The following is a 50,576-nucleotide window of genomic DNA, read 5'->3' as shown; positions in this document are numbered from 1 at the left end:
GCGACCTTGCCAAGGTCGAGGTCACGAGTTCGAGCCTCGTGTACCGCTCCAATTTCTAACCAAAAGAAATTGTAGTGTTGAATGAAAATATAATGCGGTACTAGCTCAGTTGGTAGAGCGCGACCTTGCCAAGGTCGAGGTCACGAGTTCGAGCCTCGTGTACCGCTCCAATTATTTTATATCCTTTCAAAATTTTCTGTATTAAAAATCATAATTTAAAATATCTCTCATCTACTTTATTCTATGTGTAATATTCAGCATTGAAGTTTTGATTATTAGAAATTATTACTTCGCGCGCCTAAGATTTACGTCTATAGAGTGGCGTATTTTGAATCTATGAGGGTATGACTGAAGAAAAACAGAGGTTAACATTTTAAACCGAGAAGCTTGTGTTAAAACAGCTCCCCTTGAATAGTCGCTATAATTCGCCTTGAGCCACCAGAGTCACGATGCTCCCCCAAGTAAACACCTTGCCATGTACCTAACGCTAAATAACCATTTGAAATAGGAATACTTAACTCACAGCCTAACGTACTGGTTTTAATATGTGCGGGCATGTCGTCATCACCTTCATAATCGTGACGATAATAAGGTTGACGTTCAGGAACAAATTTATTGAAATGGCTTTCCATGTCCATACGAACAGTGGGGTCTGCATTCTCGTTTATGGTAAGACTTGCTGAGGTATGCTGAATAAATAAATGTAACAAGCCTATTTTGTAATTTGCCAGTTCAGGAAGTTGAGACAATATTTCGTCATCAATTATATGAAAACCTCGCGGGCGAGGTTTTAATGTAATTTGCTTTTGCTGCCAACTCATAGTTTATCGAAGCTAACTTCAATGTTTGCATTACCAGCGTCACAGCTAAATGGCATGATAATCTTTTTACCTTGGCTTTTATGAGTAATTGTATGACCCTTACCCGATACCACAATAGGCGTTGCCATATCAAAGTCGAAGCCTTTCTCGCCTAGTAAGTTTTTAGCACCGCCGGTTACCATGTTGGTTATCTCGCCAACCATGTCAGTTACTTCTTCATCTATAGTATCTGGTCTTTCGCCAAGCATACGTTCCATAATGGTTAATGCTAGCCCTTCATCAAACGTAATTGAAAATGATCCGCGAGTTTGCGGGCCAACCATACCAATCAAACCTGATACATCACCACAGGCAATCTCATCAGTTTTAATGCGAGGTTTACCCGGTTTTAATTGAGTTTGAGCCATAGTGCTCAAAACATTAATTAAAGATGATAAAAACGGATTGATGAACTCTACATTCATAGTGGGTACTCTTAAATTGGGGCTAATAAATGGCTATATAGTATGAGTATAGCCACTAAGGATAATTTTGGGGGATTATGATGCTCTACAAGACTCACATTTGCCATGTGCTTCGATTGTTTGTCCAGAAACAACGAAGCCACCTTCAGCGGCTAAATTATTTAACTCATGAGAGATAACGGTTGAGTGCAACTCTTTAACAAATCCACAGGTATCGCAAATTAATAACTGTACAGGATGAATATGATCAAAATGATGGCACAGCATAAATGCATTTGTGCTTTCAATTTTATGAATAAAACCTAGTTCAGCTAAAAAGTCTAATGCACGATAAATAGTTGCAGGTTTAGCACCTGTTTCAGTTACTTTTAATTGCTCAAGCAAATCGTATGCACCAACACCACCTTGTGCACTGGCTAATAGACGAAATACTTTCTCGCGGATAGGCGTAAAACGCGCACCACGGTTGTCACAAACTTGTTTTGCTTTACTTACGAGTGATTCTATATTCATCATTACTCTTATCCTTATGCTACCGTGGTATACTAACATACTGTGTTGTAGTTGCAGCGTTTTTATTAAGCGCTTTTTACCTAGGAAACCCAGTAATGCACGAACTATTGGCTATATTTATTTTCTTTTTTGCGGTTATTGACCCCATTGGCACTGTCCCTGTATTTATTGCAGTCACACGTGGTGATGATGAGAAATTTAAACGTAAAGTTATATTTAAAGCGGTAGGCGTATCTGCATTAGTGCTCTTATTTTTTGTACTTGCAGGTGAGCAATTACTTAACGCAATTGAAATCCCACTTTCGGCTTTTCAAATAGCCGGCGGAATCATATTACTTATTTTTGCGCTTTCAATGATATTTGGTGAAAGTAAACCTGAAGCCGAAATTAAAAGTGTGCGCGATAGTACTGAAACCGCTATTTTTCCGTTAGCGATTCCATCTATTGCGAGCCCGGGCGCTATGTTAGGCGCCGTATTAATGACCCGAAACGAAGAATATACATGGGTTGAGCAGTTACTAACGTCTTCAATGATGCTTGCTGTATTAGCGGTTGTACTGGTTTTGTTATTGCTTGCAACGCATGTACATAAATTAATTGGTGACAGTGGTGCAAGTATAATAAGTAGAATTATGGGGCTTATTTTAAGTTCGGTTGCGGTTACCAATATTTTAAATGGCATAGCTCATTATTTTGGCTTGCAGGTGTTCTCTTAACATTGATGCCCGTTAGGCTTTTGTGTAAAATGCAGCGCCTTTTAAGCTGTGCTTAATAACTTTAATACCCTGAGGTTTGCTTTGAATAAATGTACTTTGGATAGACGCTTTTCTGTGGCACCAATGCTTGATTGGACTGATCGCCATTGTCGTACTTTTCATCGCAAAATGACTAAACATACTGTGCTTTATACTGAAATGATAACCACAGGGGCTATCTTATTTGGTCGAGGCGACTACTTACATTTTAATAAACACGAAGGCCCAGTGGCGTTGCAGCTTGGTGGCTCTGATCCTAAAGCGCTTGCGCAATGTGCAAAGTTAGCCGGTGAGCGTGGTTATGACGAAATAAATTTAAATGTAGGTTGCCCGTCAGACAGAGTTCAAAATGGTCGATTTGGCGCATGTTTAATGGCTGAACCTCAATTAGTAGCGGACTGTGTTGCAGCAATGAAAAGCGAAGTAAACATTCCTGTTACCGTTAAAACGCGCATTGGCATTGATGAGCAAGATTCGTATGAGTTTTTATGTGCGCTAATTGAAGCGTCCCATAAAGTAGGGTGTGATGACTTTATTATTCATGCTCGTAAAGCATGGCTCAATGGTTTAAGCCCAAAAGAAAATCGTGAAGTTCCACCGCTTGATTACCCACGTGTTTATCAACTTAAAAAAGATTATCCGCAACTCGATTTAAGCTTAAATGGCGGTGTTAAAACAATTGAGCAGAGCCTAGAACATTTACAACATATCGATGGTGTAATGATTGGGCGTGAAGCTTACAGTAACCCATTTATGCTCAATGACGTTGATGAGAAAATTTATGGTGATGCTGCAAACACACAATCACGCCACGACGTAGTGCGCTCAATGTACAGCTACATTGAAGAAGAAATGCGTTTGGGTGCTAATTTTTGGCATATTGCACGTCACATGCTCGGTATTTTTCAGGGGCAGCCTGGTGCACGAGGCTTTAGGCGCCACCTTTCTGAAAGTGGTCACGGGAAGCAAGCTGATTTATCGGTAATGGATAAAGCATTAAGCTTTGTACCAGAATAAAGCTAAGCTTTAAAAATTCTAAATTTAAGCCACTTTCGAGTGGCTTTTTTGAGCCTAAAAATTAGTCAAAATCATAATTTATTGGCCAATTACACTCTATGCTGTTCAGCTTGAAGTCACTAAAATTTAGATGGCTTGTTATTTATCACTTTGATTTTAAATGTCTTATTCTTATTTTTATGGACTTGGCACAACTCTTGGAATCTTCTTGTTGAAATTAATTAAAAATCAACAGGAGAATACCATGGGAATATTTAACCGCGTAAATGACGTTATTCAATCAAACATTGTGGCTATGCTTGATAAAGCAGAAGACCCTGAAAAACTTTTAAACCTAATGCTTAACGACATGCAAGATGCGTTGAATGAGTGTCGTAGTACAGCTGCTGCTTTATTGTGTGAAGAAAAAATAATTAATCGTCAAATTGATACTAAAAAAACAGAATTAGCAGCTTGGCAAGTTAAGGCTGAACATGCGGTTGAAAAAGGCAGTGATAACCTTGCTAAATCTGCTTTACTTGAAAAGCAACGTGTTAGTGAAAGCATTGTAAATAAGCAAACTCAGTTAGAAACTTTGCAAGAGTCTATCGCAAAAATTAAAGTTGATTGTGAGCGCCTGCAGCAAAAAATAGTAGAAGCTAAAACGAAGCAAGCACAATTAGTTAAACGCCATGATGTAGCAGCTACAAGAAAAAAGATAAGTACAACGTTACAAAGCGACAAAGTAGCTAATGCATTATCTCGGTTTGAGCAAGTTGAGCAACGTGTAGAAAGTATTGAAGCCCAAATAGAAGCGTATGAGTTAACCGACTCTGCAAATACGACTGCTGCACAAATTGAAGCCTTAGTTAAAAATGAAAAAATAGATGCTGAGCTAGCTCAGTTGAAAACAAGTTTAAAAACTGATTTAAAACAGACTGCTTAAGGAGAAGATTATGAATAGCTTTAATCGCCAACGTGGTTGGTATAAAGATACGTTAAATAAAAAAATATCAGGTGTATGTAGTGGTTTGGCGCATCGATTAGATTTTCCGGTGTGGGCAACGCGCTTAGTAACTATTTTATTATTTTTAAGCTTTCCGTTTGCAGTTGCTCTTGGTTATTTTATTGCGCATTGCTGCCTTGAAAATAAAGAGTATTAATACCAACAGGCATAAATATTTGAACAATTTAACGAATTAAGTCACTCTATAACGTTATTAAAATTTATATGTATAACAACTAGATATAAAAGTTTTTCCTAGTTGTAGCGCAATTTTCTTATCGTTAAATAGACCCCGTATATAAGCCGGTTGGTATAGGGAGAATTACTATGAAAGCTTTGGCAGTATGTGTAATTATCTATTTATTACTGTTTACTGATTTAATAGCGTTTGTGCATGTCGACTCTTGGCAGTTGCCGTTATGGATTGCTGATATTAGCTGGGCAGGGCTAGAGCTTGTAGGCGCTTTGGCCGCAATTGTTACTGTAGTTGCGGTAGTGGCTTTAATTACTATGGGATTAGTAGGTGCGGGTGTAGTGGCGTTAGCAGGGACTGTTTTAGCGCTTTTATTTGGATCTATAATGATTGCATGGCCGTTACTATTTGTTGCAGTGTTGTGTTGGCTTGTTGCCGATAACAAAAAAGTAGCCTCTTAATCCTTAATTTGACTGACTATTATAGGTTAACTATGTTAAATTTAGCCTGTAATTTAAAGTTTTCATAAGGATAAGAATGATGACGAAACTATGTTTTTCGATGGCTTCTGCATTACTATTTAGTTTTTTTTCGTCATCGTTGGCGGCGCACTCAGGACACGAACATGCTTCTGATGTGGCTGTACTCGAAGTAGCTAACGCGCAAGTTAGAGAGTTTTTACCTGGCAGTACTTCAACTGTAGGTTACTTAACGCTTACTAATCACGGCGGAACAGCAGCAACTTTAACTAAGGCAACGCTTGATGGCTTGGGCCGTGTTGAAATACACGAGCACTCACATGTAGACGGCATGATGAAAATGCAACAAGTTAAATCGGTTGAAATTAAAGCGCATGAAAGTGTCAGTTTTCAACCTGGCGGTTATCATTTAATGGTATTTGAACCACAAGAGCCATTAAAAGTAGGGCAAGAACGTAAACTCACGCTATATTTTAGTGACGGTAATCGCTTATTTACTAATGCTCAAGTCGTGTCGCTTGAAGCGCAAGCTAAACAGTCGAAACCTTCTACTCAACACGCTCACCATTAGGAGTACACATGTCGCAACATAAAGGAAAAATAGCAGGAATAGTTGTTTTACTGCTTATCATTTTTTACGCAATTGCTGTTTATTGGAGCACTGAACCTTCACGTTTTGACGTTGTTGCAAACGCTAAAGAGCAAGCGCAGCTTCGTAATGAAAAAATAGTAACGGGTTATGTAACTACCTCTACATTGATTACAGTAGCCAATACCTTACTCGATAAACCGGGTGGCTACTTATCAAATGATGTAATACCGCCAAGTATTATTATGGATGATATGCCAGCGTGGGAATATGGTGCGCTAGAAATGGTACGTGATTTATCGCTTTCTATGCGAAAAGATTTTAGTCGTTCACAATCACAGTCTACTGAACATGAAGCACTTAAAAAGGCGCAGCCACAGTTTAATATAAGCTCTGAAGCATGGGCATGGCCAAGTGCTGAAGGTGAGTACCAAAAAGGTATTGACTACTTAATGGTATATCGAGGACAAATTGCTAACGAGCATGAGCGCGATAGCCAATTTTACGCACGAGCAGATAACTTACGTAGTTGGCTTAAAGAAGCTGAAAAACGTTTAGGTAGTTTAAGCCAGCGTTTAAGTGCCAGTGTAGGTCAAGAAAAAGTGAACACCGATTTAGCGGGTAATTCATCTAATAAACAAGCAACTCTTGCTCCACTGCAGCAGCAAGTAAGAACACCGTGGTTAGAAATTGACGATGTATTTTACGAGTCGCGCGGTGCTACTTGGGCGTTACTACACTTTTTACAAGCGATAGAGTATGACTTTAATGATGTACTTGAAAAGAAAAATGCACGTGTAAGTTTACAACAAATCATACGTGAACTTGAGGCAACTCAAGAAACAGTATGGAGCCCACTTATTTTAAACGGGAATGGTTTTGGCTATGTTGCTAACCACTCTTTAGTTATGGCAAATTATATTTCTAGAGCCAATGCGGCTTTAATCGAACTTAGCGAACTACTAGCTCAAGGATAAAAAATGAAAAAGTATTGTTTAGCAGCAGCCCTTTCAATGGCATGTTTAGCACCAGCGGCGCAAGCTGACACCCTATTAGGTTTATATGTAGGTGTTGATGGATGGAAGTCAGATAACGATGGCCAATTTTCTTACAAAAATAATGCATCTCAAAATTTTAATTTTGAAGATGAGACTTTTGTAAGTTACTACGCGGCGCTTGAGCACCCAGTGCCGTTAGTACCAAATATCAAATTAAAGTATACAGAGCTTGAGCTAAATGGTTCAGCGCTGCTTACAGATACATTTAGCTTCAATGGTTCTGATTATGTTGTTGGTTCTACTGTAAATACGGTAAGTGATTTAACGCATATTGATTATATTTTTTATTATGAAATTTTTGATAATGACTTAATTTCAATAGATCTAGGTTTAAATGCTAAACAGTTTGACGGTGATATTGTTGTAAGTGGCACTACCCAAAATGGTGGTACTAACTTTACCGAAACCAAAGACTTCTCCGGTTTTGTTCCTCTTGCATACGGCCGTGCCGAAGCGGGCTTACCATTTACTGGTTTAAGTGTATTTTTTGAAGGTAGCTTTTTGGCTATTGACGATAGCAAAGTACAAGATTACCAAGTAGGCGTAGCGTGGGAACTTATTGATAACCTAGCAGTAGATGTTGCTGTTAAAGCCGGTTACCGTTCTATGGTGTTAGAACTTGATGATGTAGATGATATTACTACTGATATTGATGCATCTGGCCCATTTGCGGGTATTCAGGTTCATTTTTAATTAGTATTTTCTAATTAAACAAAGCGTGGCATATTATTTTATTGCGTGCCACGCTAAATCAAACTCTCCCTCTAGCGCATTATTAATCAACTGCTTATAGACCTTATTGACAGGGAAATTAATGAGTTTAGAAAGCTCATCACCTGTTTGCGTAAATTTGTAATAGCTTAATACCAAATCACTACTCTTTGCCTTTAACGTTACTTTTTGCGATAAAAATGAAAGGGTAAGCTCTTGCCCCGCTTTAAGCACTGCAGATTCAATTTCTTTTCTATACAGTAAATTAAGATCCATGAGCGTTAAAATATCAGGAAAGCTAATACCCGTTTTTCCTAAATTTAGAGATACTTTATTGCCTTTTCGTAGCAAATCAAACAAGGACGGTTTTTTGTAAAAGCCGAGTAATATAAAGTGGCTGTCGTCTTTTTCGTTATAGCCTGAGAGCGACACACATTTTTGCAAAGAGTCTGCTTCTCGCTGTGTCATATGTTTTAAAGTTTGTAGGCTTTTAATTGAAAACGTACCAGGATTAAGGGTTTCTCCCGTTAAAATTTTGGCCCATAAAATTTGCATTGACGCATTTGAGGTATCTTCACATAGGGCTATAAAGTGTTCTACCCAGTCAACATCGGGCTGTTTACTACTTGCTACATCAGGGCAAAATCCCATAGCCATTGCTAAAATTGATTCTATATTTTGTTGTTGTTTAATAAGTAATAAATCTTGGCGCTTTTGAGCACGAGCTAAAACAGAGTTTTCACTATTGATATGATAAAGCGGCTTAATTTGGCCCTTAATATCGTAACTCTGCTCGTTAGTAGGTAGTACACCGTTACTTCCTACTTTTGTTATAGGGTAACCAAGTAAGGATTCAATGATGTTGGCTAGATTAATTCTCGCCTGTGCTGTTTTGACTGTCATGACTGTGCATTATCCTTTGTGGATCACTAAGCTGTGCAACAGTTTGAAGGTTATTTAAACCCAGTGAAACTGTATTACTGAGTACGTACTCGCTTAAAATTGCAGTGTAACCAGATATTAAAGGAGCCGTTGTTTGACCTTTAATATTACATATTAACGTAACTATACCGTTTTGCTCGCTAAGGTTAAAAGTGCCTCTGATAATATGTTCAGCATTTAAAAGTATGTTGAAGCTGACTTTATTTTGGCTTATCGAAGTTATGATCATTTCACCATACCCCCATTTTCCTTTCCAAGACTGATGAGCTCCTAGGCCAGAACTGGGTTCGCCCAAAGTAAAACGTATGCTGGGGTCTACTTTTTCCCATGGAGACCATTTTTGCCATTGGCTAAAGTCGGTGATAAGCGGCTTTATTACTTTAAGATTGGCATTAATTTCGATTGTTTTATTTACACTATAACTTTGAGGCAGTATTAGCCCTACCAGTGCCAATACCAATAGTAATAACAGCACGCATTTGATTAATATTTTTAATGGTTTAATAAGCACACCTTTTATTAGTTTTTCAAGTTGAAATACAACAACTTTTTATTAATCGACTATAGTATGAATTAGATTATAAACCAAAAATAATTTATAGATTGCTACTTAGGAGAGCGAATGTCGTCAGATCAAAACGATTTTTTATTTTTTGAACAAGATTTTGAAGACGATGCTGTTGTTGAGCAGACTAAGTTTTGGGATATTTTAATTGTTGATGACGAACCTGAGATTCATTCTGTAACAAAATTAGCTTTGTCTGGAGTTGAGTTTTTAGGGGCCGGTTTGCGATTTCACGATGCTTATTCGGGTGCAGAAGCAATAGAAGTGTTAGCTAAAAATAAAAATATTTCGGTTATTTTTTTAGATGTTGTTATGGAAACTGACGATGCCGGTTTGCAGGTTGTAAAAAGAGTGCGTGACGAATTAAATAATCAACATGTAAGGATTATTTTAAGAACAGGACAAGCAGGCAATACACCAGAAGAAAAAGTAATACGAGAATACGACATAAATGATTATAAAACGAAAACAGAGCTTACTCGCTCTAAGTTATTAACTTCGCTTATAACGGCTATTCGCTCATACGAGCAGGTATGCCAGCTTGAATATCAAAGTGATGCGATGAACACGATTGTTTCAGCATCAAAGTCTATTTTAGGACTTACTGATATTAAGCAATTATGCAAAGAAGTCATCAAGCATATGAGTGTTATTTTAAAGTGCGCACCTAGAGGGCTTGTTTGTAGCAAGTTGGATGGCGATGACTTTATTCAAGTATTAGGTGGTTGTGGGCATTACGAAGGCTATTTTGGTGAAAAATTAATTAATGTTGATAGCAGAGTATTTGAACAAGTTGAGTCATGTTTTGCTTTGTCAAAGCACCAACATATAGATTCAAGTTCAACATTTATATTGAAAAGCAAACATCGAAAAGCGGCTTTATATATAGAGTGCGAACACACTCCCTTACAAGCACAGCTTCAATTTGCTGAAATTTTCTTAACTAATGTAAGTGTAGCACTTGATAACATAAGGCTATTTGTAAAGTTAAGAGATGCAGCTTATAAAGATGTGCTTACTGGTATTTCAAATCGTACTAACTTTATTGAACGGGTAGTGCATTATCAAAAGCCGCACGTTAATGATTATGTATTTGTATTACTTGATGTAGTTAACTTTGCAGATATTAATAATGGCTTAGGGCAAGAGGTCGGCAATAAAGTATTAATTGGCATTGTGCAAAGGTTAAAAGAAAATTACCCAACAGCTAAATTACTATCACGTATTGGCGCTGATGTTTTTGGGTTTATTATTCGGCAAGACGAATTTGACTTAAAAAAATTGAATGAGCAACTAGGTATTCCATTTTACGCAGAAGAACATTTACTGCCTATCGACTTTAGAGTCGGCTTATGCCAACAACAAGACTTTCAAAGTAGTGGTATTGATACACTGAAAGTTGCTTATATCGCACTTAATCAAGCTAAAAAAGCAAAGCATAAAGAAGGCGTTTATTACAGTATTGATATGCAAGATAAAATGGCTTGGCGTTTAGGTATTATTAGGCAGCTACGTCATGACTTTGCTCGGAATAAGTTAGAGGTATGGTATCAACCCCAACTTGCACTAGATGATTTATCGCTAATTGGGTGTGAAGCATTATTACGCTGGCCGACAGGTGATGGCGTGTATATATCACCAGCTGTATTTGTACCACTTGCAGAGGATGCTGGCTTAATTGTCGATATAGGGCAGTGGGTATTAGAGCAAGCTTGCCAACAGCAAAAGCGCCTAGAAAATATGGGTACAGAAATTTGTATTGCGGTTAATGTGTCTGTTCCGCAGTTTAAAGTAAAAGGTTATGCACACACTGTTAAAAATACATTGTTAAAATATGGTGTTAAGCCAAAGAACATAGAATTAGAAGTTACCGAGAGCGTAGTAATGGATGAGCTAGAAACTGTTATTAATACTCTAAGAGAGCTTAAAGAACTAGGATTGGAAGTTGCTATTGATGACTTTGGCACTGGTTTTTCGTCGCTGAGCTATATTCAAAGTTTACCACTGGATAGATTAAAGATAGACCGCGCATTTATAAAGGGTTTACCAAACGATGATACAGGTGCTATTGCTGCTTTAGTTATATCACTTGGCGCTAAGTTGGGTTTAAAAACGATTGCTGAAGGGGTCGAAACACAAGCGCAAGCCCAGTTTTTAAAGAATTTAGGGTGTGATGAGGTACAAGGGTTTATGTATGCTAAACCCATGCCTGAGAATGAATTAATAGAATTTATAAATAAACGCTAAAAAAGATTAATTTATTATTTAAGCTAATGAACGATTTAGAATTTAAGGTGCGATATGCTTTGACTACTTTGTATATATAAACAATTTAGTAGGGTATAATTCGCGCCTTTTGTTATTCTACGGCCACAATTATGAGCACACTCAAAGCTAAGCGCGCCTTATTTTCATACCCTAAATATTGGGCTGAATGTTATGGCACCGCGCCATTTTTACCAACTACACGTGAAGAAATGGATGCACTTGGCTGGGATAGCTGCGACATAATAATAATTAGTGGTGACGCGTACGTTGATCATCCTAGCTTTGGTATGGCGGTAATTGGCCGTGTACTTGAAGCGCAAGGCTTTAGAGTGGGTATTATTGCCCAGCCCGCGTGGGACTCTAAAGATGCATTTATGGAGCTAGGCAGACCGAATTTATTTTTTGGTGTAACAGCTGGCAACATGGATTCGATGATCAATCGTTATACAGCTGAAAAGCGTATGCGCCACGATGATGCTTACACGCCAGATAACGTAGGTGGTAAACGTCCCGATCGAGCCGTAATGATTTACTCGCAAAAATGTCGTGAAGCATACAAAGGAATACCAATTGTTATTGGTGGTATTGAAGCGAGTCTTCGTCGTATTGCTCATTACGACTATTGGCAAGAAAAAGTACGTCGTAGTATTTTGTTTGATGCTAAAGCTGATATTTTAATTTACGGTAACGCAGAGCGTCCGTTAGTTGAAGTTGCGCATCGTATTGCCGCAGGCGAAACAATGGATACTATTCAAGATATTCGCGGCACGGCTGTTATTAGAAAAGAACCTTTACCAGGTTGGCGTGGTAGTGACTCTACCGCTATAGATAAAATTGGTAAAATTGATCCAATTCCAAATCCATACGGCGCTGATGATGTTGGATGTAGCAAATCTGAATTTAAACAAGCGGGTATTGATTTAAAGGCGGAAGCTGCAAAACCAATCATGGTTCAGCCTGCGCGACCTAAACCGTGGGAAAAAACTTACGTTAAGTTACCTGCTTATGAGCAAGTAAGTGTTAACAAACCTCTATACGCCCACGCTTCGCGTATTTTACATCAAGAAACAAACCCTGGTTGTGCAAGAGCGCTGTTTCAGCGACACGGCGATCGCTCTATTTGGGTAAACCCGCCTGCATACCCATTAGAAACACATGAAATGGACGCTGTGTTTGGTTTACCGTATCAGCGAATTCCTCACCCAAGTTACGGCGACTCTAAAATTCCTGCTTACGACATGATAAAAACATCGGTAAATATTATGCGCGGTTGTTTTGGTGGTTGTTCGTTTTGCTCAATTACGGAGCATGAAGGGCGTATTATTCAAAGTCGTTCGCAAGAATCTATTATTGAAGAAATTGAACAGATTAGAGATAAAGTACCTGGCTTTACTGGTGTGATTTCTGATTTAGGTGGCCCAACGGCAAATATGTATAAACTGCGTTGTACTAGTAAAAAAGCAGAAAGTACCTGTAGACGTTTATCATGTGTGTACCCTGAGATTTGTAAGCACATGGATACCGACCATACGCCAACAATAGACTTATATAAAAAAGCACGTGAAGTTAAGGGTATTAAAAAGGTTTTGATTGCTTCTGGTGTACGTTATGACTTAGCTGTACGCGACCCTCGTTACGTTAAAGAATTAGTAACGCATCATGTGGGCGGCTACTTAAAAATAGCGCCGGAGCATACAGAGGATGGTCCATTATCAAAAATGATGAAACCAGGTATGGGCGCGTATGATCAATTTAAAGAATTATTTGATAAGTACTCTAAAGAAGCAGGTAAAAAGCAGTATTTAATTCCTTACTTTATATCAGCTCATCCAGGTACAAAAGACGAAGACATGGTAAACATGGCTTTATGGCTTAAATCAAACGACTTTAAGCTTGATCAGGTACAAAATTTTTACCCGTCACCGATGGCTAATGCAACGACTATTTATCATACAGAGATGAACTCTTTACGTAATATAAAAAACAATACAGAAGTTGTTCCAGTACCTAAAGGTGCTCGCCAACGTAGATTACATAAAGCTATTTTACGCTACCATGATGCAGCAGGTTGGCCGATGATACGCGAAGCACTGCGTAAAATGGGTAAAGCTAATTTAATTGGTAAAGGGCCTAACTGTTTAGTGCCTGAAGAAGGGCGTGATGAAAAAGCAGGTAAAGGTCGCAGTAAAGGCGGACGTCCGGCACTAACGCGACATACCGGTTTTAGCCAATTTAAAAAGGCAAACACTAAACCAAAAGTAGGCGGTAATCGTCAAAGTACACGTTAGTGATTCAATCTATTAATAACTAGGGCGTGTTGATCTTTGGTGGGTGAATTTGCAGCAGTATGTTTGGTTTTTAGGCAAGGCGGAGCCTATGTAGTGTGGTTATTCCCCATGAATAGGCGATAACGCAGCATAAATACCAAACATGCGCTGCCCTTTGGGTTCTTTCTAGGGACGATTAACTCTTTGTTGCTCGGTTTTTACTTAGCCCACTAGGTTACAAACCTCGCGCCGCGATTTAATCGCCCCTAGATTGAACAAATTTCAATCCACAAAGATCAACACGCCCTAGTAGATTAGTTTAATTACGCTAAGGGTTTTTAAACCCTTTTCATGCGTAAATTAAGTAAACCTTGCTCTTTATTGGCTATATTATTGTAGGTAATAAAGAGCGAACTTTTAGAAACTCCCCTTAAGATTGGCGTATTTAGAGCCTATATACTTCTAGTTAGTTTTTTTAAAACGTTGATGATAACCACAAACGTAATTTAAGTGACCATAACGGTTGAATACCTGTTAGCCCTTGCTTCATTTTATTATCTTTTAAGATTATATAGGATGGCGTGACTTGTCCTTGCCAGTCGGCAAATATCTCACCGTGTTGATCGTTGACAGTGGCAAAATTGTAGCCGTGATCATTTAGATACTCATGTAGTTCTTTATCAGAACCTGATTTTATTGCGATGCTCACGACAGGGTAGTTATTCTCGTTTGCGAGTTCGTTTATGGCTGGGGAGGTAATACTACAAATAGGGCACCAAGTTCCCCAAAAGTACACAAGCGTTGGTTTATCTTGGCTCATTGCTGATAAATCAATGTTTTGCCCTTTATAGTCTATTAATTGTAATTGAGGATTTGCAGGCATGACCGGTTGCCTCCACCAATTAACAGCGTTATAAATTACGAAAAATATAGAGCCATATATCAATACACTTTTTAATATTGATAGCCCTTTTTGTTTTGGCGTTTTTTTAGGTGTGTCTTTTTTATTTTTGGTATCCGTTGTCATAGTTGCAGCTTTACCCTAAGTGTTTTTTACTTTAGTTATTTGCAAAAGTTTCTAATTTAAACCAGCAACCAAGTAGCAGTACCTAAAAAGGCGAATATACCCACAATATCTGTCACCGTGGTTAGCACTACACTCCCTGCAAGTGCTGGGTCTATATTCATTCTCTTAAGAATAATAGGGATACTCGCACCAGCAACACCTGCCACCACTAAGTTCATAAACATAGCGAAGGCGAGTACGCCACCAAGCATAAAGTCCCACTGCCATAGGGCAATAACACCTGCTATTAACAACGACCACAAAACCCCGTTTAACGCGCCAATAGCAAGCTCTTTCATCATCAAGAAACGTTGGTTTGTTTGATTTATATGACCTACCGCAATACCACGAATAACAAGCGTCAATGATTGGCTGCCTGCAACACCACCCATAGAAGGGACAATACCGTTAAGTACAGCTAAAATAGGTAAAACATCTAAAGTGCCTTCAAAAAAGCTAGCTACAAAAGCAGCTGCAAGTGCCGTTAGTAAGTTGACACCTAACCAAACTGAGCGTTTTTTAGAGCTTTTTAGTACTGGTGCAAAGGTATCTTCTTCATCATCAAGACCGGCTAAACTTAGTAAGCTATGCTCCGCATCTTCTCTTATTACGTCAACGATGTCATCGATAGTTACACGACCAAGGAGCTGATCGTTATCATCAACTACGGGGGCCGATATCCAATTATGACGTTCAAATAATTGCGCGACTTCACTTTCATCCATAGAGATTGGGATAGACTCACAATCTTCATCCATTAAATCGCGAACAATTTTTTCTGGCGGGTTAGTTAATAATGTACTGAGTGATAAAGCGCCTATAAAGCAATTATGCTTATCAACAACATACAAGTCATCGGTACCTTCTGGTAACTCGCCGCGTAGCCTAATATATCTAAGTACAACATCAAGCGTAACGTCAGGGCGGATGGTCACCGTATCGGTGTTCATTAGCGCGCCAGCAGAACGCTCTTGATACGAAAGTGCTTGTGTTGCACGCTCACGGTCTTGAATGTCCATCGCGCTAACAACGTCTTTATAAACGGTATCTGGCAGACTACGTAATACTTCACCTAAGTCATCGTGGCCCATATCCTCTGTTGCGGCTGCAATGTGCTTAGGTTCCATCTGGGCAATAATGCCTAAGCGAACATCTTCTGATAGTTCTTCAAGAACATCGCCTTGCACATCAGGATCAACCAACTGCCAGAGAAGTCGGCGAATTTTATGGGGGGATGATTCTAATAATAATGCGGTATCACAAGGAGCTGTTTTTGCGAGCATGCGCCTAACTTGAACAAATTGACCACTATTGAGTGACTTAGTCACTTGTTTTAGTTGCTGTAGTGGGTAATCTTGTTCAAAAGCTTCAGGCATTGGCGTCCTTTATAAATTTTTATATTACTTTATGGGGAGAGGTGAGTTAACTGGCGTCACTAACCGTATTTATATATCTGTTTTAGTTGAGGCGTTAGTAATGCGAGCATTATTTTTATAACTGTTTATTCTTGCTCATTAAAACGTTGTGCTATTAACTCTCCAACAGCATGTAAAGCTTGCTCAGAATCGGGGCCTTTGCATACAACTTTTACTTCTTTGCCTTGGCTACTTTCAAGTAACATTAGTGCAAGTACGCTATCGCCCGCGGCTTCTTTATCATCTTGAAATAATGTGATTGTCGCATCAAATTGTACTGCTAACTGCGCAAGCACAGTAGCTGCTCTAGCGTGTAAGCCTAATTTGTTTTTTATTAAAAAAGTGTCTTCACAGTGCATAACTTACTCTACCTAAGCTGAACAGGTGATTATTCAGCTCTATTATTTTTCTTGTTCACGATGGCGAATTTTTACATTGGGATGTGTCATTGCAAAACTTTCACCGATAGTTTGCGCTAAATATACAGAGCGATGTTGTCCGCCTGTACATCCGATAGCTATGGTTAAATAACTGCGGTTATTTCGCTCTAAGTGCGGTAACCACGTTTGTACAAATGTTTGAATTTGCCATGTGAATTTTTGCACTATGCTGTGATTGGCCAAATAATCTTTAACGGGTTGATCTAACCCATTTAAAGGTTTTAATTCAGGTTCCCAGTGTGGATTTGGTAAAAAACGCGCATCAAATACATAGTCTGCTTCTTTTGGTATACCGTGTTTAAAACCAAACGATTCAAACGTGACAATTAGTTGCTTATCTTTTTTACCTAAAATCTTTTCACGAATAGATTCTGCAAGTTGGTGAACGCTTAAATCAGTTGTGTCTATCATAAAGTCGGCGCGGGTGATTAATACATCAAGTAATTCTTTTTCTTTTTTGATGGCTAAATCAAGAGGCAGCGAGTCAATTGATAGTGGGTGTAACCTGCGTGTTTCTGAAAAGCGTTTTATCAACGTTTGATCGTCGCTATCTAAATAAAATAACGTAGGATTTGCAAAGCCTGGTAAGTATTCAAGAATATCGTTAAATTCATCTTGCTCTTTAGGGATGTTTCGCACATCAATGCTAACAGCAATTTTATCGTAGCTATCAGACACACTGCGAACTAATGAAGGAAGCAAGTTAACTGGAATATTATCTACGCAATAATAGCCTAAATCTTCTACAACGCGTAAAGCAACCGACTTTCCAGAACCAGAACGGCCGCTTATGATAATTAACTCCATTTAACACCCTTTATAAAACTATGATTGATCGACAATAACTTGGTAAAGCTCAGCATCTGATTTTGCACAGCGTAACTGTTTACAAAAATCTTTGTTGTTTAGTTTATCAGCAATGGTTGCGAGAGTCTTTAAGTGCTGTTGGTTATCGCCATCTGGTACGATGAGTGCGACAAAAATATCAACAGGACGATTATCTATTGCATCAAAATTTATTGGAGTTTCGCTAACGAGTACTAAAGCTAAAGGCTCTTCTGCACCGCTCATTCGACCATGAGGAATGGCAATGCCACGGCCAATACCTGTACTACCCAGTTTCTCTCTACTCATTAAAGCAGTAAGGATATCCTGTTGCGGTAAATACGGAAGTTTGTCGTGAGCAAGTTCGCTAATGAACTCTAAAATTCTTTTTTTGCTATTAAAAAGGACCGCAGCTTTGCTGCAGTCCTGGCATATAAGTGAGCTTAATTTCATCATATTAGTGTCGAGCAAGCTTCTCTTTGTGTTTAATTACTTGTCGATCGAGCTTGTCGATCAACGAGTCAATGGCGGCATACATATCTTGATGTTCCGTAGAGGCAAATAGCTCAGCACCACTTACATGTATTGTGGCTTCTGCTTTTTGATTTAATTTTTCTACATCGAGAATGACATGAACATTATTAATATGATCAGAGTGTCTTTCTAGCTTCGCAAATTTGGTATTAATATAGTCTCTTAGTGAATCGGTTAATTCTACGTGACGACCAGTTAAGTTTAGTTGCATAAGCATTACCCTCTTTTTTTTGCGTCTTAGATCAAGCTTTTACGTTGATTTGACGGTGGAATAGCCAGAGATTCGCGGTATTTTGCGATTGTACGTCTTGCTACTTTAATTCCTTGCTCAGCCAATATATCCGCTATTTTGCTATCACTCAATGGTTTTGCTGAGTTTTCTGCAGCGATTAATTTGCGGATAAGTGCACGAATTGCTGTAGATGAACATTCACCACCGTTTTCGGTGCTTACATGGCTTGAGAAAAAGTATTTAAGCTCAAATATACCACGGGGTGTATGCATATACTTTTGAGTTGTTACGCGCGAAATTGTTGATTCGTGCATTTCTACCATTTCAGCAACATCATTTAAAACCATTGGTTTCATTGCTTCAGGGCCGTGTTCAAAAAAGCCTTGTTGTTGCTTAACAATACAATTAGTTACTTTTAAAAGTGTGTCGTTTCTACTTTCTAAGCTTTTAATAAACCATTTAGCTTCTTGTAAATGCGAGCGAATAAACTGGCTGTCACCACTCGATTTCACAGTGCGAGACATTGCAGCGTATTGGCTATTAACACGAATTTTAGGCATGCTATCTGGGTTTAACTCAACAACCCAGCGGCCTTTAATTTTTTTAACTGACACGTCTGGAATAACATACTCAGATTCTTCTCTTACAATAGTATCTGCTGGCTTAGGACTAAGAGTATGGATTAATGTCATTACTTCTTTAAGCTCTTCTTCTTTGAGCTTGGTTTTCTTCATTAATGTACGATAGTCACGAGCAGCTAATAAATCAATATGCTCGGTTAAAATCATTTTTGTTTCATTAATGTAAGGTGTTTCTTTATCAAACTGATTAAGCTGAATACACAAACACTCTTGTAAACTACGTGCAGCAATACCAACAGGATCAAACAGTTGGATGCGTTTTAATACAGCTTCAATTTCATCAAGTTCGACTTCGTTATCATCTTCGTTTTCTTGATTAAAGCTTTCTAAAATCTCTTCGCAGCTTAGTGTTAAAATACCTGAATCATCAACTGCTTCTACGATGGCAATAGCAATAGCTTCGTCTGTAGGGCTAAATGGCGTTAATTGTAACTGCCACATTAAATACTCATGGAGCGTCTCTGTAGAGGCACCTTGATAAATTGATTCATCTTCAGGCATTGGACCCGATGATGCTGCAGGAGCGGCACTCATGTACTCATCCCAGCTAACATCCATAGCCATGTCGTCACTTAGCGTGTCTTTCGCAAGTGCTTCACCACTATCTTGTTCGTATTCGCTTGGAGCATCATCGGCAGATGCGCTAACAGTTATGTCATCGGTATCAGCTTTTTGCTCGTTTTTGCCAGCAGCATCTTCTGAGTAGTCTTGTTCTTCAACCTCTAATAGCGGGTTGCTGTCGAGAGCTTCTTGTATTTCTTGCTGGAGATCCAATGTACTGAGTTGCAACAAACGAATAGCTTGTTGCAGCTGTGGAGTCATTGTAAGTTGCTGGCCCATGCGCAGCTGTAGTGATTGCCTCATGTATCTCTAACAATCCTTTTATGTTGTTATAATTAATACTAGCAGATGCTTAAAGACATGGCGTAAATGTTACAGCCTAAATTGCTCGCCTAAGTAAACATCGCGTACTGTTTTATCATTTAATACGTGTTCTGGAGTACCTGATGCAATCAGCTCCCCATGAGAAACAATGTAGGCTTTTTCACAAACATCAAGGGTTTCTCTTACGTTATGGTCGGTAATTAATACTCCAATCCCACGATTTTTAAGATGTTCTATTATTTTCTTTATATCTAATACTGAAATTGGATCAACACCAGCGAACGGTTCATCCAGTAATATAAATTTAGGATCTGCTGCCAGCGCACGTGCTATTTCGACACGACGACGTTCGCCACCTGATAATGCCATACCTTGGCTATCGCGAATGTGTTGTATGCTAAATTCATCTAATAATTTATCGAGTGTATCTTCTCGAGTTTGTTTATTTAGCTCTTTGCGCGTTTCTAAAATAGCCATTAAGTTTTGATAAACAGTTAGCTTTCTGAAAATTGAAGACTCTTGCGGTAAGTAGCCTATGCCTAATCTAGCACGACTATGCATAGGTAAAAGAGTAATATCGTTATCATCTATCGATATTTTACCTTTATCGCTAGGCACAAGGCCTACAATCATATAAAACGTGGTTGTTTTGCCTGCGCCGTTAGGGCCAAGTAAGCCAACAATACTGCCCGCTTTTACTTCAAGGCCAACGTTTTTTACAACTTCACGGCCTTTATAGCTCTTTGCTAATAGTTCTGCTTTTAATGTGCTCATGGTTGACCTTTGTCGCTTTTTTTACTTTTTTTAGTTTCAATGGGTACTAAAATTGTATGAACGCGGTCAGTTGAGTTTTCATCTTTTTCGGCACTGATTAGCTGTTGCTCAATGTCGTAGGTAATGCTTTTAGCATTTATTTTTTGTCCTGCTTGCGATACCTGTGCATTACCAACAAGCGTTAAAAAACGCTTAGATACATCGTAACGTACTTCGTCAGCACTGGCGCTCATAGTCGTGCCGTCTGATTGCTTCTCTTCAAAGTGGGCAGGGCTACCAGTGGCAATTAATAATTGCTTATTATCACCAAGTTCATCGCGTTTATGTACTTCGAGACGGTCGGCTGTAATACGGCGGTTACCGTGAATAATTTCAACGTTTTTCTCAAAAATCCCGACATTAGCTTTTAATTGACCTTCTTGCTTATCGGCGCTTATTGATATTTGATTTGCAGCAGGCTGTGTATTTGGCTCTGCAGCACTGCTATTAAATGCTAGTATAAGTGTAGGAATAATAAGTGATTTTAATATTTTATTGGTCATAATATATGGTTCGCGTATGGTTAATTAGTTTTATCACTTCGGTTTTTAAGTCGGCTTCTAGGCCTTTGCCGGTGATTTTTAAATTGGGTCCAGTGATGATAACGGGTTGCTCCGAGCGCATTGTTAATAGCTTTATATCTACCTGAATATTATCAGCATTGATTTTGTCTATCATGGCGTTATCGGTTAAGTTTTTGGCAACCACATTACCTTCTAAAATTAATTGTTTGTCTTCGTATAATGTTGCTTCGTCTGCATTTATTTGCCACGTTTGCTTTTCGTTATATAAAGTAAAAATGGGTTTTTCAAAAAACGTGAAACCTAATTGCTGATATAGTTCCATTTTAGCCGCAGTTACTTTGTGGCTGATTGTACCTTGTTCGTCATAGGCTGTTTGTTTGAGTTCAATGGCTATGTAATCAGGCTTGGCAATAACTTCAGGCTCAGTCTGAGGCAAAATATTTGGTTGTGTAAAATAAGGGTACCAAAGCCAAACCATACAGCTAATGAATAAAACGCTTAATATTATGCGCGCTGCATTCATGAACTAGTGCCTTGTGTAGTCAACGCTTTACCATTTTCAAGCATAAGTAAGTCGGTGAGCTCTCTTACTGCACCAAAGCCGCCAGGCATTTGCGTTACATAGTGTGATAAACGTTTAATAAGTGGATGGGCATCATTTACTGCAACAGCAAAGCCGACTAATTCCATAACGGGCATGTCAGGGCCATCATCACCGATATAAGCAATTTGTTCATCGCTAAGGTTGAGTTTGTCTTTTAATTCTTGATAGGCAATGAGCTTATTTTCTTGGCCTTGATAAATATGCTGTACGGTTAAGCTGCTCATACGTTGTTGCACTATTTGTGAATGACGACCAGTAATTACAGCCACTTCAAAGCCACTGTTTATAAGCGCTTTAATGCCAAAACCATCTTTTGTATTAAATGCTTTTAGCTCTTCACCTTGATTACCAAGATAAATACGGCCATCAGAAAATACACCATCAATATCGCATATAAGTAGCTTTACTTTTTTAGCGCGTGCTTTTGCATCATCGCTCAGCGGTTGATAGAGTTCTTCAAATTGCATTTATAACACTCCTGCTTTTAATAGGTCTTGCATGTTTAATGCGCCAATAGGTTGGTTTTTCTCATTGACGACGATTAAGCCATTTATACGTTTGTGTTCCATAATATTAAGCGCTTCAGCGGCTAAAATATCTTGTGTAGCCGTAGTACATGACTTAGTCATAACAACATCTATTTGTGTTGTATGAATATCAATTCTTTGCTCTAAAATACGACGTAAATCGCCATCGGTAAATAATCCCACGAGCTGCTGATTTTCATCAACAATGGCTGTCATGCCTAAACCTTTGGCGGACATTTCAATAAGGGCGTCTTTAACTGTTTGTGAAACGCTAATAATAGGTGTATTTGCGCCACCGTGCATAACATCTTTTAAAGTAAGCAGTAAGCGCTTGCCTAAACTACCACCTGGGTGAGATAGCGCGAAGTCATCAGCTGTAAAGCCGCGGGCTTCTAATAGTGCAACTGCCATGGCATCGCCCATCGCAAGCGTTGCAGTGGTGCTTGATGTAGGAGCTAGACCCAATGAACAGGCTTCTTTTTCTACTTTAATACACACATGTACATTAGCAAGGGTCGCCATGGTTGATTGCGTATTGCCAGTCATCGATATCATTTTGGCACCAAGTCGTTTTAAAACCGGAATGATATTTAAAACTTCGCTGGTCTCTCCTGAATTAGAAATAAGCATAACCACGTCATTTTTAGTGATCATACCTAAATCACCATGACTTGCTTCACCAGGGTGAACAAAAAATGCAGGGCTGCCAGTACTCGCAAGAGTGGCCGCGATTTTATTGCCAATATGACCTGATTTACCCATGCCAATGACAATAATACGGCCTTCGCAGTCGTACATTAATTGGCACGCGTTATTAAAATTCTCATCTACATATTGTGCAATATCACTAAGTGCTTGGCGCTCAACATCTAAAACGCGAAGACCTTGTTCAATAAAATTTAGCGTTGCCATCATTTACCCTACTTGACTAAAAATATACCCTTGGTAACCCAAAAACGCTATTAGCAATAAGCCGCCTTCTACTCTATTGATACGTTGGGTGCCTCTAAAGTTCAATGACATAATAATAAGAGCAAGTGTTGCACCAATCATAATTAATACGTCTCGACTTACTAATGATGGGTCAATGGCAGAAGGGTTAATGATACCTGCAAGTGGTAATACCGCTAGAATATTAAATATATTTGAGCCAACAATATTACCTAGTGCTAAATCATCTTCATTTTTAAGTACACCAGCTACCGAAGCTGCAAGCTCTGGCAAGCTAGTACCAATGGCAATAATTGTTAAGCCAATGACTAAGTCGCTTAAGCCGAAGTATTTTGCAATGTCTACAGCTGAACCTATTAAAAAATGAGAGCTAACAGGTAGGAGTATCATGCCTATAACTAACCAAAATATCGCTTTTTTTGTAGGTACATCGTTAGGTACGTCGTCGCAGGCTTCTGAGACAAATGGGTCATCTTGGTTTTTTGCACGCATAGACACAATAATTAACCCACCGATGAATACGATAAAGCCAACTAAAAGTGCAACACCTTCATTAAATGAAAAGTAGTTATCCGAAAAGACATACCAAGTAGCAAGAGATACTAGCATTACCAATGGCATTTCGCGTTTTAACGTACTAGATGAAACTGAAAGAGGGCGAAATAGAGCTGTAATACCTAACACAAGTAAAATGTTTGTAATGTTAGAGCCAACAGCATTACCGACGGCAGTGTCGGTTTTGTTAGCCAGAGCGGCAGAGGCTGAAACCATCATTTCGGGGGCTGATGAGCCCATAGCTACCACGGTTAAACCAACAATAAGTGTAGGTACACCAAAGTTTTTAGCAAGAGCCGCAGCGCCATAAACAAACCTGTCTGCACTCCAAACAAGAGCTGCAAAACCAAGAATTAAAATAACAAACGAGGTAACCATTGTGTTAAGCCAGTTATACAAAATACGGATGGCGCGAATAGTAACAAAAGCCAAGATGAAAGTATAAATAAAAGAGTAAGGTCAACTACGTAACAATGCTGCTTTTAAACAGCTAATTTAAAAATTTAAGCCGGGGTTAAGCTGTTTTGAGCGAGTCTTATAATCCTTTTCATGGATGTATTACAAAATCTTACGAATTGTTTTTTCCATCTTTGACAAAAAAGCTTTAAAATAGGTGCACTAGTGAACATTTTTATGGAGAGCGACTTGTCGCAATCAATAGTAGAAGTCAAGGATGTTAGCTTTTCGAGAGGCAATAGAACTATATATAAAAATATGAGTTTTAGCGTTCCTAAAGGTAAAATTACTGCGATCATGGGGCCAAGCGGAATTGGCAAAACCACTATGTTGCGTTTAATTGGTGGTCAGCTTAAACCCGATTCAGGTGATATTTTATTTGAAGGTGGCAGCATTCCTAAAATGTCTCGTAAAGAGTTATACGAAGCACGTACTAAAATGAGCATGCTTTTTCAAAGTGGTGCGCTGTTTACTGATATGTCGGTATTTGACAATATTGCGTTTCCTATAAGAGAGCACACAAAGCTAAGTGAAGACCTTATTCGATTAGTTGTATTAATGAAGCTGCAAGCGGTAGGGCTACGTGGCGCTAAAGATTTAATGCCCTCTGAGTTATCAGGCGGTATGGCAAGACGTGCTGCACTTGCGCGCGCTATAGCACTTGATCCAGAGCTAATCATGTACGATGAGCCATTTGCAGGACAAGACCCTATTTCGATGGGCGTATTGGTTAAGCTAATTAAGTCGCTTAACGAGGTATTAGGTTTATCGTCTTTAATTGTGACGCATGATGTGACAGAGGTAATGAGTATTGCCGATCACGTTATAATTATCGCTGATCAAGGGGTAATTGGTTGTGGTACCCCAGATGAAATGCGTAATCACGAATCTCCTTTAGTTCAACAGTTTTTAAAAGGCTTGTCGGATGGTCCGGTACCATTTCATTTTCCGGCTCAAGCTTATGCAGACGAGCTGCTTGGAGAAAAAGCATAATGTTGGATTTATTTCAAAAGCTAGGGCATAAAACGCTAGGACGCTTTGCGGCTCTCGGTCGTTCAGCTTATATGCTGTTTAGTGCATTAGCGCATGTTCCTAATTTTAAAAAAGGCACACCGTTACTTGTTCGCCAGCTTTATATGGTGGGTTCGCAATCGTTACTCATTATTATGGTGTCGGGTTTGTTTATCGGCATGGTATTGGCTTTACAAGGTTACACCGTATTAGTTGGTTATGGCGCTGAGGATAGTTTAGGGCCGTTAGTGGCACTGAGTTTATTGCGAGAACTGGGCCCGGTTGTTACTGCATTACTGTTTGCAGGACGCGCAGGCAGCGCATTGACTGCTGAAATTGGCTTAATGAAAGCAACAGAGCAGCTTTCATCACTTGAGATGATGGCAATCGATCCGCTAAAACGTATTATTGCACCACGCTTTTGGGCGGGTTTTATAAGCATGCCATTGCTTGCCTTGATATTTTCAGCCGTAGCAATCATAGGCGCTCATTTAGTGGGTGTAGATTGGCTGGGAGTTGATACAGGTAGTTTTTGGTCAATCATGCAATCACAAGTGTCGTTTCAGCAAGACATACTAAACGGTATTATTAAGAGTTTTGTATTCGCCATAGTGGTGACCTGGATTGCGCTTTATAAAGGATATGACTGTGTGCCGACCTCCGAAGGGATCAGCAAAGCAACCACCGAAACGGTTGTTCATTCGTCATTAGCAGTTTTAGGTTTTGACTTTATTTTGACAGCGGTAATGTTTACCAGCTAATAGGGTATAGATAATGAATTCACGGAAATTAGAAATTTTAGTTGGTTTTTTTGTAGCACTTGGCATTTTAGCGTTTGCGATGCTTGCACTTAAAGTTGCCAATTCAGGTATTAGTGGCTCTGGCGAAACATATACGCTTAATGCCAAGTTTGAAAACATTGGCTCGTTAAAAGCGCGTGCACCGGTAAAAGTAGGTGGTGTTGTAATTGGTCGTGTTGAATCAATTTATGTACACCCACAAGAGTTTTTACCAGTGGTAAACATGACCATTGATGCACAGTATTTATGTCGTTTTTCAGACACAAGCTCAATCTCTATTTTAACGTCGGGTATTTTAGGTGAGCAGTACTTAGGTATTCACCCTGTCATTTCTCCAGATTCAGCTAAACAACGTTGTTTAGGCGAAACAGTGACTGAAAACAAGCAAGATGAAGCAATTGACGATTTGTTTGGTGTGGAAAGTAAAGCACTAGGTGATGGCGATTCAATTACTGATACTAAGTCTGCCATTGTACTTGAAGAATTAATCGGGCAGTTTTTATTCAACCAAGGTAGTGAGTAATTATTATGTTGAAAAAGTTTTTAGCTATTGTAGCAATTGGCACAATGACGCTAACTCAAAGCGTAAGTGCAGCAGATGTTAAATTGGTTGATCCAAATAAAATGGTACGCCAAGTTGCCGATAATACATTTGCACGTATTAAAAAAGACCAGCCATTAATTGTTAAAGATCAAGAGCATCTTCGCGTAATCGTTGAAGAAGAATTAATGCCTTATATCGACTACAAATATGCAGCACTTCGCGTACTAGGTAGTGAGGTATCTAAAGTACGTGCAATTACCGACGAAGCTGAAAAAGCCAAAGCAATTAAAGAAATTCAACGCTTTATTGGTGTATTTAGAGAGTACTTAGTTGCAACTTATGCTGGTGTATTCACTCAATATACAAACCAAAAAGTTGAGTTTGGTGCCGAGCAAGCATTTAAAGGCAAAGACGTAGTTGTTGTTAAGACTAAAATTATTGAAGACGGTAAACCTGATATCAGAATCGATTTTAAAGTACGTGAAGACCGCGACGGTGAATGGCGCGCGTACGATATGATTGCTGAAGGTATTAGTTTACTAGATGCAAAACAAAGTGAACTACAAGGTATTTTGCGCCAGCAAGGTATTGATAATGTAAGTAACCTTTTAGAGCAAAAGAGTCAGCTACCAGTTCAGTTTAGAGGCAGTAACTCGAATGACTAAATTGGCAATAAGCCAAGTTGATGGACAACATTTTCGAGTAAGCGGTGAGCTTACTCGAAATTCAATTGGCGATGAGCAGCTTCTGAACAACAAGTTATTAACTAAGCATAAAATCATCTATTTCGACCTAAGTGGAGTATCAAGGGTTGACACAGCGGGCTTAGCTTGGTTAATTCACTCTTTTGCAGAATTAAAGCAGCAAGGCATTCGCCTTGAATTGCAAAACCTACCTGAGCAATTGCAAAATTTAATGCAATTGGGTCAGGTTACAACCCTATTTGAGTGAGAGTTATGGAAACTAGCCAAGTCGAAACATTATTACGCGAAGAACTTCAATTAGCTGAAGTACATGTAAAAGCCAATGGTAGCCATTATGAAGTTGTTGCAGTAGGCGAATGCTTTGACGGTTTAAGCCGAGTTAAAAAGCAGCAGCTAGTCTATGGTCCATTAATGAATACAATTTCAGATGGCACAATTCACGCAGTATCTATTCGTGCATTTACTCCTGTAGAGTGGAAGCGTGAACAAAAATTTATTTTACCGCAATAAATAGGGCCTCTTAATGGATCAATTTGTAATTCAAGGTGGTACTTCACTTGCTGGTGAAGTGACTATTTCTGGCGCTAAAAATGCCGCACTTCCTATTTTGTTTGCTTCATTATTAGCTGATGGAAAAAGTACATTTACTAATGTACCGCGCCTTCGCGATATAGTGACCACTGAAGCCTTATTAAAAACTCTAGGTGCTGATGTTAATTGGCACGGCGATACGCTAGTGATTGACGGCGCAACGGTTAATAAAACATTAGCGCCATACGACTTAGTTAAGCAAATGCGTGCCTCTGTACTTGCATTAGGCCCTTTAGTCGCACGTTTTGGTGAAGCTCAAGTGTCTTTACCTGGAGGGTGTGCTATTGGTGCTCGTCCTGTTGATATACATATTCAAGGTTTAGAGCGCATGGGCGCGGTAATTAACGTTGAAAATGGTTATATTAATGCCAAGGTAAACGGGCGCTTAAAAGGCGCTGAAATCTTTATGGAAATGGTAAGCGTAGGCGCTACTGAAAACCTCTTGATGGCAGCTGCTCTTGCTGATGGCAAAACCATACTTGATAATGCTGCTCGCGAGCCCGAAATAATTGATTTAGCTAATTGCTTAATTGCAATGGGCGCTAAAATCACAGGTGCAGGAACCAGCCGCATTGAAGTTGAAGGCGTTGAGCGTTTAGCAGGATGCGAGCACAGTATTTTACCAGATAGAATTGAGACTGGTACATTTTTAGTCGCTGCAGCAATGGCTGGCGGTGAAGTACTTTGTAAAAACACTGACTTTCACTCCCTTGAGCCTGTAATTGAAAAATTACGCGCAACCAATGCACACCTAGAGGTGAATAACGACAGTATTTATCTTGATATGCGCGGCCGAGAACTAAGAGCCGTTAATATTAAAACAGCCCCACACCCAGGTTTTCCTACGGATATGCAAGCTCAGTTTACAGCATTGAATGTAGTAGCAAATGGTAGTGCGACTATTACAGAAACGATTTTTGAAAACCGTTTCATGCATGTACCAGAGTTACAGCGTATGGGCGCTAATATTCGTTTAGAAGGACATACCGCAATTTGTGGTGAGACTGAAAGCTTAACGGGTGCGCAAGTGATGGCAACCGATCTACGCGCTTCAGCTAGTTTAATTTTGACGGGTATAGTGGCTCAAGGTGAAACGGTCGTTGATCGTATTTATCACGTTGATAGAGGTTATCAGCGCATTGAAGATAAGTTAAGTGCGTTAGGTGCAAATATTAAACGTAGAAGTAGCTAAGTAGATACTTAACTAATTACACTATTTTGAAAAAAAAGGTCGGATATGCGAATTGCTATCCGGCCTTTTTATTGACGATTTATGCAGGTTGGTATTATTCTTTATTAAAGCTTTGTTTCAAGCTCAGCTACCACCACCATGATTTTTTCTATTTTCCCATCTCTGTAAAGCTCAAACTCTATTTCTTTACCGGGCTCTGTATTACCTATTTCTTCCAGCACTTTTTGTGGGTTTGCTACCGAAAGGCCTGCAATTTTAATAACGATATCTTGCTCTTCAATGCCCGCTTGCCATGCTGGACCCAAAGGGTCTAAATTAGTAATTCGCATGCCCGTAACGGGAGTTAGGCTGTCGTTGACTTCTTTACCGGTACTATCTACTGCTGTGCCTTCGAAGCCTAGATAGCCACGTACAACACGACCATGACGAATGAGTTTTCCCATTACTTTTTTAGCAAGCGAGTAAGGCACCGCAAAGAATATTCCTTGAATATTCAGATTCTCACGCGTTTTAAACTGCGCAGAGGTAATACCGACTAAATCACCATTGGAGTTAACTAATGCGCCGCCAGAGTTGCCCACGTTAATAGCCGCATCCATTTGTAATAAGTTATTGTACGGACTGTCTGTAATCTTTTGCTTACCCGTTGCGCTAATGATGCCTTGCGTGATTGTTTGACCTAAATTAAGCGGGTTACCTATAGCAAGTACCACATCGCCTACGCTCGATACATAGCTATCATCGACAGGAATGACCGGAAGGTGATCTGCATTTATTTTAAGTAAGGCTAAATCAGTAATGGTATCAAAACCAATTAGCTGCACATCAAAAAAGCGTCGACCATCGGTTAGAATAACCATAATTTGATCTGCGTTATTAACAACATGGTAGTTAGTAAGAATATAACCGTCTTGCGACATGATGACGCCAGAGCCTAGCTCTTGTACTGTGTTTTTTCTTTTATAACGGGGTTCTTTGGAAATGCTTTCTGAAAAAATAGTAACCACAGAAGGAGCTGCTCGTTTAACTGCATCAGAAAAACTCAGGTGACCCGCACTCATAGCGCTTGGTAGGGGAACATTTGGAAGTAAGGCCGCTCGCATATTAGGGCTGAAAAAAACCACTAAAAAAGCAATACTTAGGCCTGCAAATAAAGGGGGAAGAATAAATTTTATTAGTTTCAGCACGATTTTCTTATTATGTAAGTGAGCAATCTCTTTATGATGACATAAAAAAAATAACAGCGGCAAGTGCCACTGTTATTTTTATTACATTAATAGTGTGATTTATTACTGAATTAAAATAAATATGGACTCACGACCACGCTGCACGCCAAGTACTATATTACCTTTTGTACTATCTATGATTTTATTCATGTCGCGAATCGTTTCAACTCGCTGACGATTCACTTGCATAATAATATCACCCTCTTCAAGGCCAACACGGGCAGAAGGTGAGCGAGGATCTACAGAAGTAATCTCAACACCTTTATTGCTATTTTTTTGCACGTTTTCAAGCGTCGCGCCTTGGAATGCGGGGTGTAGTTCTTCGCCTGTCGCTGTAACACCAGATGCACCATCAAGGGTTACTTTTACTGTTTTAATTTTACCATCGCGGTAAATGCCTAGTTTTATCTCACGGCCTTCACCGAGCGTAGCTATTTTGCTGCGTAGTTCGTGGAACCCACTAATATCGCCACCGTTAATGCTAACAATGACATCACCAGCTTCAATACCTGCTTTACTTGCGGCAGTGTCGTCCATTACTTGCATTACATAAGCACCTTGTTTGACATCAAGTTGCTGTGCTTTTGCAAGTCCAGCATCAAGTGGACGACCAGAAATGCCTAACGAGCCTCGACGCACTTCACCATGTTCAATAATTTGATCGACTAGATTTTTCATCATATTAGATGGAATCGCAAAACCAATGCCCACGTTGCCGCCAGAAGCACCTAAAATAGCGGTATTAATACCAATCAACTCACCATTGAGGTTAACTAAGGCACCGCCAGAATTACCTTGGTTAATAGCTGCGTCGGTTTGAATGAAATCTTCGTAGCCCTCAATGTTTAAACCACTTCGACCAAGGGCACTAACAATACCTGATGTAACTGTGTGGCTAAGACCAAATGGGTTACCAATAGCGACAGCAAAGTCACCCACTCGTAAATTATCTGAGTTAGCGAGTTTGATTTCAGTTAAGTCATCAGCGTCTATTTGTAAAAGAGCGATGTCTGATTCTGTGTCAGTACCAATTTTAGTTGCTTCAAATTCACGGCCATCTTCGAGAGTAACTACCATTTTTTCGGCGTCTTGGATTACGTGGTTATTAGTCACTACATAGCCCTCATCAGCATCAATAATGACCCCAGAACCTAATCCACTAAATTGGCGTTTTTGACTGCGAGGCTGCTGTTGTCCAAAAAAGTATTCGAGAGGATCTGCACGGCGGCGTACTTCTTTAGAGCCTGAAACTTGGATACTTACAACACCAGGAGATATTTTCTCTAGCATGGGCGCAAGAGTGGGTAGTTGTTGACCATTTACTGCAATTGGCATTTTTGCATAAGACGCTACAGGGCTCATTAATAAGCTTGTAGATAGAATAGCTGCGCTGATAAGTGATAATTTCATTTTCATAGTCAGGGGTAACTCCACTTAAGATAAAGCAAAAACAAAAAGGGCTACTTTAAAAGCAGCCCTTTTTGGTTTATTAAGATAAAACAACAAAGCTGTTATATCTAAAGACTATGGGGTCTAAAAAAAGTTCATCAAGATACTTTAGAATGTTCTGAAACTTTATTTTGACCAGCAAATAAACCTGATTCACCCGATACATAATCAGCTGGTTGCGCTGCGGCTGAAGAACGATCTGAACGACGTTCTTTTAAAGACGCTTGTAGTTGTTCTGTTGTTTCTTTAGAAAAATAAGGTTCTGCTGGTGCTTTATTTCTATCTTCTAAAAGAAGTTGGTTTGTTTCTTCAACGTGACTAAGCAGTTGATCATAGTTTTCTTTCATTTTATTTACGAGCTTGCCAGTATTCGCTAAATGATCAGCGACATCTTGACGATACTGCTCTAACGCATTTTCAGCTTGCTCTGCCTGCTCTTTTAATTCATCTTGTTTGAATTGTTTTTTAGTAACAAATGCGCCAATAAAAAATGCTACAACAGCAGCAATAACAATTAAACCTACCCACATAACTGTGCCCATAAAAACTACCCCTTTGGGAAAATAACTAACGAATGCCGATTCAATTATAAATCATACTAAGTGTAATATACCCCGAGTTATGATGCGTGTTAATATGCTTTGCAAATTAAACTGTGTTTTAACTGTAAATAGATATGACTCCTTGGCAAACATACCAACAAGACTTAAAGCGAGATGACTTTGTACACGACGCAGCACAAGAAAATGCTGTGCGCCATTTACAACGTCTATACGATGATCTAACTCAGGCAAAGCCAAAACAAAAAGGTTTTTTTGCTAAGTTATTTAGTAAAGATGAACCTGCGCCTATAAAAGGTTTGTACTTTTGGGGTGGAGTAGGGCGTGGTAAAACTTATTTAGTTGACACTTTTTACGAATCACTACCGGGCACACGTAAAATGCGCGTGCACTTTCATCGATTTATGCACCGAGTGCATAATGAGCTTAAAAAACTAAACAATACGGCTAATCCATTAGAAAAAATAGCCGACACTTTCAAAGCTGAAACAGACATAATTTGTTTTGATGAGTTTTTTGTTCAAGATATTACCGATGCTATGTTGCTAGGTGGCTTAATGGAAGCGCTATTTGCACGGGGTATAGTACTTGTTGCTACCTCTAATATAGTGCCTGATGAGCTTTACAGAAATGGCTTGCAGCGTGCCCGCTTTGTCCCTGCTATAGAACTGGTTAAGCTCAATACAGAAATAGTTAATGTAGACTCAGGTATTGATTATCGGTTGCGTACCTTAGAGCAAGCCGAAATTTTTCATAGTCCGTTAGATAAAGAAGCGGATAAAAACCTATTTGAATACTTCGATAAGCTATCGTCAGAGCCTGGACAATTAGATGAGCCGATAGAGATAGAAGGTCGTTTAATCAAAACGCGAAAAGTAGCCAAATGCGTGGTGATGTTTGAGTTTAGTGAATTGTGCGAAACAGCGCGTAGTCAGGTTGATTACATGGAGATTAGTCGCTTATATAATACGGTGATTATTTCTAACGTAAAACAGCTTGGGCAAACTAATGATGATGCCGCTAGACGCTTTATTGCTTTAGTGGATGAATTTTACGAGCGCCATGTAACTTTAATTATATCGGCTGAAAAACCTATTACCGAACTTTATACCCAAGGTAATTTAAACTTTGAATTTAAGCGCTGTATAAGCCGTTTGCAAGAAATGCAGTCTCTAGAGTATTTAGCTAGAGAGCATTTGGTTTAAATTAGTAGGTAAAAGTGTAATAGGTTAGCCATTAAAAATAAGAGGTGCATATATAGTACTTCTTATTTCTAAAATTTCTTGTGGAAAAAACAACCGGCGAGTAGCAATGTGTTTTAAGTGCTGGTATACTCCCGCGTCTGCCACGTTGCGTTCTATGCCCTCATATAGTCTAGCCACTTGTGAGCGGCGCAAAAGTCTAAAACTCGAAGGGGTTATAGCAAACTTAGAGCAGTAGTTAATATTAACTACTTGTGGTTTTAATTGAAAAACATTGGATTTTTATAAATGAAAACGTTTGTTGCTAAACCAGAAACAGTAAAACGTGACTGGTACGTAGTTGACGCTGAAGGTAAAACTTTAGGTCGCATCGCTACTGAAATCGCTCATCGCCTACGCGGTAAGCATAAAGTTGAATATACACCGCACGTAGATACTGGTGATTATATCATCGTTATCAACGCTGAAAAAGTTACTGTAACTGGTAACAAATTCAAAAACAAAGTGTACTATTCACACTCTGGTTTTCCAGGTGGTCTTAAGTCTACTACTTTTGATAAACTTCAAGCTGCAAAGCCTGAAATGATCATCGAGAAGGCTGTTAAGGGCATGTTGCCACGTGGTCCTTTAGGCCGCGCTATGTACCGTAAACTTAAAGTTTACACAGGTACTGAGCACAACCATGCTGCACAACAGCCTCAGGTTCTAGACATTTAAGGAGCACCATCATGGCAAATCAATACTACGGTACAGGTCGTCGTAAAAGTTCAAGTGCTCGCGTATTCTTACGCCCAGGCACTGGTAACATCGTAATCAACAAACGCTCTCTAGAAGAGTATTTTGGTCGCGAAACAGCACGCATGGTTGTTCATCAAGCTCTTGAGCTAGTTGATATGACTGAAAAATTTGACCTTTACATCACCGTTTCTGGTGGTGGTACAACTGGTCAAGCTGGTGCTATCCGTCATGGTATCACTCGTGCACTTATGGAGTTTGACGAATCATTACGTTCACAACTTCGTAAAGCAGGTTTTGTTACACGTGATGCACGTAAAGTTGAACGTAAGAAAGTGGGTCTTAAGAAAGCGCGTAAGCGTCCACAGTTCTCAAAACGTTAATCTATACGTTATCAAGAATTCAAAAACCCAGCTTATGCTGGGTTTTTTGTTTTCAAATCAAAATGTTTACATTTGCAACTTAATATAAAGTTATTTATATCGACGGTGATACTGGGTGATTGCAGCAATTAATGATGATCAAATTGATTAATAACTGCGTATTAATCAAACGAAAGTTAAAAAACACTCAGATAGCTGCAAAAAAGTTAAATAATTATCGTAATTAGTTTAAATCCATCAGTTAATTGGTGGAATTTTTTGCTACAATTGGCATTGAAGTAAAATGAGTGAGTTTAACCGCACTATGTACAGTTTTTACTGTTTCCTCTTAGTGGTGTTGATCTTGGTCAGTATATTGTTTTTACAGAAGCGTTATTATAGTCGTTCGGCTTTATTCTCGAACCTACTTAATCAAATTTTGATCAAGTTAGTTTTATTCGAGCATAGGGCTTTGAATAACCTTGTTTTAATCAAGGGTTTTAATTATGATCGCTTCTATTTTAAAAATTCGAATAATTAACCTGCTGTAACTGATGTTCTCAATATAGCAAGTGTTGAGAATCATAGTGGAGATAAGTGGATGAGCAATGCGCCTGTAGACAATGGCCGACGTCGCTTTTTAACCATAGCTACCTCTGTTGTAGGTGGTGTTGGTGCGGCTGGGGCTGCTGTTCCTTTTATTGCGTCTTGGAATCCAAGTGAGCGAGCTAAATCTGCGGGTGCGCCTGTAGAAGTAGATATCAGCAAACTTGAACCGGGACAATTAATACGTGTCGAGTGGCGTGGTAAACCTGTATGGGTTGTATCACGGACCCCAAAAATGCTTGAGCAAATGAAAGAACATGAAGGTCAACTTCGTGATCCGCAATCGCAAGAGCCACAACAATTAGAATCATCAACAAATGATTACCGTTCATTACGTCCAGAAATATTTTTGGCTGTAGGTATCTGTACGCATTTAGGGTGTTCGCCAGGCTTTTTACAAGGTAACTTTGGTGAGAAAGTAGAAGGAACCGACGATGGTTTCTACTGCCCATGCCACGGTTCTAAATTTGATATGGCTGGCCGTGTGTTCCAATCGGTACCTGCGCCATTGAACTTAGAAATACCACCTTATACTTTTCTAGATGAAACCACTATTTTAGTGGGCGAAGAAAGAGGGGTTGCCTAATGTTTGGTAAGATTATTGGTTGGATTGACGACCGAATCCCAATGACACGTGTTTGGAACATGCATATTGCACAGTATCCAGCACCTAAAAACTTTAACTTCTGGTACTTCTTTGGCTCGCTAGCCATGTTAGTACTAGTAAACCAAATCCTTACAGGTATTTGGTTAACGATGAACTTTGTTCCATCTGCTGAAGGTGCATTCGCCTCGGTTGAATACATCATGCGTGATGTAGAATATGGCTGGTTATTACGTTACTTGCACTCAACAGGTGCATCAGCGTTTTTCATCGTTGTATATATGCATATGTTCCGTGGCATGATCTACGGTTCTTATCAAAAACCACGTGAATTACTGTGGTTGTTTGGTATGTTTATTTTCTTAGCATTAATGGCTGAAGCGTTCATGGGATATTTATTACCATGGGGTCAAATGTCATTCTGGGGTGCTCAGGTAATCATTTCATTATTCGGTGCGATTCCGGTTATTGGTGATGATTTAACGCTTTGGATCCGTGGTGACTACGTAATATCAGGTGCAACGCTTAACCGCTTCTTTGCATTACATGTAATTGCACTACCACTGGTTATTGTAATCTTAGTTTTCTTACACATTGTTGCTCTACACGAAGTGGGTTCGAATAACCCTGAAGGTATTGAGATTAAACGTAAGAAAGGCTCAGTAGCTGAAGAAGATAAGCCTAAATTTAAATTCCATGAGTATTACACCGACAAAAAAGACATTGTTGATGCGATACCGTTCCATCCTTACTACACAGTTAAAGATATTGTGGGTGTGGTTGGCTTTTTAATATTGTTTTGTTGGGTTGTGTTCTTTATGCCTGCGATGAATGGATTCTTTTTAGAAGGTCCTAACTTCGAAGCGGCTAATCCGCTTAAAACTCCAGAGCATATTTTCCCGGTTTGGTACTTTACGCCATTCTATGCAATCTTACGTGCAATCCCAGATAAGTTAATTGGTGTTGCGGCGATGGGTGCATCGATAGTGGTACTTGCGTTACTACCTTGGGTAGACCGTGGTAGAGTTAAATCGGTTCGTTACCGTTGTGGTTTCCATAAATGGAACATTGCAGGTTTTGTTGTAACTTTCGTTCTTTTAGGTTGGGTGGGTGCAACTCCACAAACTGATCTGAAAACGATTATTTCTCAAATCTGTACTGTGACTTACTTTATGTTCTTCGTACTGTTGTTTGTATACAGTAAGAATGAAAAAACTAAGCCATTGCCAGAGAGGTTAACGAAATGATGAAGAAGCTTATTATTGGTTTATTTGCTTTATCAGTAAACTTGTTACCTAACATGGTTATGGCAGCAGGTCCGTCGGTTCCTTTAATGGAGGCGAACAACGACCTTACTGATCAACCATCTTTACAACGCGGTGCAAAGTTGTTCATGAACTACTGTCTTGGTTGTCACCAAATGCAGTATCAACGTTATGAACGTACTTTTCGTGATATCGGTATCCCAACAGAGGTTGGTTTAGAGCAGTTGATTTTTGACGGTTCTAAAGTTGGTAGTCATATTACTAACGCGATTACAAAAGACGATGCAGCAAAATGGTTTGGTGCGGCTCCGCCGGATTTAACTCTAATTGCTCGTGTAAAATCACCAGATTATATTTACACGTACTTAAAATCGTTTTATAAAGATGAATCTCGTCCGTTTGGGGTTAACAACATTGTTTTCCCATCGGTAGGTATGCCTCACGTTCTTCAAGAACTACAAGGTTTACCAACACCTATCACTAAAGAAGTACAAGAGCATGGTCACACTGTGACTAAAGTTATCGCTACTGAAACAGATGGTACGGGCGAATTAAGCATAGATGAATACGACCAAGCGGCTCGTGATTTAACAAACTTCCTTGAGTACGTGGGTGAACCTTCACGTCTTGAATCGGAAGCGCTAGGTATTAAGGTAATAGGATTTTTAATTATCCTGTTTATCTTGGCATTTATGCTTAAGAAAGAATACTGGAGAGATGTTCATTAGGTTGAACATTTTTAAAGGTAATTTTGCAATAGGGGCTTAAGCCCCTTTTGCTGTTTTAGTTATTTAATGGAGGTATAGGCATGGCCGTAGCTGCCAATAAGCGCCCTGTAATGACCCTTTTTTCTGGTGCTAACTGTATGTATAGCCACCAAGTACGTATTGTACTTGCGGAAAAAGGTGTAAGTGTAGATATTCATTTGGCTGAAAAAGATAACTTGCCAGAAGCACTTCACGAAATTAACCCTTACGGTACAGTGCCAACACTGATTGACCGTGAGCTTGGTTTATACCAGGCAAACATCATCATGGAATACCTTGATGAACGTTTTCCTCATCCTCCACTAATGCCTGTTTACCCGGTAATGCGTGGTCGTAGCCGCTTAATGATGCATCGTATTGATACTGATTGGTACAGCTTAGCTGACAAAATCAGTAACAACACGTCAGACGCTGCTCAAGCTCGTAAAGAGCTAACAGAAGCATTGCTTGCTGTAGCACCTATTTTTAGCGAAGCACCTTACTTTATGAGTGAAGAGTTTAGCTTAGTAGACTGTTATTTAGCTCCACTATTATGGCGTTTACCAGAGTTTGGTATTGAGCTTAATGGTGCCGGTTCTAAAGAGCTTAAAGAGTACATGATCCGTTTATTTGAACGTGAGTCATTCCAAGCCTCTTTAACTGAAGCTGAGCGTGAGATCCGTTTATAATGACGCCTAATCGTCCTTATTTATTACGTGCTTTTTTTGATTGGATAGTCGATAACGAGTGTACACCGCATTTAGTGGTAGACGCTGGATTTGCAAATGTACAAGTGCCAACACAATTTGTTCAAGACGGACAAATTGTTTTAAACATAAGTCCATCAGCGGTCACACAGTTTTCGTTAGACTTAACCCAACTTAGCTTCAGTGCGCGCTTTGGTGGTCAGCCAATGCAAGTGTATGTACCTCTAGGTGCTGTGCTTGCAATATACGCGCGTGAAAATGGCGAAGGAACAGTCTTTACCGCAGATGAGTTTTTAGAGGACGAAGACGATTTTGTGCCAGAGCTTGAAAGTGTTGATTCATCAGCTGAGTTTATTGATGAAACACCACCAGAAAAGCCTGAGAAGAAAAAAGGCTCTCATTTACGCGTTATTAAATAATAAGTAAATGCCAAAAAAAACCGCTGAATAAGCGGTTTTTTTATGTCTGTATTTTGCTTTACATATATTCAAATACTTTAATTACACGCTCTACGCCAGAAACATTGCGGGCAATATTTACAGCTTGAGTTGACTCAGAGTCAGATACTAAGCCCATTAAAAAAACTTCAGCATTTTCTGTCACTACTTTAATGTTATTACTGCTAATGTCTTTTGCTGTTAGTAGCTGGGCTTTTACTTTAGAAGTTAGCCAAGAGTCGTGAGTTTGTGTAGTAATGCCAGTATTTGAGCCAATACGAATTTGGTTATGTATTTTACGAATACCTGAAACGCCCTCAATGGTGCGCTGCGCTTCGTTTCTCATTTCTTCGTTAGATACTTGGCCAACAAGTAAAACAATACCGTTAACGCTTACAGCGCTTATATTGGCAAACTTTTCAAGACGTTCTACTTCGCTAAGTGCAATACTGGCTTTTATTTCAATATTGTTATCGTCAATTTGAGAGCCAATAGTACGGCGATCGTTCGCTGCAGTTACTGCACTGGCTGTACCTGCAACAACAGCGGCTGCGCAGCCTTGCAGTAATACAACAGTACCTAAAACAATAAGAGAGCGTTTAAACATAATTTTCATCCTGAGGGAAAAGCGTTAAATCAACAAGTTCGCTTAAACAATGTAAGTTAACTAAATGGGATTCGATAATGCGGCTAGGGCGTTTAGATGGCGATCTAATTTCAACATCGTTAGGTCCAAGTAGCCCTACCAACTCGCCACCATCATCACCAACCATAACTATGACCTTCATATCTTTAGTTAGTGCAGCTTCAACGGCAGAAATAACATGTTTTTCGTTACCGTTTATAGCCAGTACAAGCAATAAATCACCTTGTTGGGCAAAAGCGCGGACTTGGCGAGCAAATGTATCGTAATCGTCTACTTGAGTACTTTGCCCCAGATTAACGTTTTCTTGCGATAGAGCAATTGCAGGTAAGCAGGGACGTTCGGTTTCATAATGATTAACCAACACACCCGCCATATGCTGAGCGAGCATGTGGCAATTTGCAGTACCGCAGCAAATGAGTTTATTTCCGTTGATCAGACTTTGTGCAATAGTAAATGCAGCTGACTCAAGAGCACTAGGTAGCACTTCACCTGCAGCGATTTGAACTTGAATGCTTTCTGTAAAAATTTCTTTAATTGTGTCTTGCATAGCCTACCAATAATTTATCTTTGTATTTGCGTTTAAAATACATTTTTAAGCCAATTAATATTAGGAGATGCTTCTCCTGTAATGGCTACATAATCAATTCTTAGAGCTTGGTTAGTTAAATTTTTAGCTGCTAAGTAATGATAAATACTACGTTTTAATCGAGCTTGTTTTTGTGGACTAAGCGCATAGTTGGCACCGCCACGAGCATTATTTTTGCGAAACTTAACCTCAACGAATACAAGGGTATCGCCTTCTTTCATAATGACATCAAGCTCACCAAAGGGGCAGTAATAATTACGTTCAATGGGTGTTAGCCCTTGAGTAACTAAGTATTTTTGCGCTTCAAGCTCATAATACTGGCCTTTTTCGCGACTATTGTGCCACAGCTCTTTAAACCACGACATGCCGCCCCCTTAATTAAATTTAATTGATAGTTTGTATGTCACCCGCTGATTGCATAAACAATGGTACAGGGCGTTGTGTTTCTAATTGCACAGGCTTAATGCGACGGTTTGTATATTGAGCCCAGTCGAGCGTGCGTTCTATATGGCCGCTGGTGTTAACAGATAACTTACCGCTTAAACCACTATATTGATTGCCAGGCATTACGCTTAATTGCCTGATGTCATGTAATATTGATACAGCATCATACGCCATTGCAAATAAGCGTTGGCTAATATCTACTTGCTCTGGCCATAACGAATCATACTGCTGGCGTAAGTTATGTTGTTTAATTTGCGAATCGAGCATCCACGGCAATTCAGTGAAGTATAGGCCGTCTAGGTCGCCTTTGTCAGTACTGTCAATTTGTTTACTATGACTTTTAGAGCTGGCATAAAGTGGAATACGATCTGCAAATGTACTTACGTTTACATCAAGGTAAGGTTTAATTAAGCGTGTTTCTATTGCATCACCCAAAATATAAATAACGTCTATATCACTACGTGAACGGGTTTCGTTTTCTACTTCCTGTTTAAATAGTGCTTTAATCGTTTTTATGCGCTCTTTTGATTTATCAACTTCTAACAAGCTGGTAATTGTATTAGGCATATCTTTTTTATCGTTATAAAAACCTATTTGCGGCTTGGTTTCGCTATAGCGTTGCCACTGTAAGTTAAAGTAATCAACCAAGCGTTGGCCATTTGCGTTATTTGGTGCAAGCAACATAGGTTTTTGATAGCCCTTAGTTAAAAAGTGTTCTAAGGCTTGTTGTACTTCGTGCTCAGGGTTTAGTGCAAAGTAATAATGCTGAAGCGAAATTCGCTCACCATCAAAGGTGTTTAAATGTAGTACCGGAGTATCAATAAGAGTTTGTGCATTGGCAAGTTTATCAATATTTGCTTTAAGTAGAGGACCAATTACAAAGTCAGGCTTTATTTCTTCAAGTTGCGCTGCAATTTCTTCTGTACTTAGGTTTTCATCAATAAAAATAGTGTCGTTGATATTTTGCGTATCAAGTGCAGCTAATACACCAGCTTTAAGGGCATCACCTAAACGTTCGTTAGGGCCCGATTGTGGAAATAACACAACTAAGCGCTCTATATTGATAGGAGCAAGTTCAGTAAGCATTTCATCTTGTTCAGGTAATACAGTAAAAGCCGGATGCCCAATATAGCGTCTGCGCCAATTGTTGATCGCTTGATCTAACTCTACGCCACTACTTGCATATACTTGATGATATAACGCTAGGTTAGCCCACCCTTGCTGAATAACCGAACCACGGTTAAAACGTTCAAGCGCGTAAGAAGAGAGTTGCTTTAAGTTATCCCACAAATTTTGATTAAGTTGAGGGATTTCTATATTATTTTTTGTTGCTGTTTCAGAGGCTCTAAAAAAGTAGGGTGCAGCTTTTTTAGGAAAATTTTGCGATGCGTAAATGCTGGCCGTTAAAAACTGATGCCAAGCAAAATGCTCAGGTTGAGTCAGTTGTCCGTCTAGCGACTGTAAAACAACCAAAGCTTGATCATTTTTATTCTGTTGTTTTTGTGCAAATGCAATATAAAGACGGTTTTGGATTTGATCAACACTTGCGGTTAATTCAAGCTCATTCCCAATTATCTCTAATAAAGGCCAGTTTTGCTCACTAATTGCGGCATCACGGGCGCTATACAATAACTGTATTTTATCGGCACCTTGGCGGTTTTGCGCCAATTGGTAGATAGATTGCGCACTGGTTGCCTGATTTTGCAGTGCATTAGTGCGGTTACTTACGTTATCGCTGTTTTTAGTTGGTTTTTCGGTTGTGCTACACGCCGATAACCCTGACAATATAATTAATAGACTAACTAGTTTAAGTCGCACAATGATTTCCCAATACGTTAACGCGATTTGCTTATATTACTGACTGACGCAGGAGACCTCAATGTTAAATGAGGAGAATTCACAGAAAATTGGCACTCTTTACATTGTTGCCACCCCAATTGGCAATTATGACGACTTAAGTCACCGTGCCATTGCGACATTATCGCAAGTTGACTTAATAGCTGCTGAAGACACTCGCCATACCGGCAAGCTACTTAGCCACTTTGGAATTAAGGCAAAAACGTTTGCATTACACGACCACAACGAAAAGCAAAAAGCACAACAAATTATTGATCAACTTAATCAAGGTTTAAATATTGCTTTAGTATCTGACGCTGGTACACCACTAATTAGTGATCCAGGCTACGCTGTTGTAAATCTGTGTCGTGAACAAGGTGCTCATGTTACACCTGTTCCAGGTGCATGTGCTGCAATTACAGCCGTATGTTGTTCAGGCTTACCAACTGACCGCTTTCAGTTTATTGGTTTTACGCCAGCTAAAAGCAAAGCTCGCCAAGACTTTTTTACCGAAGCTGTTAACTCAGGCATTACCAGCATAATGTACGAAAGTACGCACCGTATTATGGCAAGCCTTGATGATTTAGCACTAGCCCTTGGTGATGAGCAGCAAGTTGTGTTTGCTAAAGAGCTAACCAAAACCTTTGAAACATTTTTTAATGGTAGTGTAAGTGAGCTTAAACAGTTTTTAACTGATGATCCTACCAAGCAGCGCGGCGAAATAGTGCTTATGCTTCCGGGCAAACCAAAGCAAATAGACGATGTTCCGCCTGAAGCGCGCAAAATGCTGGCACTGCTTGAAAGTGAAATGCCAATGAAAAAGGCCTGTGGTGTGGTTGCAGAATACTTTGGTATGAAGAAAAACGCTCTATACAAAACAATTATTGAAGAAAAAGAGTAAATTTTACTGCGCTTGGTATTAGCCTCATGTATACTGCGCGCCGAGTCAGCCAAGATGATCGCTGCCTGTGACGAAAATGATCAGGGGGAGGAAAGTCCGGGCTCCATAGGGCAGAGTGCCAGCTAACGGCTGGGGGGCGTGAGCCCACGACAAGTGCAGCAGAGAGGAGACCGCCAATCTCGATTGGTAAGGGTGAAAGGGTGCGGTAAGAGCGCACCGGGCCGCTAGTAATAGTCGGTTGCAAGGTAAACTCCACTCGGAGCAAGACCAAATAGGGTTCCTTATGGCGTGGCCCACGTTGGAACCGGGTAGGTTGCTTGAGCCATAGAGCGATTTATGGCCTAGACGAATGATTATCACTTTCTTCGGAAAGGACAAAACCCGGCTTACCGGCTGACTCACTCATTCAACAGAAAAGCCCGCAGTTAACGCTGCGGGCTTTTTTGTGTTTAAAAATTAAGATAAGCCATTAGTTTTTGGCCGTCGGCTTGTAATACTCAGCTAAGTTTAAGCAAAGAGCTATAAGCAGATAGTGAGAAATTATGATGTATGAAGTCAAGATTTGACCCCATTGGCTGCATTGGCTAAATAGGGTTCTATCATTTTAAATAATGAACGCGTGGCCCACGTGAGAACCGGGTAGGTTGCTTGAGCCATAGAGCGATTTATGGTCTAGACGAATGATTATCACTTTCTTCGGAAAGGACAAAACCCGGCTTACCGGCTGACTCACTCATTCAATAAAAAATTAAGATAAGCCATTAGTTTTTGGCTGTCGGCTTGTAATACTCAGCTAAGTTTAAGCAAAGAGCTATAAGCAGATAGTGAGAAATTATGATGTATGAAGTCAAGGTTTGACTCCGTTGGCTGAAAAGGCTGAAGCAAGTTATTAGCTCGTTTTGTATTTGATTAAATTGAATAAAATAGTATATTGGTATTATATTCTGAGCCTGTAAATGGTTCTGTTACGTATTCGATTTAAGCCAACTAATCAGGTAGAAATAAATAATGGATATTCAGCTGTTTGATAATGAAAAAATTGATTTTGATAAAAATGGGCATGGTGGAATTGAAGAGCTAGATAAATCAGCAGCGAATGAAAAATATATTAAAGGCGCTGTCAGAATCGTTACAGAGCAAGCAAGGTATCCACTAAATACAATACTTGCAATGGTAAAAAGTGATGATTATAAATTAAACCCTGAATTTCAGAGAAGACATCGCTGGGGTATTGAAAGAAAATCGAAACTAATAGAATCATTTATCATGAATGTTCCTATACCTCCTATATTTCTCTATGAAGTCAATTTTTCAGAGTACGAAGTTATGGATGGGTTGCAGCGTTTGACTGCTATCTCACAATTTTATGCAGATGAATTTGAATTAGCCGGATTGGCAGAGTGGCCCGAATTAAATGGGTGTAAATATTCCAGTTTACCTGAGCAAATACAAAAAGGAATTGACCGTAGGTATATTTCTTCAATTATCCTGCTACAAGAAACGGCAAAAAGTATTGAAGAGGCTAATCGTTTAAAGCAGTTAGTTTTTGAAAGAATTAATAGTGGTGGTGAGAAGTTAAAACCACAAGAAATACGAAATGCACTATACCCAGGGGTAGTAAATTCAATGTGCATTTCATTGGCTAGAAATGAATATTTTTGTAAGTTGTGGAATATACCTGTACCAGATTTAGAAGAGGTTCAAACAGGTTCAACTGATAGAAATGAGGTTATATCAAACGAGCTGTATAAAGATATGTCAGACGTTGAGTTATGTTTGAGGTTCTTTGCATATAGGCAGCTTGATAATTGGAAAGGTAACACAATGGAAGTGTTTTTCGATGAGTTTCAGAAAGAAGGTAATCTAAGGTTTACTCCAGAGGTTATTGAAAACCTAAAGGGATTGTTTGAAGAAACTATAAAGCTATCTTGGGATATCTATGGAGAAAAAGCTTTTTGGTTACATCGACATAGAGAAGGTAAGTGGTTCCATTATGAACGACCGACTAAATTGCTATATGACCCTATAATGCACGTTCTCTCTACTATGTTAGATAAGAAAGATGAATTAATCGCAAATAAGGAAAAAATTCTCGCTGCTACAGAGCAATTTCACAAAGATATATATGAACAAATGAAAGGAAGAGATACTAATAAAAATGCCGTTAATACAAGGTTCAAAATATTTTCAGACTTTTTTAATCAATTTATATCATGAAAGCAGCTTTTTTTGATTTTAGCCAAGAACTAAAGGCTCTAGAGAAGCATGTAGCGTCTCAAACAGCTACCTTAAAAACAGTTTCTTTACTCCGAAAAGATACGACTCTAAGGCATTTAGTTGAAGATATTGAAATAAATATGGTAGCTAATAAAATATTTAATTATAACTCTTATGTTATTTCATTATATGGGATTTTTGAGCGTTATATAGAAGACTTACTTAAAGGTTATTTAATCTCTATATCCGATGTTTTTTCTACTTACAGTGAATTACCTGAAAAAATTAGAGAGGCTAACATTAAGAAGTGTTCGGAGCTGCTTTTAAATCTGGGGCTTCAAAAAAATAAAGAGCTAGCACCTGAAGTTATTATTTCAGCCTTGTACAATAATGTATCAAACGGTGCAGTTAAGCTTAATTACGAAGCCTTTATTCAGCATAGTTCAAATTTTCGGAGCAGTTCAATAAATGAGTATTTCAAGAGTGTTGATATAAATGATTTAAATAAGTTAGTTTGTAACTACGAACCAATAAAAAGTACTCTAGAAAGTAAATTTGATAACCCTGAAGGGATAAGTTCTAAACAACTTTTTAAAGCTATAGATGAGATTGCAGATAGAAGAAATGAAGTTGCTCATGGCACGAAAGTTATAAACCTATTAACTCCTGAATTAATTCTTGAATATTGTATTTTCTTTCAATCTTATAGTGAATCTTTATTTCATTGTTTAACTGATAAAGTTTTGGATCAAAAAGTAAATATAAAAAGTACACCAATCAAGGTAATTAGTGTCATAAAGAATTCAATATTATGTTTTGATGCTTCTGAGCTTGAATTAACAGGTGCTTCTGAAATCATAGTTGAAAGAAAATCGGTTTATCCTAACTTTATCACAGTAAACATTGAAGAGATGCAAGTTAATAACAATGTAGTTAAAAGCGTAAAGCTAGAAGATAAAGTTAAGGTAGGAATCAAAGTAGACGACCACATTACAAGCAATAATAACTTCTACTTATTGGCCTAATATAACCAACTAACGTTAATACATATTAACGTTAGTTGGTTATTTAATTATTGAGTCGAGAGCGCTGCTTATTTTATATTGAGCTAAATATATACAACTTCAGCATTATTAAATAATATTTTTCCCTTGTTCTGGGTCTCTTGATTGCTCTGCTTGTTCACGTATTTCGTCGGTATCACTGCTTACATCATCAAGTGTTTTAGTTTGATCAACTGTTTCATTCTTTTCGTTTTGTATTTGCGCTGGTTGTTTTTCCTCTAAGCTAGAAACATGTTCATTAGGGTCGGTGAGTATAATTCTTTCTCGTGCGTCATCAGGCATGCTGATGTTTTGCTTTGTGAACTCATTGACTAATTCGCGCATAAGCTGGGAAGCTACTTTTAATGGGCTGTGCTGCTCGCTATTAACCCAAAAATACAAAACGAAGTTAATAGTAGATGAGCCTAAGTTTTTTATTAAAACTTGCGCAGGTGGATCGCTAAGCACCGCATTTTGTTGATTGGCAATATCTAGGGCGAGGGTTTGTGCGCTGCGTATATCGTTATCATAGCCAATACCAATTTCTACTTTTCCGCGCATTTTTGGATTGGCAGTCAGGTTTTTAATGGTATTTTTATATACCGTCGCATTGGGTATTTGAATATGATTGCCATCGTAATCAACAAGTGTGGTTGCTCTTGCGGTTACTTTTTTAACAATACCTAAACGATTGTCTACTTCAATTACATCGTCGATTTTAAAAGGCCTTTGTATACTCAGTAATAAACTGGCGATAAAGTTCTCAGCTATGTCTCTAAAGGCAAAACCTAATATAAGTCCTATTAGTCCCGTGCCACTCATAATGGCAACAGCAAACTCGGTAAGCCCTGCTAAACGCAGGAATAAGTACACGCCAAATAAAATAATTAAAGTGCTTATACTGCGCCTTACAACTAGATGAACTAGTTTACTGTCAGTCATGTAGTCAATAGGCTTTATAAGCAATCGAGAAAGTGGCCCTGCAATTAAATAGCTTAATGCTAAAAGTATTATACCGAGTAATAGTGTGGGTAATATTTGCGCTGTTGCATGAAGTAATTGCACAGCTTGTTCATGAAAAAACTGCCACGTAAACACATCGCCTTGAAAACTTTGCGTGCTGGGAGGCGTATTGTTTAAAGCTATAATGTTTGATTGGCTACTAGGCATGGCTTATCGTCCGTGTTTGGTTTTTATAATCGTTAATATTAGGTAACAGCAAGTTTAGTACCAAATACTTTATTTAACTTGGCAAACATTTTGCTGTAGTAATGTAATACAAATATTGAGGTTTAGAATGAAAGAAGCTAAACGAGGACAGCAAGCTGAGCAGCCTGCACATATCCCTTTTATAGGTTGGTGGGATATTGTTAAGCGCATTTTTAAGCAAATGAGTGAAGATAACTTATCTATAGTGGCAGCGGGTGTGGCATTTTATGCGTTACTTGCTATTTTTCCGGCCATTGCGGCGATGGTATCTGTGTATGCGTACTTTTCATCCCCAACAGATATTAGTGAGCATTTAAGTAAAATAGTTACTTTGCTTCCACCAAGCACTAGTGAACTGATTTTATCTCAGGTTTCTAGCCTAGCAAAAACATCAAGTGCAAGCTTGAGCTTAAGTGCAATTGGTACGCTCATACTTACTATTTGGAGTAGCTCAAAGGGCAGCCAAGCACTTATTACTGCATGTAATATTAGTTATCGTGAGTATGAAAAACGCTCATTTTTTCAGGCTCAACTAGTGCGTTTTTTATTTTCGGTAGGAGCGATTGTAGTCGCAATTTTTGCGCTATTAATTATTGGTATTTTACCTATTGTGCTTAATTTAGTAGGGCTAAAAGAAAGTATCGATTTATTAATTAAACTCATTTCTTGGCCATTATTAGCTTTTACCTTTAATTTTGCATTGGTACTTTTATATCGTTATGCCCCACATCGTAAACCGGCTAAATGGCGTTGGATCACGATGGGCTCGTCTATTGCTACTGTGCTTTGGATTTTGGCATCTATAGGTTTTTCTTTTTATGTGTCGCGTTTTTCTAGTTACAACGAAACGTATGGCTCACTAGGTGGTGTAGTGATCATGTTGATGTGGTTGTATATCAGCGCTTATATAATCACATTAGGTGCTGTTATTAATGCAGCTACTGAGCAGCAAACAGGTAAAGATAGCACTGTAGGGCCGGCTAAAGAGCGTGGGCAGCGAGGCGCCTATGTAGCAGATCACCTCGATGTAAAAAATGAATAGCTATTAATTAGTTAAATTAGTAAGTGCAGTAATTTGCTCTTTAAATTCTTGTGCTGCAGGACCAAGCCTGTCGTTGTCGTTGCACATTAAATATAAATTAAGAGTACGAGTAGTCCCTTGATCTAAATTAAGCGCGATGAGGGTTTGATCTTCAATTAAGTGTGCAATTTGTGTTTTTGGCAGCCAAGCGTAACCTAAATTTTGACTAACCATATCAATAGAGTTACGTAAGTGGCTTACTGTCCAGCGCATATCAGCACCTAACCAGCCTTCATTGTGACTGGTGTGGGTTGCTGAGTCGCGAACTACTATTTGCCTATGTAGCTTTAAATCACGAAAGTTGAGTTGTTCAGTATGTTGGTGTAATACATGGTCTTTATGCGCAACCGCTATAAACTCTATATCGCATAACGTACTGCAACTAATTCCATAGATAGGAATTGACGAAATAGCTAAATCAACCACTGAGTTATGTAATAATTCGTTTGCACCTGTTAGCACGCTTTCTACTAAATCAATTTTTAAAAGAGGGTAAAGCTCACTCGTTTTAGCAAGTGCTTGATATAAAATAGCGTGTGGAAAAACTTCATCAACAGCTATTTTTAACGTGCTTTCTACGCCTTCGCTTAGCGTACTTGCTACCGATTCTATTTTAGTCGCTTCTTCAATTAAAAACTCGGCTCTGCGTAAAATCAGCTTACCGCTATCGGTTAAAAATGCTTTACGACCTTTTACTTCAAGCAACTTAATTTGCAAGGCGGCTTCAAGTTTTTGCACAGCATGGTGTACGGTTGACTGACTTTTATGTACAGCTGCGCTTGCGCCTGCAAACCCGCCATGATCCACAACCGCTTTAAACATTCGCCATTGCTCTAATGTTGCTTTTGCCATTTTTAAATCCTGTTACTACTTTATATCTGATTGCTTAACTTGACCGCGCAGACGCATTATTTATTGCGTAACAGTGATTTTTTGTCTATTTATTTTAATAAAGCTACTTTTTTATCAGCTAGAAGTGCCATAAAACTGCTTTTATTTAAAGGTCTTGAAAATAAATAACCTTGACCGTAATCACATCCTGCTTCAAGTAGTAGCTGCATTTGTAATTTAGTTTCAATTCCTTCGGCGATTACTTTTAAGCCCAACTGATGCGCCATAACAATGATGGCTTCACACAATGCAAGTTCTTGGCTGCCTATTTGAATATTATCAACAAAACGTTTATCTATTTTTAAATAGTCGGTGTCCATTTCTTGTAAGTAAGCGAGCGACGAATACCCGGTACCAAAATCATCAAGAGCAAGCTGCATTCCTGATTTTACTATTTCTTTTAGGCGTCTTTGCGTAAGTGCTTCAGGGTTAACCATTAAGCCTTCAGTTATTTCTGCGACAATTGACGAAGCAGGCAGTTTTGCTGCTTTTAGCATATCGTACCATTCATCTATGCCACTCTCTGGCGTGGATAATTGCACTGGCGATACGTTTACACTTATTTGAAAAGTATCATCGGTTAGTGTTTTTATATCGTTAAGTGTTTGCAAAGCTTGGGCAAATACAAATTGACCAATTGCATTTATTTGCCTGGTTTCTTCAGCAAGTGGGATAAATGCGATAGGGCTAATTAGGCCTTTTTCGGGATGTTGCCAACGAATAAGCGCTTCAGCTTTATGAATATGTAAATCATTTAAAGCAACTATGGGCTGATAAAATAACTCAAACTGTTCAAGTTCTATGGCACTTCGTAAGTCTTTTAATAGCACCATGCGCGCGTGTGCATATTCGCGCATGTCAGCAGAGAAAAACTCAAAACAGTTAC

57 protein-coding genes, 1 tRNA gene and 1 other RNA gene (1 of these 59 cut by a window edge) are annotated in these 50,576 nt (G+C 39.0%); 31 read left to right on the top strand and 28 right to left on the bottom strand.

Features of this window, described 5'->3' with window-relative positions; translation table 11 throughout:
• The first annotated feature begins 94 nt into the window (after positions 1 to 94).
• Positions 95 to 170 (top strand) — tRNA-Gly (locus I6E85_RS07520).
• A gap of 222 nt (positions 171 to 392) precedes the next feature.
• On the opposite strand, the gene I6E85_RS07515 is transcribed toward I6E85_RS07520, so the two are convergent.
• The 3 genes from I6E85_RS07515 to I6E85_RS07505 form a co-directional block, all read right to left on the bottom strand.
• Positions 393 to 821 (bottom strand): secondary thiamine-phosphate synthase enzyme YjbQ, encoded by a 429-nt coding sequence (locus I6E85_RS07515; protein WP_024599239.1) that lies wholly within the window; start codon positions 819 to 821, stop codon positions 393 to 395.
• Positions 818 to 1,285, bottom strand: a complete 468-nt coding sequence (locus I6E85_RS07510) for a chemotaxis protein CheX (protein ID WP_007580265.1) — start codon at positions 1,283 to 1,285, stop codon at positions 818 to 820. Before I6E85_RS07510 ends, I6E85_RS07515 begins: the two co-directional genes overlap by 4 nt.
• 75 nt (positions 1,286 to 1,360) lie before the next feature.
• Entirely contained in the window at positions 1,361 to 1,798 is a 438-nt protein-coding gene (locus I6E85_RS07505; protein ID WP_024599240.1) for a transcriptional repressor, read from the bottom strand.
• A gap of 95 nt (positions 1,799 to 1,893) precedes the next feature.
• On the opposite strand from I6E85_RS07505, the gene I6E85_RS07500 reads away from it, so the two are divergent.
• The 8 genes from I6E85_RS07500 to I6E85_RS07465 all read left to right on the top strand — a co-directional run bounded on the left by I6E85_RS07500 (position 1,894) and on the right by I6E85_RS07465 (position 7,567).
• Complete coding sequence (locus tag I6E85_RS07500; protein ID WP_024589771.1) at positions 1,894 to 2,514, top strand: MarC family protein; 621 nt, start codon at positions 1,894 to 1,896, stop codon at positions 2,512 to 2,514.
• A gap of 123 nt (positions 2,515 to 2,637) precedes the next feature.
• Positions 2,638 to 3,570: a tRNA dihydrouridine(20/20a) synthase DusA gene (dusA, locus tag I6E85_RS07495; protein WP_024599241.1), complete on the top strand. Its 933-nt coding sequence runs from the start codon at positions 2,638 to 2,640 to the stop codon at positions 3,568 to 3,570.
• A gap of 244 nt (positions 3,571 to 3,814) precedes the next feature.
• The gene (locus I6E85_RS07490) at positions 3,815 to 4,495 is read left to right on the top strand and encodes a PspA/IM30 family protein (RefSeq protein WP_024599242.1); all 681 of its coding nucleotides are present in this window, start codon (positions 3,815 to 3,817) and stop codon (positions 4,493 to 4,495) included.
• A 10-nt stretch (positions 4,496 to 4,505) separates the two neighbouring features.
• The gene (locus I6E85_RS07485; protein ID WP_024599243.1) at positions 4,506 to 4,712 is read left to right on the top strand and encodes a PspC domain-containing protein; all 207 of its coding nucleotides are present in this window, start codon (positions 4,506 to 4,508) and stop codon (positions 4,710 to 4,712) included.
• Between the two features lie 170 nt (positions 4,713 to 4,882).
• Positions 4,883 to 5,209: a hypothetical protein gene (locus tag I6E85_RS07480; protein WP_024599244.1), complete on the top strand. Its 327-nt coding sequence runs from the start codon at positions 4,883 to 4,885 to the stop codon at positions 5,207 to 5,209.
• Between the two features lie 79 nt (positions 5,210 to 5,288).
• Positions 5,289 to 5,798, top strand: a complete 510-nt coding sequence (locus I6E85_RS07475) for a copper chaperone PCu(A)C (protein WP_024599245.1) — start codon at positions 5,289 to 5,291, stop codon at positions 5,796 to 5,798.
• 8 nt (positions 5,799 to 5,806) lie between these two features.
• Complete coding sequence (locus I6E85_RS07470) at positions 5,807 to 6,793, top strand: DUF2333 family protein (RefSeq protein ID WP_002957928.1); 987 nt, start codon at positions 5,807 to 5,809, stop codon at positions 6,791 to 6,793.
• A 3-nt stretch (positions 6,794 to 6,796) separates the two neighbouring features.
• On the top strand, positions 6,797 to 7,567 hold the full coding sequence (locus tag I6E85_RS07465; protein WP_024599246.1) for a TIGR04219 family outer membrane beta-barrel protein: 771 nt from the start codon (positions 6,797 to 6,799) through the stop codon (positions 7,565 to 7,567).
• A 33-nt stretch (positions 7,568 to 7,600) separates the two neighbouring features.
• Here the strand turns inward: I6E85_RS07465 and I6E85_RS07460 are convergent, their stop codons facing one another.
• Together I6E85_RS07460 and I6E85_RS07455 are read right to left on the bottom strand one after the other, a co-directional pair.
• Positions 7,601 to 8,488: a TIGR03899 family protein gene (locus I6E85_RS07460; RefSeq protein ID WP_024599247.1), complete on the bottom strand. Its 888-nt coding sequence runs from the start codon at positions 8,486 to 8,488 to the stop codon at positions 7,601 to 7,603.
• Positions 8,457 to 9,038 (bottom strand): SRPBCC family protein, encoded by a 582-nt coding sequence (locus tag I6E85_RS07455; protein ID WP_024599248.1) that lies wholly within the window; start codon positions 9,036 to 9,038, stop codon positions 8,457 to 8,459. The genes I6E85_RS07460 and I6E85_RS07455 overlap by 32 nt, the downstream gene beginning before the upstream one ends.
• Before the next feature lie 111 nt (positions 9,039 to 9,149).
• Here I6E85_RS07455 and I6E85_RS07450 point away from each other — a divergent pair, with 111 nt between their 5' ends.
• Together I6E85_RS07450 and I6E85_RS07445 are read left to right on the top strand one after the other, a co-directional pair.
• Complete coding sequence (locus tag I6E85_RS07450) at positions 9,150 to 11,339, top strand: EAL domain-containing protein (RefSeq protein WP_024599249.1); 2,190 nt, start codon at positions 9,150 to 9,152, stop codon at positions 11,337 to 11,339.
• Between the two features lie 131 nt (positions 11,340 to 11,470).
• On the top strand, positions 11,471 to 13,648 hold the full coding sequence (locus I6E85_RS07445) for a YgiQ family radical SAM protein (protein ID WP_024599250.1): 2,178 nt from the start codon (positions 11,471 to 11,473) through the stop codon (positions 13,646 to 13,648).
• A 454-nt stretch (positions 13,649 to 14,102) separates the two neighbouring features.
• Here I6E85_RS07445 and I6E85_RS07440 read toward each other — a convergent pair whose 3' ends face one another.
• The 13 genes from I6E85_RS07440 to I6E85_RS07380 all read right to left on the bottom strand — a co-directional run bounded on the left by I6E85_RS07440 (position 14,103) and on the right by I6E85_RS07380 (position 24,017).
• Positions 14,103 to 14,654: a protein disulfide oxidoreductase gene (locus tag I6E85_RS07440; RefSeq protein ID WP_024599251.1), complete on the bottom strand. Its 552-nt coding sequence runs from the start codon at positions 14,652 to 14,654 to the stop codon at positions 14,103 to 14,105.
• Between the two features lie 56 nt (positions 14,655 to 14,710).
• Positions 14,711 to 16,069 (bottom strand): magnesium transporter, encoded by a 1,359-nt coding sequence (gene mgtE, locus I6E85_RS07435; protein WP_024599252.1) that lies wholly within the window; start codon positions 16,067 to 16,069, stop codon positions 14,711 to 14,713.
• Positions 16,070 to 16,194: 125 nt separating this feature from the next.
• A complete protein-coding gene (locus tag I6E85_RS07430) occupies positions 16,195 to 16,467 on the bottom strand; it encodes an HPr family phosphocarrier protein (protein ID WP_002957937.1) in 273 nt (90 codons plus the stop codon).
• Between the two features lie 42 nt (positions 16,468 to 16,509).
• The gene (rapZ, locus tag I6E85_RS07425) at positions 16,510 to 17,355 is read right to left on the bottom strand and encodes an RNase adapter RapZ (RefSeq protein WP_024599253.1); all 846 of its coding nucleotides are present in this window, start codon (positions 17,353 to 17,355) and stop codon (positions 16,510 to 16,512) included.
• 18 nt (positions 17,356 to 17,373) lie between these two features.
• The gene (ptsN, locus tag I6E85_RS07420) at positions 17,374 to 17,826 is read right to left on the bottom strand and encodes a PTS IIA-like nitrogen regulatory protein PtsN (RefSeq protein WP_024599254.1); all 453 of its coding nucleotides are present in this window, start codon (positions 17,824 to 17,826) and stop codon (positions 17,374 to 17,376) included.
• A 4-nt stretch (positions 17,827 to 17,830) separates the two neighbouring features.
• Positions 17,831 to 18,118 (bottom strand): ribosome hibernation promoting factor, encoded by a 288-nt coding sequence (hpf, locus tag I6E85_RS07415; protein ID WP_007580301.1) that lies wholly within the window; start codon positions 18,116 to 18,118, stop codon positions 17,831 to 17,833.
• A gap of 26 nt (positions 18,119 to 18,144) precedes the next feature.
• Entirely contained in the window at positions 18,145 to 19,644 is a 1,500-nt protein-coding gene (locus I6E85_RS07410) for an RNA polymerase factor sigma-54 (RefSeq protein WP_024599255.1), read from the bottom strand.
• A gap of 69 nt (positions 19,645 to 19,713) precedes the next feature.
• A complete protein-coding gene (gene lptB / locus I6E85_RS07405) occupies positions 19,714 to 20,439 on the bottom strand; it encodes an LPS export ABC transporter ATP-binding protein (RefSeq protein ID WP_024599256.1) in 726 nt (241 codons plus the stop codon).
• Complete coding sequence (lptA, locus tag I6E85_RS07400) at positions 20,436 to 20,981, bottom strand: lipopolysaccharide transport periplasmic protein LptA (protein WP_024599257.1); 546 nt, start codon at positions 20,979 to 20,981, stop codon at positions 20,436 to 20,438. Before lptA ends, lptB begins: the two co-directional genes overlap by 4 nt.
• Positions 20,971 to 21,525 carry an LPS export ABC transporter periplasmic protein LptC gene (gene lptC / locus I6E85_RS07395; protein WP_024599258.1) on the bottom strand — a complete coding sequence of 185 codons (555 nt, stop codon included), beginning with the start codon at positions 21,523 to 21,525 and terminating at the stop codon, positions 20,971 to 20,973. The genes lptA and lptC overlap by 11 nt, the downstream gene beginning before the upstream one ends.
• Positions 21,522 to 22,073, bottom strand: a complete 552-nt coding sequence (gene kdsC, locus I6E85_RS07390; RefSeq protein WP_007580311.1) for a 3-deoxy-manno-octulosonate-8-phosphatase KdsC — start codon at positions 22,071 to 22,073, stop codon at positions 21,522 to 21,524. Before kdsC ends, lptC begins: the two co-directional genes overlap by 4 nt.
• Positions 22,074 to 23,045 (bottom strand): KpsF/GutQ family sugar-phosphate isomerase, encoded by a 972-nt coding sequence (locus I6E85_RS07385; protein ID WP_024599259.1) that lies wholly within the window; start codon positions 23,043 to 23,045, stop codon positions 22,074 to 22,076.
• Between the two features lie 3 nt (positions 23,046 to 23,048).
• Entirely contained in the window at positions 23,049 to 24,017 is a 969-nt protein-coding gene (locus I6E85_RS07380) for a calcium/sodium antiporter (protein WP_024599260.1), read from the bottom strand.
• Positions 24,018 to 24,272: 255 nt separating this feature from the next.
• Between I6E85_RS07380 and I6E85_RS07375 the strand changes: the two genes are divergently transcribed.
• From I6E85_RS07375 to murA, 7 genes are read left to right on the top strand one after another with little or no spacing between them, the layout of a single operon-like run.
• Complete coding sequence (locus tag I6E85_RS07375; protein ID WP_076915496.1) at positions 24,273 to 25,088, top strand: ATP-binding cassette domain-containing protein; 816 nt, start codon at positions 24,273 to 24,275, stop codon at positions 25,086 to 25,088.
• Positions 25,088 to 25,867, top strand: coding sequence for a lipid asymmetry maintenance ABC transporter permease subunit MlaE (gene mlaE, locus I6E85_RS07370; protein WP_002957949.1), 780 nt, complete (start codon positions 25,088 to 25,090; stop codon positions 25,865 to 25,867). The genes I6E85_RS07375 and mlaE overlap by 1 nt, the downstream gene beginning before the upstream one ends.
• Positions 25,868 to 25,880: 13 nt before the next feature.
• A complete protein-coding gene (mlaD, locus tag I6E85_RS07365; protein ID WP_002957950.1) occupies positions 25,881 to 26,429 on the top strand; it encodes an outer membrane lipid asymmetry maintenance protein MlaD in 549 nt (182 codons plus the stop codon).
• A 5-nt stretch (positions 26,430 to 26,434) separates the two neighbouring features.
• Positions 26,435 to 27,115 carry a phospholipid-binding protein MlaC gene (locus tag I6E85_RS07360; protein WP_024599261.1) on the top strand — a complete coding sequence of 227 codons (681 nt, stop codon included), beginning with the start codon at positions 26,435 to 26,437 and terminating at the stop codon, positions 27,113 to 27,115.
• A complete protein-coding gene (locus I6E85_RS07355; protein WP_024599262.1) occupies positions 27,108 to 27,401 on the top strand; it encodes a lipid asymmetry maintenance protein MlaB in 294 nt (97 codons plus the stop codon). The genes I6E85_RS07360 and I6E85_RS07355 overlap by 8 nt, the downstream gene beginning before the upstream one ends.
• A 5-nt stretch (positions 27,402 to 27,406) precedes the next feature.
• A complete protein-coding gene (locus I6E85_RS07350; protein ID WP_002957953.1) occupies positions 27,407 to 27,664 on the top strand; it encodes a BolA family protein in 258 nt (85 codons plus the stop codon).
• A gap of 13 nt (positions 27,665 to 27,677) precedes the next feature.
• Positions 27,678 to 28,937 carry a UDP-N-acetylglucosamine 1-carboxyvinyltransferase gene (murA, locus tag I6E85_RS07345; RefSeq protein WP_024599263.1) on the top strand — a complete coding sequence of 420 codons (1,260 nt, stop codon included), beginning with the start codon at positions 27,678 to 27,680 and terminating at the stop codon, positions 28,935 to 28,937.
• Between the two features lie 104 nt (positions 28,938 to 29,041).
• Here murA and I6E85_RS07340 read toward each other — a convergent pair whose 3' ends face one another.
• From I6E85_RS07340 to I6E85_RS07330, 3 genes are all read right to left on the bottom strand, one after another.
• The gene (locus tag I6E85_RS07340) at positions 29,042 to 30,124 is read right to left on the bottom strand and encodes a trypsin-like peptidase domain-containing protein (RefSeq protein ID WP_024599264.1); all 1,083 of its coding nucleotides are present in this window, start codon (positions 30,122 to 30,124) and stop codon (positions 29,042 to 29,044) included.
• A 102-nt stretch (positions 30,125 to 30,226) separates the two neighbouring features.
• Positions 30,227 to 31,579, bottom strand: coding sequence for a Do family serine endopeptidase (locus I6E85_RS07335; RefSeq protein WP_197236770.1), 1,353 nt, complete (start codon positions 31,577 to 31,579; stop codon positions 30,227 to 30,229).
• A gap of 131 nt (positions 31,580 to 31,710) precedes the next feature.
• The gene (locus tag I6E85_RS07330; RefSeq protein ID WP_007580324.1) at positions 31,711 to 32,154 is read right to left on the bottom strand and encodes a YhcB family protein; all 444 of its coding nucleotides are present in this window, start codon (positions 32,152 to 32,154) and stop codon (positions 31,711 to 31,713) included.
• 134 nt (positions 32,155 to 32,288) lie between these two features.
• On the opposite strand from I6E85_RS07330, the gene zapE reads away from it, so the two are divergent.
• The 8 genes from zapE to I6E85_RS07290 all read left to right on the top strand — a co-directional run bounded on the left by zapE (position 32,289) and on the right by I6E85_RS07290 (position 38,818).
• Positions 32,289 to 33,377 carry a cell division protein ZapE gene (zapE, locus tag I6E85_RS07325; RefSeq protein WP_010554277.1) on the top strand — a complete coding sequence of 363 codons (1,089 nt, stop codon included), beginning with the start codon at positions 32,289 to 32,291 and terminating at the stop codon, positions 33,375 to 33,377.
• A gap of 285 nt (positions 33,378 to 33,662) precedes the next feature.
• The gene (rplM, locus tag I6E85_RS07320) at positions 33,663 to 34,091 is read left to right on the top strand and encodes a 50S ribosomal protein L13 (RefSeq protein ID WP_007378318.1); all 429 of its coding nucleotides are present in this window, start codon (positions 33,663 to 33,665) and stop codon (positions 34,089 to 34,091) included.
• 8 nt (positions 34,092 to 34,099) lie between these two features.
• Positions 34,100 to 34,492, top strand: a complete 393-nt coding sequence (gene rpsI, locus I6E85_RS07315) for a 30S ribosomal protein S9 (protein WP_024590200.1) — start codon at positions 34,100 to 34,102, stop codon at positions 34,490 to 34,492.
• Between the two features lie 580 nt (positions 34,493 to 35,072).
• Positions 35,073 to 35,663, top strand: coding sequence for a ubiquinol-cytochrome c reductase iron-sulfur subunit (gene petA, locus I6E85_RS07310; RefSeq protein ID WP_024599269.1), 591 nt, complete (start codon positions 35,073 to 35,075; stop codon positions 35,661 to 35,663).
• Positions 35,663 to 36,928 (top strand): cytochrome b N-terminal domain-containing protein, encoded by a 1,266-nt coding sequence (locus I6E85_RS07305; protein ID WP_007378320.1) that lies wholly within the window; start codon positions 35,663 to 35,665, stop codon positions 36,926 to 36,928. The genes petA and I6E85_RS07305 overlap by 1 nt, the downstream gene beginning before the upstream one ends.
• On the top strand, positions 36,925 to 37,674 hold the full coding sequence (locus I6E85_RS07300) for a cytochrome c1 (protein WP_007580337.1): 750 nt from the start codon (positions 36,925 to 36,927) through the stop codon (positions 37,672 to 37,674). The genes I6E85_RS07305 and I6E85_RS07300 overlap by 4 nt, the downstream gene beginning before the upstream one ends.
• Positions 37,675 to 37,754: 80 nt before the next feature.
• Positions 37,755 to 38,381, top strand: coding sequence for a stringent starvation protein SspA (sspA, locus tag I6E85_RS07295; protein ID WP_002957965.1), 627 nt, complete (start codon positions 37,755 to 37,757; stop codon positions 38,379 to 38,381).
• A complete protein-coding gene (locus I6E85_RS07290; protein WP_007580339.1) occupies positions 38,381 to 38,818 on the top strand; it encodes a ClpXP protease specificity-enhancing factor in 438 nt (145 codons plus the stop codon). The genes sspA and I6E85_RS07290 overlap by 1 nt, the downstream gene beginning before the upstream one ends.
• A 58-nt stretch (positions 38,819 to 38,876) precedes the next feature.
• Here I6E85_RS07290 and dolP read toward each other — a convergent pair whose 3' ends face one another.
• The 4 genes from dolP to I6E85_RS07270 are packed head-to-tail and all read right to left on the bottom strand — an operon-like array spanning position 38,877 to position 42,330.
• Positions 38,877 to 39,443, bottom strand: a complete 567-nt coding sequence (dolP, locus tag I6E85_RS07285) for a division/outer membrane stress-associated lipid-binding lipoprotein (RefSeq protein ID WP_024590201.1) — start codon at positions 39,441 to 39,443, stop codon at positions 38,877 to 38,879.
• Positions 39,436 to 40,029 (bottom strand): SIS domain-containing protein, encoded by a 594-nt coding sequence (locus I6E85_RS07280; RefSeq protein WP_197236769.1) that lies wholly within the window; start codon positions 40,027 to 40,029, stop codon positions 39,436 to 39,438. The genes dolP and I6E85_RS07280 overlap by 8 nt, the downstream gene beginning before the upstream one ends.
• A gap of 32 nt (positions 40,030 to 40,061) precedes the next feature.
• Complete coding sequence (locus I6E85_RS07275; RefSeq protein ID WP_010554278.1) at positions 40,062 to 40,433, bottom strand: YraN family protein; 372 nt, start codon at positions 40,431 to 40,433, stop codon at positions 40,062 to 40,064.
• 19 nt (positions 40,434 to 40,452) lie between these two features.
• Positions 40,453 to 42,330 carry a penicillin-binding protein activator gene (locus tag I6E85_RS07270; RefSeq protein ID WP_197236768.1) on the bottom strand — a complete coding sequence of 626 codons (1,878 nt, stop codon included), beginning with the start codon at positions 42,328 to 42,330 and terminating at the stop codon, positions 40,453 to 40,455.
• 61 nt (positions 42,331 to 42,391) lie between these two features.
• Between I6E85_RS07270 and rsmI the strand changes: the two genes are divergently transcribed.
• The 4 genes from rsmI (at position 42,392) to I6E85_RS07250 (ending at position 46,491) form a co-directional block, all read left to right on the top strand.
• Positions 42,392 to 43,249 (top strand): 16S rRNA (cytidine(1402)-2'-O)-methyltransferase, encoded by an 858-nt coding sequence (gene rsmI, locus I6E85_RS07265; protein ID WP_010554279.1) that lies wholly within the window; start codon positions 42,392 to 42,394, stop codon positions 43,247 to 43,249.
• Between the two features lie 41 nt (positions 43,250 to 43,290).
• Positions 43,291 to 43,654: RNase P RNA component class A (rnpB, locus tag I6E85_RS07260), an RNA gene on the top strand.
• A 603-nt stretch (positions 43,655 to 44,257) separates the two neighbouring features.
• Positions 44,258 to 45,466 carry a DUF262 domain-containing protein gene (locus tag I6E85_RS07255; RefSeq protein WP_197236767.1) on the top strand — a complete coding sequence of 403 codons (1,209 nt, stop codon included), beginning with the start codon at positions 44,258 to 44,260 and terminating at the stop codon, positions 45,464 to 45,466.
• Complete coding sequence (locus I6E85_RS07250; protein ID WP_197236766.1) at positions 45,463 to 46,491, top strand: MAE_28990/MAE_18760 family HEPN-like nuclease; 1,029 nt, start codon at positions 45,463 to 45,465, stop codon at positions 46,489 to 46,491. The genes I6E85_RS07255 and I6E85_RS07250 overlap by 4 nt, the downstream gene beginning before the upstream one ends.
• 108 nt (positions 46,492 to 46,599) lie before the next feature.
• On the opposite strand, the gene I6E85_RS07245 is transcribed toward I6E85_RS07250, so the two are convergent.
• Positions 46,600 to 47,679 (bottom strand): mechanosensitive ion channel family protein, encoded by a 1,080-nt coding sequence (locus I6E85_RS07245; protein ID WP_197236765.1) that lies wholly within the window; start codon positions 47,677 to 47,679, stop codon positions 46,600 to 46,602.
• Between the two features lie 127 nt (positions 47,680 to 47,806).
• On the opposite strand from I6E85_RS07245, the gene I6E85_RS07240 reads away from it, so the two are divergent.
• Positions 47,807 to 48,760: a YihY/virulence factor BrkB family protein gene (locus I6E85_RS07240; protein ID WP_007582878.1), complete on the top strand. Its 954-nt coding sequence runs from the start codon at positions 47,807 to 47,809 to the stop codon at positions 48,758 to 48,760.
• Positions 48,761 to 48,763: 3 nt separating this feature from the next.
• Here the strand turns inward: I6E85_RS07240 and I6E85_RS07235 are convergent, their stop codons facing one another.
• The gene (locus I6E85_RS07235) at positions 48,764 to 49,651 is read right to left on the bottom strand and encodes a LysR family transcriptional regulator (protein WP_197183236.1); all 888 of its coding nucleotides are present in this window, start codon (positions 49,649 to 49,651) and stop codon (positions 48,764 to 48,766) included.
• 89 nt (positions 49,652 to 49,740) lie between these two features.
• Positions 49,741 to 50,576, bottom strand: partial view of an EAL domain-containing protein gene (locus I6E85_RS07230; RefSeq protein ID WP_197236764.1) — the final stretch only. 2,269 nt of this gene lie beyond the right edge of the window; 836 of the gene's 3,105 nt are visible here — the last part of the coding sequence; its start codon lies beyond the right edge, outside the window; its stop codon occupies positions 49,741 to 49,743.

This window comes from Pseudoalteromonas sp. NZS71, from assembly GCF_015864715.1.
Classification (GTDB): domain Bacteria; phylum Pseudomonadota; class Gammaproteobacteria; order Enterobacterales; family Alteromonadaceae; genus Pseudoalteromonas; species Pseudoalteromonas arctica.
This window is presented reverse-complemented; position numbering and strand designations above follow the sequence as displayed.

What these genes read in the sequence shown, in the direction of transcription:
- I6E85_RS07360 (WP_024599261.1), top strand. Translation starts at nt 26,435, where the DNA reads ATGTTGAAAAAGTTTTTAGCTATTGTAGCAATTGGCACAATGACGCTA.
- I6E85_RS07490 (WP_024599242.1), top strand. Translation starts at nt 3,815, where the DNA reads ATGGGAATATTTAACCGCGTAAATGACGTTATTCAATCAAACATTGTG.
- I6E85_RS07250 (WP_197236766.1), top strand. Translation starts at nt 45,463, where the DNA reads ATGAAAGCAGCTTTTTTTGATTTTAGCCAAGAACTAAAGGCTCTAGAG.
- rplM (WP_007378318.1), top strand. Translation starts at nt 33,663, where the DNA reads ATGAAAACGTTTGTTGCTAAACCAGAAACAGTAAAACGTGACTGGTAC.
- I6E85_RS07440 (WP_024599251.1), bottom strand. Translation starts at nt 14,654, where the DNA reads ATGACAACGGATACCAAAAATAAAAAAGACACACCTAAAAAAACGCCA.
- I6E85_RS07465 (WP_024599246.1), top strand. Translation starts at nt 6,797, where the DNA reads ATGAAAAAGTATTGTTTAGCAGCAGCCCTTTCAATGGCATGTTTAGCA.
- I6E85_RS07300 (WP_007580337.1), top strand. Translation starts at nt 36,925, where the DNA reads ATGATGAAGAAGCTTATTATTGGTTTATTTGCTTTATCAGTAAACTTG.
- I6E85_RS07335 (WP_197236770.1), bottom strand. Translation starts at nt 31,579, where the DNA reads ATGAAAATGAAATTATCACTTATCAGCGCAGCTATTCTATCTACAAGC.
- I6E85_RS07290 (WP_007580339.1), top strand. Translation starts at nt 38,381, where the DNA reads ATGACGCCTAATCGTCCTTATTTATTACGTGCTTTTTTTGATTGGATA.
- rapZ (WP_024599253.1), bottom strand. Translation starts at nt 17,355, where the DNA reads ATGGAGTTAATTATCATAAGCGGCCGTTCTGGTTCTGGAAAGTCGGTT.
- I6E85_RS07380 (WP_024599260.1), bottom strand. Translation starts at nt 24,017, where the DNA reads ATGGTTACCTCGTTTGTTATTTTAATTCTTGGTTTTGCAGCTCTTGTT.
- lptA (WP_024599257.1), bottom strand. Translation starts at nt 20,981, where the DNA reads ATGACCAATAAAATATTAAAATCACTTATTATTCCTACACTTATACTA.
- I6E85_RS07470 (WP_002957928.1), top strand. Translation starts at nt 5,807, where the DNA reads ATGTCGCAACATAAAGGAAAAATAGCAGGAATAGTTGTTTTACTGCTT.
- I6E85_RS07350 (WP_002957953.1), top strand. Translation starts at nt 27,407, where the DNA reads ATGGAAACTAGCCAAGTCGAAACATTATTACGCGAAGAACTTCAATTA.
- I6E85_RS07305 (WP_007378320.1), top strand. Translation starts at nt 35,663, where the DNA reads ATGTTTGGTAAGATTATTGGTTGGATTGACGACCGAATCCCAATGACA.
- zapE (WP_010554277.1), top strand. Translation starts at nt 32,289, where the DNA reads ATGACTCCTTGGCAAACATACCAACAAGACTTAAAGCGAGATGACTTT.
- dusA (WP_024599241.1), top strand. Translation starts at nt 2,638, where the DNA reads ATGCTTGATTGGACTGATCGCCATTGTCGTACTTTTCATCGCAAAATG.
- I6E85_RS07410 (WP_024599255.1), bottom strand. Translation starts at nt 19,644, where the DNA reads ATGAGGCAATCACTACAGCTGCGCATGGGCCAGCAACTTACAATGACT.
- I6E85_RS07235 (WP_197183236.1), bottom strand. Translation starts at nt 49,651, where the DNA reads ATGGCAAAAGCAACATTAGAGCAATGGCGAATGTTTAAAGCGGTTGTG.
- I6E85_RS07515 (WP_024599239.1), bottom strand. Translation starts at nt 821, where the DNA reads ATGAGTTGGCAGCAAAAGCAAATTACATTAAAACCTCGCCCGCGAGGT.
- rsmI (WP_010554279.1), top strand. Translation starts at nt 42,392, where the DNA reads ATGTTAAATGAGGAGAATTCACAGAAAATTGGCACTCTTTACATTGTT.
- hpf (WP_007580301.1), bottom strand. Translation starts at nt 18,118, where the DNA reads ATGCAACTAAACTTAACTGGTCGTCACGTAGAATTAACCGATTCACTA.
- I6E85_RS07480 (WP_024599244.1), top strand. Translation starts at nt 4,883, where the DNA reads ATGAAAGCTTTGGCAGTATGTGTAATTATCTATTTATTACTGTTTACT.
- I6E85_RS07245 (WP_197236765.1), bottom strand. Translation starts at nt 47,679, where the DNA reads ATGCCTAGTAGCCAATCAAACATTATAGCTTTAAACAATACGCCTCCC.
- mgtE (WP_024599252.1), bottom strand. Translation starts at nt 16,069, where the DNA reads ATGCCTGAAGCTTTTGAACAAGATTACCCACTACAGCAACTAAAACAA.
- I6E85_RS07355 (WP_024599262.1), top strand. Translation starts at nt 27,108, where the DNA reads ATGACTAAATTGGCAATAAGCCAAGTTGATGGACAACATTTTCGAGTA.
- kdsC (WP_007580311.1), bottom strand. Translation starts at nt 22,073, where the DNA reads ATGCAATTTGAAGAACTCTATCAACCGCTGAGCGATGATGCAAAAGCA.
- I6E85_RS07460 (WP_024599247.1), bottom strand. Translation starts at nt 8,488, where the DNA reads ATGACAGTCAAAACAGCACAGGCGAGAATTAATCTAGCCAACATCATT.
- sspA (WP_002957965.1), top strand. Translation starts at nt 37,755, where the DNA reads ATGGCCGTAGCTGCCAATAAGCGCCCTGTAATGACCCTTTTTTCTGGT.
- lptC (WP_024599258.1), bottom strand. Translation starts at nt 21,525, where the DNA reads ATGAATGCAGCGCGCATAATATTAAGCGTTTTATTCATTAGCTGTATG.
- mlaD (WP_002957950.1), top strand. Translation starts at nt 25,881, where the DNA reads ATGAATTCACGGAAATTAGAAATTTTAGTTGGTTTTTTTGTAGCACTT.
- dolP (WP_024590201.1), bottom strand. Translation starts at nt 39,443, where the DNA reads ATGTTTAAACGCTCTCTTATTGTTTTAGGTACTGTTGTATTACTGCAA.
- I6E85_RS07280 (WP_197236769.1), bottom strand. Translation starts at nt 40,029, where the DNA reads ATGCAAGACACAATTAAAGAAATTTTTACAGAAAGCATTCAAGTTCAA.
- I6E85_RS07330 (WP_007580324.1), bottom strand. Translation starts at nt 32,154, where the DNA reads ATGGGCACAGTTATGTGGGTAGGTTTAATTGTTATTGCTGCTGTTGTA.
- I6E85_RS07385 (WP_024599259.1), bottom strand. Translation starts at nt 23,045, where the DNA reads ATGGCAACGCTAAATTTTATTGAACAAGGTCTTCGCGTTTTAGATGTT.
- I6E85_RS07255 (WP_197236767.1), top strand. Translation starts at nt 44,258, where the DNA reads ATGGATATTCAGCTGTTTGATAATGAAAAAATTGATTTTGATAAAAAT.
- I6E85_RS07375 (WP_076915496.1), top strand. Translation starts at nt 24,273, where the DNA reads ATGGAGAGCGACTTGTCGCAATCAATAGTAGAAGTCAAGGATGTTAGC.
- I6E85_RS07445 (WP_024599250.1), top strand. Translation starts at nt 11,471, where the DNA reads ATGAGCACACTCAAAGCTAAGCGCGCCTTATTTTCATACCCTAAATAT.
- murA (WP_024599263.1), top strand. Translation starts at nt 27,678, where the DNA reads ATGGATCAATTTGTAATTCAAGGTGGTACTTCACTTGCTGGTGAAGTG.
- I6E85_RS07430 (WP_002957937.1), bottom strand. Translation starts at nt 16,467, where the DNA reads ATGCACTGTGAAGACACTTTTTTAATAAAAAACAAATTAGGCTTACAC.
- I6E85_RS07240 (WP_007582878.1), top strand. Translation starts at nt 47,807, where the DNA reads ATGAAAGAAGCTAAACGAGGACAGCAAGCTGAGCAGCCTGCACATATC.
- I6E85_RS07450 (WP_024599249.1), top strand. Translation starts at nt 9,150, where the DNA reads ATGTCGTCAGATCAAAACGATTTTTTATTTTTTGAACAAGATTTTGAA.
- I6E85_RS07475 (WP_024599245.1), top strand. Translation starts at nt 5,289, where the DNA reads ATGACGAAACTATGTTTTTCGATGGCTTCTGCATTACTATTTAGTTTT.
- petA (WP_024599269.1), top strand. Translation starts at nt 35,073, where the DNA reads ATGAGCAATGCGCCTGTAGACAATGGCCGACGTCGCTTTTTAACCATA.
- ptsN (WP_024599254.1), bottom strand. Translation starts at nt 17,826, where the DNA reads ATGAAATTAAGCTCACTTATATGCCAGGACTGCAGCAAAGCTGCGGTC.
- I6E85_RS07505 (WP_024599240.1), bottom strand. Translation starts at nt 1,798, where the DNA reads ATGAATATAGAATCACTCGTAAGTAAAGCAAAACAAGTTTGTGACAAC.
- I6E85_RS07510 (WP_007580265.1), bottom strand. Translation starts at nt 1,285, where the DNA reads ATGAATGTAGAGTTCATCAATCCGTTTTTATCATCTTTAATTAATGTT.
- I6E85_RS07275 (WP_010554278.1), bottom strand. Translation starts at nt 40,433, where the DNA reads ATGTCGTGGTTTAAAGAGCTGTGGCACAATAGTCGCGAAAAAGGCCAG.
- lptB (WP_024599256.1), bottom strand. Translation starts at nt 20,439, where the DNA reads ATGAGCACATTAAAAGCAGAACTATTAGCAAAGAGCTATAAAGGCCGT.
- I6E85_RS07485 (WP_024599243.1), top strand. Translation starts at nt 4,506, where the DNA reads ATGAATAGCTTTAATCGCCAACGTGGTTGGTATAAAGATACGTTAAAT.
- mlaE (WP_002957949.1), top strand. Translation starts at nt 25,088, where the DNA reads ATGTTGGATTTATTTCAAAAGCTAGGGCATAAAACGCTAGGACGCTTT.
- I6E85_RS07500 (WP_024589771.1), top strand. Translation starts at nt 1,894, where the DNA reads ATGCACGAACTATTGGCTATATTTATTTTCTTTTTTGCGGTTATTGAC.